Origin of the sequence: Pseudomonas sp. KT_2_4, from assembly GCF_041410225.1 — a bacterium.
Classification (GTDB): Bacteria; Pseudomonadota; Gammaproteobacteria; order Pseudomonadales; family Pseudomonadaceae; genus Aquipseudomonas; species Aquipseudomonas paracarnis.
Genome location: NZ_CP166962.1, coordinates 5,951,811 through 6,007,158 on the forward strand (window position 1 = coordinate 5,951,811; position 55,348 = coordinate 6,007,158).

At 59.4% G+C, this 55,348-nt stretch carries 53 protein-coding genes and 4 tRNA genes (2 of these 57 only partly in view); 29 read left to right on the forward strand and 28 right to left on the reverse strand.

The genetic code is table 11. The features are described 5' to 3' along the window. Nucleotides 1–560, forward strand: partial view of a LysR family transcriptional regulator gene (locus AB9N64_RS27510; RefSeq protein WP_014717778.1) — the 3' portion only. The gene continues 373 nt to the left of window position 1, outside the view; only the last 560 of its 933 coding nucleotides appear in the window; its start codon lies beyond the left edge, outside the window; it ends in the stop codon at nt 558–560. Nucleotides 561–699: 139 nt separating this feature from the next. Here AB9N64_RS27510 and AB9N64_RS27515 read toward each other — a convergent pair whose 3' ends face one another. Together AB9N64_RS27515 and AB9N64_RS27520 are read right to left on the reverse strand one after the other, a co-directional pair. Then, a complete protein-coding gene (locus AB9N64_RS27515) occupies nt 700–1,107 on the reverse strand; it encodes a PA2817 family protein (protein ID WP_003190109.1) in 408 nt (135 codons plus the stop codon). 75 nt (nt 1,108–1,182) lie between these two features. Beyond that, entirely contained in the window at nt 1,183–3,630 is a 2,448-nt protein-coding gene (locus AB9N64_RS27520; RefSeq protein ID WP_014717779.1) for an acyl-CoA dehydrogenase, read from the reverse strand. A 190-nt stretch (nt 3,631–3,820) separates the two neighbouring features. Between AB9N64_RS27520 and AB9N64_RS27525 the strand changes: the two genes are divergently transcribed. From AB9N64_RS27525 to AB9N64_RS27540, 4 genes are all read left to right on the forward strand, one after another. Beyond that, nucleotides 3,821–4,480, forward strand: coding sequence for a transglutaminase family protein (locus tag AB9N64_RS27525; protein WP_236466277.1), 660 nt, complete (start codon nt 3,821–3,823; stop codon nt 4,478–4,480). 56 nt (nt 4,481–4,536) lie between these two features. Further along, entirely contained in the window at nt 4,537–5,154 is a 618-nt protein-coding gene (locus tag AB9N64_RS27530; protein WP_003190113.1) for a glutathione S-transferase family protein, read from the forward strand. Between the two features lie 135 nt (nt 5,155–5,289). Beyond that, complete coding sequence (locus tag AB9N64_RS27535) at nt 5,290–6,222, forward strand: ABC transporter ATP-binding protein (protein WP_014717781.1); 933 nt, start codon at nt 5,290–5,292, stop codon at nt 6,220–6,222. Further along, a complete protein-coding gene (locus AB9N64_RS27540; RefSeq protein WP_005786689.1) occupies nt 6,219–6,998 on the forward strand; it encodes an ABC transporter permease in 780 nt (259 codons plus the stop codon). Before AB9N64_RS27535 ends, AB9N64_RS27540 begins: the two co-directional genes overlap by 4 nt. A gap of 175 nt (nt 6,999–7,173) precedes the next feature. On the opposite strand, the gene AB9N64_RS27545 is transcribed toward AB9N64_RS27540, so the two are convergent. After that, on the reverse strand, nt 7,174–7,713 hold the full coding sequence (locus tag AB9N64_RS27545; protein WP_014717782.1) for a TetR/AcrR family transcriptional regulator: 540 nt from the start codon (nt 7,711–7,713) through the stop codon (nt 7,174–7,176). Between the two features lie 91 nt (nt 7,714–7,804). Here AB9N64_RS27545 and AB9N64_RS27550 point away from each other — a divergent pair, with 91 nt between their 5' ends. The 3 genes from AB9N64_RS27550 (at nt 7,805) to AB9N64_RS27560 (ending at nt 12,186) form a co-directional block, all read left to right on the forward strand. Continuing rightward, nucleotides 7,805–8,992, forward strand: a complete 1,188-nt coding sequence (locus AB9N64_RS27550) for an MFS transporter (RefSeq protein WP_032901944.1) — start codon at nt 7,805–7,807, stop codon at nt 8,990–8,992. Nucleotides 8,993–9,103: 111 nt separating this feature from the next. Then, nucleotides 9,104–10,252, forward strand: coding sequence for a TDT family transporter (locus AB9N64_RS27555; protein ID WP_032901943.1), 1,149 nt, complete (start codon nt 9,104–9,106; stop codon nt 10,250–10,252). A gap of 59 nt (nt 10,253–10,311) precedes the next feature. After that, a complete protein-coding gene (locus tag AB9N64_RS27560) occupies nt 10,312–12,186 on the forward strand; it encodes an MFS transporter (protein WP_014717785.1) in 1,875 nt (624 codons plus the stop codon). A 204-nt stretch (nt 12,187–12,390) separates the two neighbouring features. Here AB9N64_RS27560 and AB9N64_RS27565 read toward each other — a convergent pair whose 3' ends face one another. Then, nucleotides 12,391–12,837: a hypothetical protein gene (locus AB9N64_RS27565; RefSeq protein ID WP_158245737.1), complete on the reverse strand. Its 447-nt coding sequence runs from the start codon at nt 12,835–12,837 to the stop codon at nt 12,391–12,393. Nucleotides 12,838–12,876: 39 nt separating this feature from the next. Between AB9N64_RS27565 and AB9N64_RS27570 the strand changes: the two genes are divergently transcribed. Continuing rightward, on the forward strand, nt 12,877–14,376 hold the full coding sequence (locus AB9N64_RS27570) for a M91 family zinc metallopeptidase (RefSeq protein WP_020301081.1): 1,500 nt from the start codon (nt 12,877–12,879) through the stop codon (nt 14,374–14,376). Between the two features lie 40 nt (nt 14,377–14,416). Here the strand turns inward: AB9N64_RS27570 and sugE are convergent, their stop codons facing one another. Beyond that, nucleotides 14,417–14,731: a quaternary ammonium compound efflux SMR transporter SugE gene (gene sugE, locus AB9N64_RS27575; protein WP_003190128.1), complete on the reverse strand. Its 315-nt coding sequence runs from the start codon at nt 14,729–14,731 to the stop codon at nt 14,417–14,419. A 335-nt stretch (nt 14,732–15,066) separates the two neighbouring features. Here sugE and AB9N64_RS27580 point away from each other — a divergent pair, with 335 nt between their 5' ends. Then, complete coding sequence (locus AB9N64_RS27580; protein ID WP_060767837.1) at nt 15,067–16,794, forward strand: M91 family zinc metallopeptidase; 1,728 nt, start codon at nt 15,067–15,069, stop codon at nt 16,792–16,794. A 141-nt stretch (nt 16,795–16,935) separates the two neighbouring features. On the opposite strand, the gene AB9N64_RS27585 is transcribed toward AB9N64_RS27580, so the two are convergent. Continuing rightward, the gene (locus tag AB9N64_RS27585; protein ID WP_020301079.1) at nt 16,936–17,892 is read right to left on the reverse strand and encodes a bile acid:sodium symporter family protein; all 957 of its coding nucleotides are present in this window, start codon (nt 17,890–17,892) and stop codon (nt 16,936–16,938) included. Between the two features lie 132 nt (nt 17,893–18,024). On the opposite strand from AB9N64_RS27585, the gene AB9N64_RS27590 reads away from it, so the two are divergent. Continuing rightward, nucleotides 18,025–18,327, forward strand: a complete 303-nt coding sequence (locus AB9N64_RS27590) for a transposase (RefSeq protein ID WP_014717988.1) — start codon at nt 18,025–18,027, stop codon at nt 18,325–18,327. Nucleotides 18,328–18,335: 8 nt separating this feature from the next. Next, a complete protein-coding gene (locus tag AB9N64_RS27595) occupies nt 18,336–19,160 on the forward strand; it encodes an IS3 family transposase (protein WP_032901718.1) in 825 nt (274 codons plus the stop codon). A gap of 144 nt (nt 19,161–19,304) precedes the next feature. Here AB9N64_RS27595 and rdgC read toward each other — a convergent pair whose 3' ends face one another. After that, the gene (rdgC, locus tag AB9N64_RS27600; RefSeq protein ID WP_020301078.1) at nt 19,305–20,225 is read right to left on the reverse strand and encodes a recombination-associated protein RdgC; all 921 of its coding nucleotides are present in this window, start codon (nt 20,223–20,225) and stop codon (nt 19,305–19,307) included. 159 nt (nt 20,226–20,384) lie between these two features. On the opposite strand from rdgC, the gene AB9N64_RS27605 reads away from it, so the two are divergent. The 4 genes from AB9N64_RS27605 (at nt 20,385) to AB9N64_RS27620 (ending at nt 20,905) form a co-directional block, all read left to right on the forward strand. After that, nucleotides 20,385–20,460: transfer RNA gene (locus AB9N64_RS27605), tRNA-Val, on the forward strand. Nucleotides 20,461–20,479: 19 nt separating this feature from the next. Beyond that, nucleotides 20,480–20,556 (forward strand) — tRNA-Asp (locus tag AB9N64_RS27610). A 177-nt stretch (nt 20,557–20,733) separates the two neighbouring features. Next, a tRNA-Val gene (locus AB9N64_RS27615) sits at nt 20,734–20,809 on the forward strand. Between the two features lie 19 nt (nt 20,810–20,828). Then, nucleotides 20,829–20,905: transfer RNA gene (locus AB9N64_RS27620), tRNA-Asp, on the forward strand. An 89-nt stretch (nt 20,906–20,994) separates the two neighbouring features. Here AB9N64_RS27620 and AB9N64_RS27625 read toward each other — a convergent pair. Continuing rightward, nucleotides 20,995–22,128, reverse strand: a complete 1,134-nt coding sequence (locus tag AB9N64_RS27625; RefSeq protein ID WP_032901960.1) for a catalase family protein — start codon at nt 22,126–22,128, stop codon at nt 20,995–20,997. A gap of 29 nt (nt 22,129–22,157) precedes the next feature. Next, nucleotides 22,158–23,966, reverse strand: coding sequence for a di-heme-cytochrome C peroxidase (locus tag AB9N64_RS27630; RefSeq protein ID WP_236466279.1), 1,809 nt, complete (start codon nt 23,964–23,966; stop codon nt 22,158–22,160). Nucleotides 23,967–24,213: 247 nt separating this feature from the next. Here AB9N64_RS27630 and AB9N64_RS27635 point away from each other — a divergent pair, with 247 nt between their 5' ends. The 4 genes from AB9N64_RS27635 (at nt 24,214) to AB9N64_RS27650 (ending at nt 27,222) form a co-directional block, all read left to right on the forward strand. Continuing rightward, nucleotides 24,214–24,954, forward strand: coding sequence for an FKBP-type peptidyl-prolyl cis-trans isomerase (locus tag AB9N64_RS27635; RefSeq protein ID WP_003190133.1), 741 nt, complete (start codon nt 24,214–24,216; stop codon nt 24,952–24,954). A 1,009-nt stretch (nt 24,955–25,963) separates the two neighbouring features. Beyond that, complete coding sequence (locus AB9N64_RS27640) at nt 25,964–26,419, forward strand: YkvA family protein (protein ID WP_014717793.1); 456 nt, start codon at nt 25,964–25,966, stop codon at nt 26,417–26,419. Between the two features lie 96 nt (nt 26,420–26,515). Continuing rightward, nucleotides 26,516–26,854, forward strand: coding sequence for a helix-turn-helix transcriptional regulator (locus AB9N64_RS27645; protein WP_014717794.1), 339 nt, complete (start codon nt 26,516–26,518; stop codon nt 26,852–26,854). Further along, nucleotides 26,851–27,222, forward strand: coding sequence for a hypothetical protein (locus tag AB9N64_RS27650; RefSeq protein ID WP_005786715.1), 372 nt, complete (start codon nt 26,851–26,853; stop codon nt 27,220–27,222). Before AB9N64_RS27645 ends, AB9N64_RS27650 begins: the two co-directional genes overlap by 4 nt. Here the strand turns inward: AB9N64_RS27650 and AB9N64_RS27655 are convergent. From AB9N64_RS27655 to AB9N64_RS27690, 8 genes are all read right to left on the reverse strand, one after another. Beyond that, entirely contained in the window at nt 27,219–28,988 is a 1,770-nt protein-coding gene (locus AB9N64_RS27655; RefSeq protein WP_014717796.1) for a bifunctional diguanylate cyclase/phosphodiesterase, read from the reverse strand. The genes AB9N64_RS27650 and AB9N64_RS27655 overlap by 4 nt on opposite strands. 117 nt (nt 28,989–29,105) lie before the next feature. Next, nucleotides 29,106–31,187, reverse strand: a complete 2,082-nt coding sequence (locus AB9N64_RS27660) for a carboxy terminal-processing peptidase (RefSeq protein ID WP_224796967.1) — start codon at nt 31,185–31,187, stop codon at nt 29,106–29,108. A 361-nt stretch (nt 31,188–31,548) separates the two neighbouring features. Beyond that, nucleotides 31,549–32,202, reverse strand: coding sequence for an HAD family phosphatase (locus tag AB9N64_RS27665; RefSeq protein ID WP_014717797.1), 654 nt, complete (start codon nt 32,200–32,202; stop codon nt 31,549–31,551). A 33-nt stretch (nt 32,203–32,235) separates the two neighbouring features. Next, on the reverse strand, nt 32,236–33,225 hold the full coding sequence (locus tag AB9N64_RS27670; RefSeq protein ID WP_060766799.1) for an ABC transporter ATP-binding protein: 990 nt from the start codon (nt 33,223–33,225) through the stop codon (nt 32,236–32,238). Continuing rightward, on the reverse strand, nt 33,222–34,022 hold the full coding sequence (locus AB9N64_RS27675; protein WP_003190144.1) for an ABC transporter permease: 801 nt from the start codon (nt 34,020–34,022) through the stop codon (nt 33,222–33,224). The genes AB9N64_RS27670 and AB9N64_RS27675 overlap by 4 nt, the downstream gene beginning before the upstream one ends. Then, the gene (locus AB9N64_RS27680) at nt 34,009–34,854 is read right to left on the reverse strand and encodes an ABC transporter permease subunit (protein WP_032901935.1); all 846 of its coding nucleotides are present in this window, start codon (nt 34,852–34,854) and stop codon (nt 34,009–34,011) included. Before AB9N64_RS27680 ends, AB9N64_RS27675 begins: the two co-directional genes overlap by 14 nt. Further along, nucleotides 34,851–35,657, reverse strand: coding sequence for an alkaline phosphatase family protein (locus AB9N64_RS27685; RefSeq protein ID WP_236466405.1), 807 nt, complete (start codon nt 35,655–35,657; stop codon nt 34,851–34,853). Before AB9N64_RS27685 ends, AB9N64_RS27680 begins: the two co-directional genes overlap by 4 nt. A 177-nt stretch (nt 35,658–35,834) precedes the next feature. Then, on the reverse strand, nt 35,835–36,911 hold the full coding sequence (locus tag AB9N64_RS27690; RefSeq protein WP_236466404.1) for an ABC transporter substrate-binding protein: 1,077 nt from the start codon (nt 36,909–36,911) through the stop codon (nt 35,835–35,837). A gap of 351 nt (nt 36,912–37,262) precedes the next feature. On the opposite strand from AB9N64_RS27690, the gene AB9N64_RS27695 reads away from it, so the two are divergent. Next, nucleotides 37,263–37,976, forward strand: coding sequence for a UTRA domain-containing protein (locus tag AB9N64_RS27695; RefSeq protein ID WP_020301069.1), 714 nt, complete (start codon nt 37,263–37,265; stop codon nt 37,974–37,976). Between the two features lie 146 nt (nt 37,977–38,122). Here the strand turns inward: AB9N64_RS27695 and AB9N64_RS27700 are convergent, their stop codons facing one another. From AB9N64_RS27700 to AB9N64_RS27735, 8 genes are read right to left on the reverse strand one after another with little or no spacing between them, the layout of a single operon-like run. Continuing rightward, nucleotides 38,123–39,076 carry a metal ABC transporter solute-binding protein, Zn/Mn family gene (locus AB9N64_RS27700; RefSeq protein ID WP_020301068.1) on the reverse strand — a complete coding sequence of 318 codons (954 nt, stop codon included), beginning with the start codon at nt 39,074–39,076 and terminating at the stop codon, nt 38,123–38,125. Then, on the reverse strand, nt 39,076–39,975 hold the full coding sequence (locus AB9N64_RS27705; RefSeq protein ID WP_032901932.1) for a metal ABC transporter permease: 900 nt from the start codon (nt 39,973–39,975) through the stop codon (nt 39,076–39,078). The genes AB9N64_RS27700 and AB9N64_RS27705 overlap by 1 nt, the downstream gene beginning before the upstream one ends. After that, a complete protein-coding gene (locus AB9N64_RS27710; RefSeq protein WP_073454479.1) occupies nt 39,972–40,718 on the reverse strand; it encodes a metal ABC transporter ATP-binding protein in 747 nt (248 codons plus the stop codon). Before AB9N64_RS27710 ends, AB9N64_RS27705 begins: the two co-directional genes overlap by 4 nt. After that, nucleotides 40,715–41,635, reverse strand: coding sequence for a metal ABC transporter substrate-binding protein (locus AB9N64_RS27715; RefSeq protein WP_032901958.1), 921 nt, complete (start codon nt 41,633–41,635; stop codon nt 40,715–40,717). The genes AB9N64_RS27710 and AB9N64_RS27715 overlap by 4 nt, the downstream gene beginning before the upstream one ends. A 19-nt stretch (nt 41,636–41,654) precedes the next feature. Next, nucleotides 41,655–42,215 carry a DUF6162 family protein gene (locus tag AB9N64_RS27720; protein ID WP_014717807.1) on the reverse strand — a complete coding sequence of 187 codons (561 nt, stop codon included), beginning with the start codon at nt 42,213–42,215 and terminating at the stop codon, nt 41,655–41,657. Beyond that, on the reverse strand, nt 42,212–42,535 hold the full coding sequence (locus AB9N64_RS27725; protein WP_014717808.1) for a hypothetical protein: 324 nt from the start codon (nt 42,533–42,535) through the stop codon (nt 42,212–42,214). The genes AB9N64_RS27720 and AB9N64_RS27725 overlap by 4 nt, the downstream gene beginning before the upstream one ends. Further along, nucleotides 42,532–43,068 (reverse strand): hypothetical protein, encoded by a 537-nt coding sequence (locus AB9N64_RS27730; protein ID WP_019817260.1) that lies wholly within the window; start codon nt 43,066–43,068, stop codon nt 42,532–42,534. The genes AB9N64_RS27725 and AB9N64_RS27730 overlap by 4 nt, the downstream gene beginning before the upstream one ends. Continuing rightward, nucleotides 43,065–44,267 carry a PepSY domain-containing protein gene (locus tag AB9N64_RS27735; RefSeq protein ID WP_014717810.1) on the reverse strand — a complete coding sequence of 401 codons (1,203 nt, stop codon included), beginning with the start codon at nt 44,265–44,267 and terminating at the stop codon, nt 43,065–43,067. Before AB9N64_RS27735 ends, AB9N64_RS27730 begins: the two co-directional genes overlap by 4 nt. Before the next feature lie 760 nt (nt 44,268–45,027). Here AB9N64_RS27735 and AB9N64_RS27740 point away from each other — a divergent pair. From AB9N64_RS27740 to AB9N64_RS27755, 4 genes are read left to right on the forward strand one after another with little or no spacing between them, the layout of a single operon-like run. After that, nucleotides 45,028–46,185, forward strand: a complete 1,158-nt coding sequence (locus AB9N64_RS27740; protein ID WP_014717811.1) for a KamA family radical SAM protein — start codon at nt 45,028–45,030, stop codon at nt 46,183–46,185. Beyond that, nucleotides 46,182–47,549 (forward strand): acetyl-CoA carboxylase biotin carboxylase subunit family protein, encoded by a 1,368-nt coding sequence (locus AB9N64_RS27745; RefSeq protein WP_073454481.1) that lies wholly within the window; start codon nt 46,182–46,184, stop codon nt 47,547–47,549. The genes AB9N64_RS27740 and AB9N64_RS27745 overlap by 4 nt, the downstream gene beginning before the upstream one ends. Nucleotides 47,550–47,553: 4 nt before the next feature. Beyond that, the gene (locus AB9N64_RS27750; RefSeq protein WP_236466403.1) at nt 47,554–48,270 is read left to right on the forward strand and encodes a 2OG-Fe dioxygenase family protein; all 717 of its coding nucleotides are present in this window, start codon (nt 47,554–47,556) and stop codon (nt 48,268–48,270) included. Then, nucleotides 48,267–49,499, forward strand: coding sequence for an MFS transporter (locus tag AB9N64_RS27755; RefSeq protein ID WP_236466402.1), 1,233 nt, complete (start codon nt 48,267–48,269; stop codon nt 49,497–49,499). The genes AB9N64_RS27750 and AB9N64_RS27755 overlap by 4 nt, the downstream gene beginning before the upstream one ends. A gap of 101 nt (nt 49,500–49,600) precedes the next feature. Here the strand turns inward: AB9N64_RS27755 and AB9N64_RS27760 are convergent, their stop codons facing one another. Together AB9N64_RS27760 and soxR are read right to left on the reverse strand one after the other, a co-directional pair. Beyond that, entirely contained in the window at nt 49,601–50,059 is a 459-nt protein-coding gene (locus AB9N64_RS27760) for a VOC family protein (protein WP_168224448.1), read from the reverse strand. Between the two features lie 74 nt (nt 50,060–50,133). Beyond that, nucleotides 50,134–50,589, reverse strand: a complete 456-nt coding sequence (gene soxR / locus AB9N64_RS27765; protein ID WP_014717816.1) for a redox-sensitive transcriptional activator SoxR — start codon at nt 50,587–50,589, stop codon at nt 50,134–50,136. Between the two features lie 99 nt (nt 50,590–50,688). On the opposite strand from soxR, the gene AB9N64_RS27770 reads away from it, so the two are divergent. Then, nucleotides 50,689–51,054: an antibiotic biosynthesis monooxygenase gene (locus tag AB9N64_RS27770; RefSeq protein ID WP_019817256.1), complete on the forward strand. Its 366-nt coding sequence runs from the start codon at nt 50,689–50,691 to the stop codon at nt 51,052–51,054. On the opposite strand, the gene AB9N64_RS27775 is transcribed toward AB9N64_RS27770, so the two are convergent. Continuing rightward, nucleotides 51,043–52,140: a sigma-54-dependent Fis family transcriptional regulator gene (locus AB9N64_RS27775; protein WP_014717818.1), complete on the reverse strand. Its 1,098-nt coding sequence runs from the start codon at nt 52,138–52,140 to the stop codon at nt 51,043–51,045. The genes AB9N64_RS27770 and AB9N64_RS27775 overlap by 12 nt on opposite strands. Nucleotides 52,141–52,407: 267 nt before the next feature. Between AB9N64_RS27775 and AB9N64_RS27780 the strand changes: the two genes are divergently transcribed. The 3 genes from AB9N64_RS27780 to AB9N64_RS27790 form a co-directional block, all read left to right on the forward strand. After that, nucleotides 52,408–52,674: a hypothetical protein gene (locus AB9N64_RS27780; protein WP_014717819.1), complete on the forward strand. Its 267-nt coding sequence runs from the start codon at nt 52,408–52,410 to the stop codon at nt 52,672–52,674. A gap of 232 nt (nt 52,675–52,906) precedes the next feature. Beyond that, a complete protein-coding gene (locus tag AB9N64_RS27785) occupies nt 52,907–54,067 on the forward strand; it encodes a cysteine desulfurase family protein (protein WP_019817252.1) in 1,161 nt (386 codons plus the stop codon). 48 nt (nt 54,068–54,115) lie between these two features. Continuing rightward, nucleotides 54,116–55,348, forward strand: partial view of an aminopeptidase P family protein gene (locus tag AB9N64_RS27790; RefSeq protein ID WP_106111808.1) — the 5' portion only. The gene runs 576 nt beyond the window's last position; 1,233 of the gene's 1,809 nt are visible here — the first part of the coding sequence; it begins with the start codon at nt 54,116–54,118; the stop codon falls past the right edge of the window.

Consider the following 55,348-nt stretch of genomic DNA (forward strand, 5'->3'; position numbering starts at 1 on the left):
CCAAGGTGGATGTGCAATTGATCCTGGAAGATAGGCATGTGGATTTGATCGACGACAACGTCGACTTGAGCATCCGCATCACCGACAGCCCACCGCCAGGCTTGGTCGGGCGCCAGCTGTTGCCCATCGAACATTTGTTGTGCGCGACGCCGCAATATCTGGCCGAGCACGGTACACCGAGCCATCCCCATGATCTGCTTGGGCACAGTTGCATTTATCTGGGTGAAACACCGGGAGATTCACGCTGGAAGTTTCGCCAGGCTGGCAAGGCGGTAACGGTCGGCGTACGCGGCCGGTATGCGGCGAACCACACCGGGGTGCGGCTGGAGGCGGCGTTGCAGCATGTCGGGATTGCCAGCTTGCCGTATTTCACCGCGCGGCATGCATTGGAAGCGGGGGAGTTGGTGCAGGTGTTGCCGGGGTGGGATTTTATTGCCTCGTACCATGGCGAGGCGTGGCTGCTGCATTCGCCCACACGGTACCTACCGCCGAAGTTGCGGGTGTTTATCGATTATCTGGTGGAGTGCATGGCCAAGGAGCCCACGCTGCGGCGGCGGTAGGAGCGCGGTTGCTCGTTCCCACGCTCTGCGTGGGAATGCCACCTTGGAAGCTCCGCGTCCTGCCTTTATGCCTGTGCACGGGTGACGCAGAGCGTCACAGGATAGGTTCCCACGCAGAGCGTAGGAACGAGCATAGTCGTCAGTGTTTGCTCTGGTCCTGAGGCATCGCCAGCAGCTGTTTTTCCTGGTTCCAGTCGAACGGTTCGTCGTTCTGTTCGGCTTCATAGCGACGTTCTTCCAGGGCCTGGTACAGGTCCAGTTCTTCGTCGGGCATGAAGTGCAGGCAGTCGCCGCCAAAGAACCACAGCAGGTCGCGGGGCACCAGGTGGGCGATTTGCGGGTAGCGCAGGATGACCTGGCTCATCAGGTCCTGGCCCAGGTACTGGCTTTCGATCGGGTCGATTGGCAACAGGGCGCGCAGTTCGTCGAAACGCTCCAGGAACAGCGAGTGGCTTTCCTCGGGTACCTGTTCGGCTTCGCCGACGGCAACCAGGATGCTGCGCAAGTGGTCGAGCAAGACGAGATGATCGGCAACGACGTTGGACACGAGATAAGGCCTCTAAAGCAAAAACGGGCGCGAGAGTATAAGCCTCTCGCGCCCGTTTTTATATGACCGCTCGACTCAGCGGACTTTACCTTCTGCCTGCATCAGCTCTTCCTTGCTGAAATCATCCACGTCGATCACCTTGCGTCGCGCCGCCTCGGCATCGCGCAGGGTTTGCGCCTCGGCCGGTTGCAGCACGCCGGCCTGCAGGGCCGCGTCGATGGCATGCTCGCCGGCAGCCGGCTTGACCTGGCCGCTTTTGAGCGCGCTGTGGAGTTTTTTCTGCAAGGGGTGGCTGGCACCGAGCAGGTCGTAGGCATGTTGCAGGGCGCCCACGGGATCTTCTGCTGATTGCGGGCGATAACAGCCGGCCAGCAATTCTTCCAGGGTCGGGTCGCCCTTGGCGCGGCCGATCACGGCTGCCACTTCGGCATCCAGCGCATCGGACGGGCCGGTATGACGACGCCCGAATGGGAACACGATCACCCGCAGCAGGCAGCCCAGCACCTTGTTCGGGAAGTTGCTCAGCAGCTCATCCAGTGCGCGTTCCGATTCGCCCAGGCTTTCTTCCATGGCCCAGGCAAACAGCGGCTCCAGATGGTCCGGCGAGTCCAGGTCGTGATAACGCTTGAGCGCCGCCGAGGCCAGGTACATGTGGCTCAGCACATCACCCAGGCGGGCGGACAGGCGTTCGCGGCGCTTGAGCTCGCCACCCAGCAACATCATGCTCAGGTCGGCCAGCAGGGCAAACGCAGCCGCCTGGCGGTTCAGGGCACGGAAGTAGCCCTGGCTCAACCGGTTGCCCGGGGCTTTTTCGAAGTGCCCGAAGCCCAGGTTCAGCACCAGGGTGCTGGCGGCGTTGCTGACGGCAAAGCCGATGTGTTGCATCAGCAGGCCGTCGAATTCCTTCAACGCCTGGTCATGGTCTTCGCGGCCGGCCAGGGCCATTTCCTTGAGCACGAAGGGGTGGCAGCGAATGGCGCCCTGGCCGAAGATCATCAGGTTACGCGAGAGGATATTGGCGCCTTCCACGGTGATGAAGATCGGTGCGCCTTGCCAGTTGCGGCCCAGGTAGTTGTTGGGGCCCATGATGATGCCCTTGCCGCCGTGCACGTCCATGGCGTGGCTGATGCACTCACGGCCACGCTCGGTCAGGTGGTACTTGAGGATCGCCGACAACACCGACGGCTTCTCGCCCAGGTCCACGGCGTTGGCGGTGAGCATGCGCGCACTGTCCATCAGCCAGGCGTTGCCACCGATGCGTGCCAGGGCTTCCTGGATCCCTTCGAAGGCCGACAGCGGTACGTTGAACTGTTCGCGCACCTGGGCGTATTGGCCGGTCACCAGGCTGGTGAACTTGGCAGCGCCAGTGCCGACGGCGGGCAGCGAGATCGAACGGCCGACCGACAGGCAGTTCATCAACATCATCCAGCCCTTGCCGAGCATCTCCTGGCCACCGATCAGGTATTCCAGAGGGATAAACACATCCTTGCCGGAGTTGGGGCCGTTCATGAAGGCGGCGCCAAGCGGCAGGTGACGACGGCCGATTTCCACGCCAGGGGTGTCGGTAGGAATCAACGCGAGGCTGATGCCCAGGTCCTCTTCCTCACCCAGCAGGTGGTCTGGGTCATAAGCCTTGAAGGCCAGACCGAGCAAGGTCGCGACCGGGCCGAGGGTGATGTAGCGCTTTTCCCAGTTCAGGCGCAGGCCGAGGGTTTCCTTGCCTTCCCATTCCCCTTTGCAGATCACCCCGGTGTCGGGCATGGCGCCCGCATCGGAGCCGGCCAGCGGGCCGGTGAGGGCGAAGCACGGAATGTCGTCGCCGCGGGCCAGGCGCGGCAGGTAGTGGTTACGTTGTTCGTCGGTGCCGTAGTGCAGCAGCAGTTCGGCGGGGCCGAGGGAGTTGGGGACCATCACGGTGGAGGCCAGGTCACCGCTGCGGGTCGCGAGCTTCATGGCAACCTGGGAGTGGGCATAGGCGGAGAAGCCCTTGCCACCGTACTCCTTGGGAATGATCAGGGCGAAGAAACCATGGGTCTTGATGTGTTCCCAGGCTTGCGGCGGCAGGTCCATGGCCTGGCCGATTTCCCAGTCGCTGACCATGGCGCAGAGTTCTTCGGTGGGGCCGTCGATGAACGCCTGCTCTTCCTCGGTCAATTGCGCCTTGGGGTAGGCCAGCAATTTGTCCCAGTCGGGGCGGCCACTGAACAGTTCGCCATCCCACCATACGGTACCGGCATCGATCGCATCGCGCTCGGTCTCGGACATCGGCGGCAGCACTTTCTGGAACCAGCTGAACAGCGGCTTGGTGAAGTATTGGCGGCGCAGGTCGGGCAGCAACAAAGGCGCGGCCACCACGGCCAGGAGCACCCAGAAGATCAGCAGCAGCCAACCCGGTGCGTGGCTCCAGGCGCCCATCGCCAGCAGGTAGACGGCGACCACGCCCAGGGCGGGCAGGGGGGCAGTACGGCGGTGTGCCAGGTAGGCAATGCCGACCACCAGCACCAGTATCCACAACAACAGCATATTCAATCCTCCGTGAACCAGGGGCGAAACCACCAGGGAGCTTAGTCGGCATCCGAACAAGCCGGGTGATCAGGGTGTAACAAGGTGTACTGGGCAACCCATCAGCCGGCGCCGGCATTTGGCCGAATCGTCGTTATCTCTCTGGCAGGCCTGGTGGTTAAACTCCAGGCTCCCCTCGGAGATCAAGCTCATGAATACGTACTTGAGTCCCAGCCGCTTCATCGATAGTGACCACCCTGTGGTGGTGGAGTTCGCCGAGAAACATCGCGGACCCCGCCCGGATTTAAGTGACCAGGCAGTCAGTCTTTACTACGCGGTGCGTGAGGCCATTCGCTACAACCCCTATACCTTCAGCCGTGACCCCAACACCTTGAGTGCCAGCTTCGCCCTGGCGGCCGGCGAAAGCTACTGTGTGCCCAAAGCTACGTTGCTCGCCGCTTGCGCGCGCCACTGCGGCATTCCCGCACGCATTGGCCTGGCGGACGTGCGCAACCACCTGTCCACACCGCGGCTGCTCGCGCTGCTCAAGAGTGACGTGTTCGCCATGCACGGTTATACCGAGCTTTACCTGAACGGCCGCTGGGTCAAGGCCACTCCGGCGTTCAACCAGCAACTGTGCGAGGTGTTCGACGTGCCGCCGCTGGAATTCGATGGCCTGCACGACAGCGTGTTCCACGCGTTCAATCGCCAGGGTCAGCGTTCGATGGAGTACGTGGTGGACCACGGGCAATTTGCTGACGTGCCTGAAGCATTTTTCTTCGGGCATATCCGTCAGTGCTACCCGCACCTGTTTGCCGACGATGCGCCCACCCTGCTCGGCGATATGCAGAGCGATTTAAGCCGCGGCTGAACCGGCGTATGCTGCTGCCTTCATCCAGCCAAGTTCATCCACAATAAGGCGCGGTCATGCTGAAGATCTGGGGTCGTAAAAATTCATCAAACGTCAGGAAAGCACTGTGGTGCGCCGAGGAACTCGGCCTGGACTATGAAGCAATTGATGCGGGCGGGGCTTTTGGTGTGGTCGATACCCCCCAATACCGGGCCATGAACCCCAATGGCCGGGTGCCGGTGATCGAAGATGGCGACTTTGTGCTGTGGGAGTCCAACACCATCGTGCGTTACCTGTGCGCCAAGCAGGCATCGGACTTTTACCCCAGCGACTTGCAAGCCCGGGCCAACGCCGAAAAGTGGATGGACTGGACCACTTCCACGCTCGCCGACCCGTTCAAGGCGGTGTTCTGGGGCATCGTGCGCACCCCGGCTGACCAGCAAAACTGGGACAGCATCAATGCCGGGCGCCAAGCCTGTATCGACGCGCTCAAAACCGTCGAACAAGCCCTCGCCGAGCAACCCTACCTGTCCGGCCAGGCGTTCGGCATGGGCGATATTCCCTTGGGCTGCTTCATCTACGCCTGGTTCGAGATGCCCATCGAACGCCCGGCAATGCCGAATCTGGAGGCCTGGTACCAGCGCTTGCAACAGCGCCCGGCCTACCGCAAGGCGGTGATGACCGCGTTGACTTAATACACACTATTAATACGGGTGACTGTACTTGTGCGGCATGGGCAAGCACCATGCCCGCATTGCATCGCCGGTTGAACTACCTGCGGTGTGCCCTCATCTATTCTTTCTATTCCCTTCTTTGGTGCGTATTCCGATATGAGTTCCGCTCTGTCCATCCGGCAGCTAACCAAAACCTACGGCAACGGTTTCCAGGCCCTGAGTGGTATCGATCTGGACGTTGCCGAAGGTGACTTCTTCGCCTTGCTGGGCCCCAACGGTGCCGGCAAATCCACCACCATCGGTATTCTCTCCACTCTGGTCAACAAGACCAGCGGCACGGTGAATATCTTCGGGCATGACCTGGACAAATCCCCGGCGGCGCTCAAGCGCTCCATTGGCGTGGTGCCCCAGGAATTCAATTTCAACCAGTTCGAAAAGACCTTCGACATTGTCGTGACCCAGGCTGGCTACTACGGCATTCCGGCGAAAGTCGCCAAGGAACGCGCCGAGCAGTACCTGACCCAACTGGGCCTGTGGGACAAGCGTGACGTACCTTCGCGCTCGCTGTCCGGTGGCATGAAGCGACGCCTGATGATCGCCCGCGCCCTGGTGCATGAGCCGCGCCTGTTGATCCTCGACGAACCTACCGCCGGCGTGGATATCGAGCTGCGCCGCTCGATGTGGACCTTCCTCACCGAACTGAACGAGAAGGGCATCACCATCATCCTCACCACCCACTACCTGGAGGAGGCTGAGCAGTTGTGCCGCAACATCGGCATCATCGACCACGGCACCATTGTCGAGAACACCAGCATGCGCAACCTGCTGGGCCAGTTGCATGTGGAAACCTTCCTGCTCGACTTGAAAAACAATCTCTCGGTGGCGCCGCAGTTGCTCGGCTACCCCAGCCGGCTGGTGGACAGCCACACCCTGGAGGTGCAGGTGGATAAGGCCATGGGCATCACCGCGCTGTTCACCCAGCTGGCGACTCAGAACATCGAAGTGTTGAGCCTGCGTAACAAAACCAATCGCCTTGAGGAGTTGTTCGTGTCCCTGGTGGAGAAAAATCTGGCGAAGGTGGCGGTATGAGTTCCGAACTGCAACCCAACCTTGTCGCGCTGCAAACCATTGTCTATCGCGAAGTGAAGCGCTTTACCCGGATCTGGCCGCAGACCCTGCTGCCGCCGGCGATCACCATGGTCCTGTACTTTGTGATCTTCGGTAACCTGATCGGCCGGCAAATCGGCGACATGGGTGGTTTCACCTACATGGAGTACATCGTGCCGGGCCTGATCATGATGTCGGTGATCACTAACTCCTACGGCAACGTGGTGTCGAGTTTCTTTGGCAGCAAGTTCCAGCGCTCCATCGAAGAGCTGATGGTCTCGCCGGTGTCACCGCACACCATCCTCATCGGCTACACCCTGGGCGGCGTGTTGCGTGGCCTGATGGTGGGGGTGATCGTGACGCTGCTGTCGCTGTTCTTTACCCACCTGCAGGTGCATCACCTGGGGGTCACCATTCTGGTGGTCGTGCTGACGGCGACGATCTTCTCGCTGCTGGGCTTTATCAACGCCGTGTTCGCACGCAACTTCGATGATATTTCCATTATCCCGACCTTCGTGCTGACGCCGCTGACCTACCTGGGCGGGGTGTTTTACTCCATCACCTTGCTGCCGCCGTTCTGGCAGACGGTGTCCTTGGCCAACCCGGTGCTGCACATGGTCAACGCCTTCCGCTACGGCATTCTGGGCGTGTCGGATATCAAGATCAGTGTGGCGATCACCTTTATGATCGTTGCGACCGTGGTGCTGTATATCGGTTGTGCGCGGTTGCTGGTGAGTGGGCGTGGGATGCGTACATGATGTGGGATTGGAAATAACAAAACGGCCTCATCAGAGGCCGTTTTTTATTGGATGCACACCGAACAAATGTGGGAGCTGGCTTGCCTGCGATGGTATCGACTTCGCTTGACGGGTGTACCGAGGTGTCTGCATCGCAGGCAAGCCAGCTCCCACATTTTGTGTCGGCGCACGCGCTTCAGTTTTTTAGTGCCAGCTCGATCAGGGCATGCAGTTCTTCTACCGCCAAAGGCTCTGCCGAAAACAGAATACGAAACACCGTCGGTGCGGCGAGCAGGTTGATCAGATGGTCAACGCTCGGTGGCTGTTCCTGCGGGTAGCGGTCAACAATCACCTGCAACTGTCCACTCAGGATGCTCACGCAATACCCTGGCGTCGGGCTGCTTTGCACGTCGCGCATCATGTTGCGGCCTACGTCCGAACTCATCTCATCCAGGTATTGCTCGGCCCAGGCTTGCAGGTCGCCACGCAGGCTGCCGGTGTTGGCCGGTTCGGTATCGGGGCGCATTCGGGCCAGGGCGACGTCGGCGAGCAGTACTGACAGATCGCCCCAGCGCCGGTAAATGGTCGACGGCGTGACGCCTGCACATGCCGCAATCATCGGCACGGTGACACTGGAACGCTCATGGGCTTCCAGCAATTCGCGCACCGCTCTGTGGACGGATTCTTGTACCCGGGCACTGCGGCCCCCCGGGCGGAGGCCTTCTTTGATCGCCATGGGCAAGACCTTAACACAAAGAATTTGCTTTAAGCGCCAGCGAATAGCACACTGCACAAAAGCAAAATATTAGCTTTAGCGGAGCGTGCCCATGTCCAGTGTCATCTCTCAGCGGTCCAGCCTGGCGTTTCTAGTGATCATGGTGCTGACCTTTCTCGCCGCCTCCAGCGCGCCGACGCCCTTGTACCAGGTGTACCAAGACCACCTGCATTTTTCGGCGGCCATGCTCACGGCCATCTTTGGTGTCTATGCCGTGAGCCTGCTGGCGGCCCTGCTGACGGTGGGGTCGCTCTCGGATTACCTGGGGCGCAAGCCGGTGATCTTCGCCGCGCTGCTGCTCAATAGTGTGGCGATGCTGCTGTTTATCCACGCTGACAGCACCGCCTGCCTGCTGGCCGCCCGCGCGTTACAGGGCTTCGCGACTGGCACTGCCACAGCGGTATTGAGTGCGACGCTGCTCGATACCGACCGCGTCCGCGGCCCGATGCTCAACAGCCTTGCACCGATGCTCGGCATGGCCAGTGGTGGCCTGGGCAGCGGGTTACTGGTGGAGTACGCGCCATGGCCAACCCAATTGATCTATTACACCCTGCTGGGCTTGATGGTGATGCAGGCTCTCTATGTATGGCGCCTGCCTGAAACGGTCAGTCGTATACCCGGCGCCTTGCAGTCCCTGGCGCCAACCCTGCATGTGCCGCCGCAGGCGCGCCGCGCCTTGTGGCTGGCGATGCCATTGAATGTGGCCGTGTGGGCGCTGGGTGGGTTCTTTTCCTCGTTGGCGCCGTCGTTGGTGCGCGTCGCCACCGGGTCGACCTCGCACTTGATCGGCGGCGGGCTGGTGGCGGTGGTGACCTTGAGCGGCGCGGTGATGATCTACAGCCTGCGCAATCACGCGGCTGACAGGGTGATGCGCTTGTCGGCTGCACTGCTGGCCGTGGGCGTGGGGTTGCTGCTGGTTGCCGTAAACACCGCCAGCCTGTGGCTGTTCTTTGTCGCCAGTGTGATCGCAGGCCTGGGCTTCGGCGGCGGTTTCATGGGCAGTGTGCGCAGTATCGTGGGCCTGGCGTTGCCCCATGAGCGGGCGGGCCTGATGTCGGCGTTCTATGTATTGAGCTACCTGGCGTTCTGCGTGCCGGCGCTGTTGGCGGGTAACCTGAGCCGCGTCTTTGGCCTGATCGCGACCACGGACGGCTACGGTGCGGTGCTTATCTTGCTGTCTCTCGGCGCGCTTGTTGGGTTGTTGTGGCGGGACACGGCGCAGGCAAGGGCCAGCGCATGATTACGATTAATATAGGTGAAATAGATAACAGTTAGAGATATTACCCGTTATATAGATATTCGATCAGGTTCTATCATGGCCCCAACCTCAAATGAGGAAGAGGATTAACCCATGACCTGCTCGACCACTCACCGCTACAAACCCTTCAGTCACTTGGCCCGTCCCCGGGAAGTGATTCGCCAGTTCACCCCGAACTGGTTTGCCGCGACCATGGGCACCGGTGTGCTGGCGCTGGCCTTGGCCCAGCTGCCAGTCAGCCTGCCAGGCCTGCATGCCGTCGCCGAGGGCCTGTGGCTGTTCACCATTGGCCTGTTTGTGCTGTTCAGCGTGCTGTATGCCGCCCGCTGGGTGATGTTTTTCCACGAGGCGCGGCGCATCTTCGGGCACTCAACGGTCTCGATGTTTTTCGGCACCATCCCCATGGGGCTGGCGACTATTCTCAACGGCTTGCTGCTGTTCGGCCTGCCGCGCTGGGGCGGTGATGTGATCCCGTTGGCCGAAGCCTTGTGGTGGCTGGACGTGGCCATGTCCCTGGCCTGCGGCGTGCTGATCCCGTTCATGATGTTCACCCGCCAGGAGCACAGCATCGACCAGATGACCGCCGTCTGGCTGTTGCCCGTGGTGGCGGCCGAAGTGGCAGCGGCCAGCGGTGGCTTGCTCGCGCCGCACTTGGCCGGTGCCCATTCGCAACTGGTGATGTTGGTGACCAGCTACGTGCTGTGGGCGTTTTCCCTGCCGGTAGCGTTCAGCATTCTGACCATCCTGATGCTGCGCATGGCCTTGCATAAGTTGCCTCACGCCAATATGGCAGCGTCGAGCTGGTTGGCCCTGGGCCCGATCGGTACCGGTGCCTTGGGCATGTTGCTGCTCGGTACGGATGCCCCTGGGATCTTCGCCGCCAATGGCCTGGCCAGTGTCGGTGAAATGGCCCACGGCCTGGGCCTGATTGCGGGCATTACCCTGTGGGGCTTCGGTTTGTGGTGGATGTTGATTGCGGTGTTGATCACCCTGCGTTACCTGCGCGCCGGTATCCCGTTCAACCTGGGCTGGTGGGGTTTTACCTTCCCATTGGGGGTTTACGCCTTGGCCACGCTTAAATTGGCGAGCCTGTTACAGCTGGCGTTTTTCAGCGTGTTTGGCAGTGTGCTGGTGGTTGCGCTGGCGCTGATGTGGCTGATCGTGGCCAAGCGCACCGTGCAGGGCGCTTATAAAGGCGAGCTTTTTGTTTCGCCTTGTATTGCCGGGCTAGCGAATAAGTAAGCAGGATTAGGTAAAGTCGTGGCCTGATAAATAAAGGCCACGCAGGAACACGGACGACGATGAGCCATCCTTCCCAATTTACCTTGCTGCGCACGCGGCGCTTCTTGCCGTTTTTCATTACCCAGTTGCTGGGCGCGTTCAACGACAACATCTTCAAGCAGTCGCTGATTCTGGCCATCCTTTACAAGCTCACCATCGAGGGTGACCGCTCCATCTGGGTCAACCTGTGTGCTTTGTTGTTTATCCTGCCGTTCTTCCTGTTCTCGGCGTTGGCCGGGCAGTTTGGCGAGAAATTCAACAAGGACGCGTTGATCCGCGCGATCAAGATCGGCGAGATCGTGATCATGGCGGTGGGCGCGACGGGTTTTCTGACCAATCATCTTGAACTGATGCTGCTGGCGCTGTTTGCCATGGGCACTCACTCGGCGCTGTTCGGCCCGGTGAAGTACTCGATCATGCCCCAGGCCTTGCACGACGATGAGTTGGTGGGCGGCAACGGCCTGGTGGAGATGGGCACGTTCCTGGCAATTTTGGCGGGCACCATCGGTGCCGGGATCATGATGTCTTCCACCCATTACGCGCCGGTGGTGGCGGTGGCGATTGTGGCCGTGGCGGTGCTGGGCTACCTGGCCAGCCGCAGCATCCCGCGCGCAGCGGCGTCGACACCGCAGCTGCGCCTGGACTGGAATATCTTCACTCAGTCGTGGGCGACGTTGCGCATGGGCCTGGGGCAGACGCCGGCGGTGTCGCGCTCGATTGTCGGCAACTCATGGTTCTGGTTTGTCGGCGCGATCTACCTCACGCAAATCCCGGCCTATGCCAAGGAATGGCTGTACGGCGACGAAACCGTGGTGACCTTGATCCTCACGGTGTTCTCGGTGGGCATCGCCCTGGGCTCGATGCTGTGCGAAAAACTCTCCGGGCGTAAGGTGGAAATCGGCCTGGTGCCGTTTGGTTCGTTTGGCCTGACCGTGTTCGGCCTGCTGCTGTGGTGGCACTCCGGCGGCTTCCCGCAGAACGTGCAAGCCAACGATTGGCTCGCGGTGCTCAGCTACGGCCAAGCCTGGTGGGTGCTGTTCGATATCCTCGGCCTGGGTGTGTTCGGCGGCTTTTACATCGTGCCGCTGTATGCGCTGATCCAGTCGCGTACCGCCGAGAACGAACGGGCTCGGGTGATCGCGGCCAACAACATTCTCAATGCACTGTTCATGGTGGTCTCGGCCATCGTGTCTATCCTGCTGTTGAGCGTGGCCAAGCTGTCGATCCCCGAGTTGTTCCTGGTGGTGTCGCTGCTCAACATCGCGGTTAACACTTACATCTTCAAAATCGTCCCCGAGTTCACCATGCGCTTCATGATCTGGCTGCTCAGCCATTCCATGTACCGCGTGGAGCATCGCAACCTGCAAGCCATCCCGGATGAAGGCGCGGCGTTGCTGGTGTGTAACCATGTGTCGTTTGTCGATGCGCTGTTGATTGGCGGTGCAGTACGTCGGCCGATTCGCTTTGTCATGTACTACAAGATCTACCGCTTGCCGGTGCTCAATTTTATCTTCCGCACCGCTGGTGCGATTCCGATTGCGGGGCGCCATGAAGACATTCAGATCTACGAACAGGCGTTCGCGCGCATTGCCCAGTACCTCAAGGATGGCGAGTTGGTGTGCATCTTCCCGGAAGGCAAGCTGACAGCCGATGGCGAGATGAATGAGTTTCGTGGCGGGGTGACACGCATCCTGGAGGAGACGCCGGTGCCGGTGATCCCCATGGCGTTGCAGGGGTTGTGGGGGAGTTTCTTCAGCCGCGATCCGAACAAGGGCTTTTTCCATCGGATCTGGTCGCGGGTGGTGTTGGTGGCGGGTGAGCCGGTGGAAAGTGAGACGGTGACACCGAATGCTTTGCACGCATTGGTTGGAAAATTACGCGGAAGTTTAAGGTAGTTTTTCGTCGGTAATGGAGGCTCATCAACGATCCGGATTGTGCGCTGGTCTGGTGCTTGATGAGTATCTTCTGCACAGGCGTCGGTAAGTTTCCACTCGGTTTCAGGAACGTTTTCGGTCCGTAGCACCACCTAACCGTCGTAATCCCAAATGCATGTTCGGAGGTTAGTGATGGAAACGTCGCCTGTTGCACCATCGACTGCTTCACGCTCCAGCGAAGATGAAAAAAACGACGCCGGCTATCGACAGGCGGCTGACCCTGCAGCGCAGGGTGCTCAGGCTGCTCCGAACACGGCCAGTGTGCCCTTTATGTACAGCAATGAGCATGATGCTTCCCGGGTAGAGACCAGCTCTGCCCGGGTGGGGCCGGTGACCTATGGTGGCGATAACGAGCTTCAGAGGCAGCCAAGGCAATCCGATGCGTCGCAGGAATGAAAATGCGCTGCTGGCGGAATTCGGTTTGCCGATACGGCCTAGGTATTTCGAATAGTCATCAGTACCATTGCGCATGATCTGCAAGCTCAGGGCTTGTTGTAATGCTTCAAGTAAGGCCCTGAGAAATGTGAGTGTTGCTGTCGGAAAATTCTCGAAACTTACTGCATAGGGTAAAAAGTCATTCAGCTGACGGAACGGTTTCGTCAGGCCCGCCACATAGTCATCGCAGCTAATTAATGCTAAGGATGACTTTCTATGAATATGCCTGTTGGTTCTCCGTCTCTTCACCACTCTCCAGCCCAAGGGACCGTTACGGGCCAGCTAAATTATTTGACGGGTATTGATAAATCTCAAAGTAAATCTGGCGTGACGTCGGCACCCGTGAAGATCATTCCAAATATGCCTTTCAGTGAGGATGGAATACAGATAGAGCTGAATGTTAGAGGTGGCAAAGGATTTTTCGGGCCACCAAAAGAAGAGAATTTGGTCATCACGACGGGAAATGCAGCCGATAAAGTCCATATAAAAAAATCTAACGATGGAGGGCTGATTGCTGACATTAACGGCAAGTCCTATGAGATTCCACTTTATCAGGATGAAAGAAGTCGTCAAAAGATTGAAATCCACACCAATGGCGGAGACGATGACGTGTCTGTTGCCGATGATCTTGAGCTGCCGGTGAGCGTCAAGCTGGGCGATGGTAATGACAGATTCAAAGCCGGCGGGGGCAGGACCAATGTATATGGCGGCGCAGGTAACGATACGCTGACGCTGGGCGCAGGGGTTGCTTATGCCGAAGGTGATGACGGTGATGACTCCATTACTGCAGGCCTAGGTTACAGCGTCATGTATGGGGGTAACGGCAACGACAAACTACGTGGCGGGAGCGGCGGCAGTTACATGGATGGGGGGCGCGGAAATGATCTATTAGAGGGCGGCTCCGGACATAACGTCATGCACGGTGGCAGGGATGATGATGTTCTCATTGGTGGGAAGGGGCGTAACATCTTTTACAGCGGTAGAGGGCTTGACACGATCAACTCAGTATCGGATGTCGATTCTATCTATGCGAAAGACGGCGACGGTATCAAGCGAACGTTCGGTTCGCAGTTGAAGATAGTGTCTCCAACAGAAGTCGGCAGTAAGGCCTTTAATGTCGAGGGGACTGAGGAATTCAAGCAGCGTTTTAACGACGACCTTGAATTTTTGCAAAGTTCTCCAACGGGACAGAAAATGTTGGGTGCATTGGATAAAACGCCTGAGCGAATCAAGGTTGTGCAACAGCCCGAAGGGGAGGGCGCTTTTTATAACTATGGGCGTAAAGGGGTCGACGCGGGTGACCCTCGTCAAGAACCACCGAATGATTGGGCTCATGGTTATATCAATGACGGTATCCCGGGCGCTCCGGCAGATGACGCAACGATTCTATTCGACCCTTCATTTGTGGTGGAAGAGCATAAGCGGCCGCCCATTATTCCGCTGTTTCACGAGATGGGGCATGCCTATAACGGTGTCAATGGCACCGCATTGGCTGGTGAAACTTTTGTAGGGGCTGATCAAGCTGATCCTGACCGGCCGCAATTTGAGTCAAACAGGGAGCGGCAGGCAGTAGGCCAGCCGACTAATGCGCCACCTTTCGACTTCGACAACGATCCTTCAACGCCACCTACGAATACAAACCCGGCATGGGCCACTGAGAATGGCCTTGCTGACGAGCTGGGAACTTCGTTGCGTGAGCGGTACTTTGCTCGCTGATTAAAGGAAGTCGCTCCCAATGCCGGGAGCGACCAATGACTCAGGCGCTGATCTTGAGGCCTATCAACCCACAAATAATCAACGCCACACTTGCCAACCGAAACAACGCCATGGACTCCCCAAACAGGATAATCCCGGCGATTACGGTGCCCACGGCGCCCACGCCGGTCCAGATGGCATAGGCGGTGCCCAGCGGCAACTCCTTCATGGCCAGCCCCAGCAACCCCAGGCTGACAGCCATGGCGGCAATCGTCAGGGCGGTGGGCAGTGGCTTGCTGAAACCGTCGGTGTACTTCAGGCCAACGGCCCAGCCCACTTCAAACAACCCGGCAAAAAACAGAATGATCCAGGACATGATGACCTCGCTTCTATCAAAGTGGGGTCGTCCCCGGGTAAGCGCTTGATAGCGTCGCGAGGTCGTCCTCGCGTAGCTCGCTAGAGTGCCGAAATTAAATCAGGTGATCAAGTTTACGGCGCGGCCTCCAGCGCACGGCTGTTTTGTGCTCGCTCATGCGACGTCAATGGCTGCCCCTTTTTAAATCGAGGGGTTTGGGAGGAATCGCCGGTGTGCAGGTTGAGTTCTATGTTTTAGCGCAGGAGTCAGGAAGTTTTCGCCCAATGGCAAGGAACGGCCTCCACCCGTAACACCACATAAGGTTCGTAAGCCCGAGTGTTAATTGGAGGTACACAATGGAAACTTCTTCTGTTGCAGCATCACCCGGTTCACGATCTTACGAAAATGAAAATAACAACGAAAGTCATCGCCAGGCGGCTGATCCTGCCAGGCAGGAAGCACGCGCTGCTCCAAACACGGCGAATGTGCAGCTGATGTTTAACAACACAAATGATGCTCCCCCGGTAGAGTTCAATTCTTCCCAGGCGGGACCGATTACCTATGGTGAAAACACCAGCGGCGATAATGAGTCTCAGCGGCAGGCGAGGCAAGCTGCTGCGCCGCAGGGCGAACCGTACTACCGGTCTGGTCCTAGTCGAGAGGAAGTCAAGGCTGCTGCCCGTGGTCAGCAAGGACAAATAAATTTTGCCGGGCAAGAGCCTGCTCGCATCAGTACTAACCGTTATAAAGATGACAATGTCACCATTGAGCGCGGCTCCGCCAATGACGCTGATGACCCTTCAAAGCAAAGTGAGCATGTTCTGTTATCTACCGGTGATGGCGACGACAGAGTCCATGTTGAAAGAGGCAGAGATGGAGGGCTTGTTGCACACGTTAATGGACAGTCGTACCACCTGCCTTTCCAAAATAACTCTGCTGATCAACAGCGTCTTTACATTGATACCGGGGGTGGGCGCGATGGCGTCAGTCTCGACTATGGAGGGCGTGAGCAAACCTTTGTCAATCTCGGCGCGGGTAACGATATCTTTTATGGCGGGGCAGGCCGGACGAATGTATTTGGTGGAGACGGTTCTGACATCATCAACCTGGGCAGCGGTGATAGCTATGCAGAGGGAAATGATGGCAATGACTTCATCACCGGCGGTACTGGCAATACGGTGATATATGGTGGCAAGGGGAGTGATGAGCTGCGTGCGGGCGGTGGTCCGGATGCAAAAATCAGCTACTTGGACGGAGGACAGGGTAACGATTTAATTTATGGCGGCAGAGGGCGCAATATATTGCATGGCGGGGGCGGTGACGACATCATTAATGGTGGTGACCGCAATGTTATATACACGGGACGAGGGCAGGACACCGTCACGACTTATAACCCATCCGATATCGTATATGGGCAACGCGGGGTGGATAATTTTAATGGTGTGCGTTCACCTGCAAGCGTTCGTCATTTAGGCGCTTCGAGTAACGGTAGCAGCATCAAGATCAAGGGGAGCGAAGACTTCATCCAAAACATGGAAGACAACCTGGAGTTTCTGCGCAGCTCACCCACAGGGCAGGGGATGCTGGCAGAAATCGATTCCCTTGCCGCGCCGATAACCCTTCGAGAGGGATTGGATGGAAGCTCATACCATCACCGCGATCCAGATAGCCCTCCCTCGCCTCAAGACGCCAATCGTCTCGAAAATGACCCCGCGTACGGCTTTATATCAAACGGTGTCCGAGGGGCGCCTGCGACTAATCCCGTGCTGATTCATGAGCGAAGTTTCATCACTCCCGGACACGGGCGCCCCCCTGCCGTGATTCTCTACCATGAGCTTAGTCATGCGGTCAACGGCGGTCAGGGTACCTTTCTACCGGGCTATACGTTTGTAGGCCATCCTGATCCGAATTTTGCCTGGGAGAGAAACCTGGAACGCCAGGCCGTTGGACTTCCTACCAGTCATCAGCCTTTTCAGTTCCTCGGTCGTAACTTTTCGGCCTCCACCTACAACCCGTGGCCGTATAACGAAAACGCTCTGCTGGCGGAGTTGAATTTGCCTCTACGTCAAAGATACTTCGACTAAGGCATTAATACATCGCTCAGCGGTGTTGAAGCATAGGTGCAAGCAAGGCCCTGCACTTGCTTGCGCCACGTTCGTTATAGGTAGGGCAATCGCTTGGTGCGTCGCGAGGTCATCCCCGCGAAGTTCTCTGGAGAGCTGAAATTACGCGGCGTCTGATGCGCGGCGGTCTTCCTTCTCGCTCATGCGACGGAAGTAGGTAGAAAGCAATGCGCCGGAAATATTGTGCCAGACGCTGAACAACGCGCTGGGTACTGCCGCCAGCGGCGAAAAGTGTGCACTGGCCAGCGCGGCACCCAGCCCGGAGTTCTGCATACCGACTTCCAGCGCCAACGACTTGCGTTGCGCCAAGGGCAACTTGAACAGGCGCCCGGTGAAGTAGCCCAGCAGGTAACCGAAGCTGTTGTGCAGCATCACCACGGCCATGATCAGCAGGCCCGACTCGGCAATCTTGCCTTGGCTTGCGGCAACCACGGCCGCGACGATGATCACAATGCTGACCACCGACACCAGTGGCAGCACGTCCACCGCATGCCTTACCCGATCACCGAGCAAGCGCTGCGCAACCACGCCCAGTACGATGGGTAGCAGCACCACTTGCAGGATCGACCAGAACAGCTCCATGAACGACACCGGTAGCCAGGCCGAGGCCAGCAGCCAGATCAATGCCGGTGTGAGCAGCGGAGCGAGGAGGGTGGTGACCGCGGCAATCGCCACCGATAACGCCAGGTCACCCCGGGCCAGCCAGGTCATGACGTTGGACGACGTGCCACTTGGGCAACAACCGACCAGGATCACGCCAACGGCAATTTCCGCCGGCAAATGGAACGCCTGGCACAGCAACCATGCCACGCCCGGCATGATCACGAAATGCGCGACCACGCCCAACGCCACGCGCCAGGGGTGGCGAGCGACTTCGGCGAAGTCTTCCAGTTTCAAGGTCAACCCCATGCCGAACATCACCAGGCCCAGCAGTGGGACGATGGCGCTTTTCAGGCCGATGAACCAGCTGGGTTGGAGAAAGGCGACAACGGCAAAGATCAACACCCAGTAGGCAAAGGTGTTGCCGACGAAGCGGCTCAAGGCGGCGAGTGCGCGCATGGGGATGTCCTTTTTTATTCGATTTCTGAGTTGTCGATGCAATCAAATGTGGGAGCTGGCTTGAACTGGCCTAATGATTTTGGACACTTCAATCGGGCGTTATGATAGCGCCCAAATCTGAGGTGTTTGGATATGCGTAAATCTTATTCGAGTGAGTTCAAGCTCAAGGCTGCCAGCATGGTGCTGGATGAAGGCCAGCCGGTTACTGAGGTCTGTGCCAGCCTAGATATCGGCCCCACTGCTCTACGCCGCTGGGTCGATCAAGTGCAGAAAGAACGCCTGGGTTCGACCCCGGTAGGGGCCAAGGCAATTACCGCTGATCAGCGAGAAATCCAGAGGCTCAAAGCCCTACTCAGGGAGAAAGACCTGGACATTGAAATCCTAAAAAAGGCCAGTGCTCTCCTGCTTTTGGACGCCAAAGATCATTCACGCTGATCGATGAGCTGGACGAGCAATACGGCGTTAAAAGGTGTTGCCGGGCGTTTGGGATCAACCGTAGTAGTTTCTACGCCTGGCGCCAGCGCCAGGGCAGAGCAAATCCTGAACGGGACAAGCTCAAAGCCGCGCTGGTCAAGCACCACAGGGCGTCCAGAGAGTCGGCCGGCGCACGTACTTTGTCCAAGGAGCTAAAAGCCAAAGGGCATCGTATCGGACGTTATATGGCTCGCAGTTTGATGCGCGAAGCTGGCATCGCTAGTCGTCAGCGCAGGCGCCATAAGTACAAGTCGCCGGGCGTTGAGGCATTGGTTGCGCCGCACGTGCTCAAGCGAAAATTTGATGTAACGGCGGTTAACCAGGTGTGGTGTGGCGACGTAACTTACATCAAGGTCGGCAAGCGATGGATGTACTTCGCCGCCGTTCTGGATTTGTACGCTCGGAGGATCGTGGGTTGGTCGTTCTCGATGATTTCTGATGCCAATCTGACCTGCGAAGCGCTACGCATGGCGGTTGAGCTACGCGGCCGCCCCCAGGATGTGTTGTTTCATTCAGACCAAGGTTGTCAGTACACCAGTCATAAATTCCGAAACGAGCTTGTGAAACACGGATTTAGACAAAGTATGAGCCGTAAAGGCGAGTGCTGGGACAACGCCCCCATGGAGCGTTTCTTTGGTAGTTTGAAATCAGAGTGGGTTCCTGAAACGGGCTACAAACTGGAACATGAGGCCCGGGCAGACGTGCAGCGCTATGTCTCGCGCTACAACATCAGCAGGCCTCACAGCTACAACGACTACCGGTCGCCGGTCGCGAAGGAAAGGTTGGTGGCGTGAACCTTAATCGGTGTCCAAGATTACTTGACCAGTTCAGCTTGCCTGCGATAGCGGTGTATGAGTCGGCACTACTCTGGCTGACACTCCGCTATCGCAGGCAAGCCAGCTCCCACACTGACCGTGCCCACATTGGATCGGTGTTGCTTAGATGCCCTGTGGTGTCTCTTCGCCGCCCAGTGCCTCAACCAACGCTGGCAGGAAATCGCCGAAAGTCAGCATCATCAAGGTAAAGCTGGCATCCAGTTGGCCCAGGGCTTCATCGCCGCCGTCCTGTTCCGCCTGGTCTTGCAGCAGGTCTTCGAACTTCAGACGCTTGACGGTCATCTTGTCGTCGAGCATGAAAGACAACTTGTCCTGCCACGCCAGGGACAGTTGGGTCACGACCTTGCCGGTGGTCAGGTGCAGTTGGATCTCTTCGCTGGTCAGGTCTTGGCGCTTGCAGCGCACGATGCCGCCGTCTTCGTGGGTGTCGCGCAGTTCGCATTCGTCGAGGACGAAGAAGTCATCGGCCGGTTTCTGGGTGGTGACCCAGTCGGTCATGATGGCAGTTGGTGCAGTCTTCACCGTCAGCGGACGGACGGGCAGGGTGCCGATCACCTCGCGCAAGGTCGACAGCAGGTCTTCGGCGCGCTTTGGGCTGGCCGAATTGACAAGGATCAGGCCCTGTTTCGGCGCGATCGCAGCAAAGGTCGACGAGCGACGAATAAAGGCACGCGGCAGGAAGGCCTGGATGATTTCATCCTTTATCTGGTCGCGCTCCTTCTTGTAGACCTTGCGCATCTGCTCGGCTTCGATCTCTTCGACTTTCTCTTTAAGTGCATCACGCACCACGCTACCTGGCAGGATGCGTTCTTCCTTGCGCGCAGCAATCAGCAAAAAATCTCCGCTGACGTGAACCAGAGGAGCATCTTCACCTTTACCGAAAGGCGCGACGAAACCGTAAGTGGTCAACTCCTGGCTTGCACAAGGGCGCGCCAGCTTGGTGGCCATGGCCGCTTCCAACGCCTCGGCATCAACAGGCAGATCTTGGGTCAGGCGATAGATAAGCAGGTTCTTGAACCACATGGGGTGAGTCTCTCCTCTATACAAAGGGGGGCATTATTCTCTTGATCACGCCGCAGGCCAACCCTGCCTAAGCCATTGGAAGGGCTGAAAAAAAAGATTTAAGAAAGTGCTTGCCAGACTTAGGGTCGCTCCGTAGAATGCGCGCCACACCGAAACGAAGGGTGATTAGCTCAGCTGGGAGAGCATCTGCCTTACAAGCAGAGGGTCGGCGGTTCGATCCCGTCATCACCCACCATTCGCTTCAAGTGTTACGCGCAGCGGTAGTTCAGTCGGTTAGAATACCGGCCTGTCACGCCGGGGGTCGCGGGTTCGAGTCCCGTCCGCTGCGCCATATTCGGTCACCTGGAACGCTGAACGCCAGGTAACCAAAGAAAGCCCGCTCATTGAGCGGGTTTTTTTCTGTCCGAAATATGGCAAAAAATCGTGCGCTAAACTTTTTTTAAATAAATTGCATTTAAATCAAGACATTACGATTTTTTGGTGTATGATGCGCCCACACCGAAACGAAGGGTGATTAGCTCAGCTGGGAGAGCATCTGCCTTACAAGCAGAGGGTCGGCGGTTCGATCCCGTCATCACCCACCATTCGCTTCAAGTGTTACACGCAGCGGTAGTTCAGTCGGTTAGAATACCGGCCTGTCACGCCGGGGGTCGCGGGTTCGAGTCCCGTCCGCTGCGCCATATTCGGTCACCTGGAACGCTGAACGCCAGGTAGCCATAAGAAACCCGCTCATTGAGCGGGTTTTTTTTCGCCTGCGATTTAACGCACCTTACGGCGCGTTGCGGCTGTGGCGGTAATCGCTGACGGCTTCGTACACCGCTTTGCGTAGTCGGTTGATCCCGCCGATGGGGCGGTGCGCTTCCAAACCGAACCAGGGGTTGAACGACTGGTTATCGCACGCCAGGTTCTGCGCCGGCGTGTCGAAGTCCTGGGCGGGAATCCTGACCTTGGCCACCGTTTCATACGGCGCGTCGCTTTCCTTCCACTCGATGCTGGTGTCTTCGATGGGCATGAAGGCCTGCGGGTTTTGCCGCTGGATCTGCAGCACAAAACACGCGTCTACGCGGTCGGTGGACAGTTGCTGGTTGAGCGCGCTGCGCAGGAAGTTGGGCAGGTCCTGGTTCTGTTTGGGCAACACATAATCCGGGCAGCTTTGCGGGTCGGGCGCCACGCGAAACTTGGCGTTGGCCGCGCCAAACTTATAAGGCGACACTGAAAAGTAAGTCGTCTGCGTCGGGCTGGCCGGGGCGGGCGCCAGGGTTGCCAGGGCGATAAACAAGTGACGCACTTGCCAGCTGCGCGGGTCGAGCTTGGGAAAGAACGCCAGGACCTTCTTGCCATCCGCTTGCGCACCGATGTTCTGCGCGTATTCCGCGACATCGCTGACAAAGAAGTTCGGATGGCTGAACATCACGAAATCCTGCTCGGTGCGCGCTTGCTGGTCGGCCATCAGTTGCTTGCCCGGCACATCCAACAGCTTGATCGCCATGCCGCGGGCATCGCGGATGCTATCGAATTGCGGGTAGGCGTTGCCGTTGGACAGGCGCATCGTCGCCTGCCAGGTCTTGCCCGGCTCGGCGAACACACCCTGGCGCAAGGCCGGGTCGAGATCCGCCAGAACGCTGACCTCGGCTTTCACGCACCCATGGGCCTTGGCATGGGCATCGCGCAGGTAGCGAGTGCCTTCGCGATGCTGGTCAACGATGCGCACGGCGGTCTGGATGATGCCTTGGGTCATCGCCGCCTCACCCGGCGGGATCTGTTCCTTCACCGACACCGGGCCCCTGTGCTGCCAGGCGAACCAGGCCGTGGCCAACACCCAGCCCAGCAGGCCCAGGCCCAGCAGCCACAGCAGGGTTTTGCCCACAAAGGCGCCAAGGCGCAGCCAGAGACGAGCAAGCATGGAGCGGTCCTTGTTTTGCGATCGGATAATCATGGCAGTTGTTGCTCCAGCGGGCCGCCCAGCACTTTGAGGTATTCGAGCAGCGCCCAGCGTTCCTGCGGCAGCAGGCCACGGCCGATAACGCCATTGCCACGTTCGCCGGCACGGAATTCGTGGCCGCTGTTGTGGTTGCCGGTGACTCTGGTATCGAACAGGAAGGCGTTCTTGAAGGCGGTGGTCTCAAACCCCAGGTGACGCGGGTCGTAGTTGAAGGTGCCTTTATAGAAAGTGGTGCTGCGTTCGTCCTGGGGCGAGAGCAGTTGGTAGATCGTCGGCACCGAACCGTTGTGCAGGAACGGTGGGGTGGCCCATACGCCTGCCAGTGGCCGCGCCTTATAGGCACGCAACTCGCGTACGCCGATGGGCAGGCCGAACCCGTCCAGGCCCGGGCGCTCGGCCGGGGTCACGCCCGCCGCACGGTAGGCATGCTCTTCGACGAAGGCGGTGACATAGGCCAGGCCTTGGGCCACCGACATTTTTTTCAGGTCCAGCGGCGCGGTGGGGGTGGGGTGCAGTTCGACATTGAGCCGGGCCAGTTCGGCCGGGTCCCATTGCAGCGCGCTGAGGTCATAGCGTTGGTCGGCAATGTTGTTGGCTGTGCCGGGGTCGGTGCCGATGTAGTCCACCGGCAGCATTTTCAACTGCTGCACCGGTCGGCCGTTTTCTTCGGTAACGGTGGGCAGGTGGCAGCCGGCGCAGTTCTCGGCAAAGAGTGCGCGGCCCTGGGCGGCGAGGGGTTTGTCGATGGCACCGAACAAGTCTTGCGGCCAGGTCGGCGGCTTGAGCCGTTGCAGGGTTTCTTCGATCAGGTGCAGGTCGCGCACCCGTACGCTGGACGGGTAGCGGGCATCGCCCTTGAGCGGTTGCCCGGCTGCGTCGAAGAACGCCAGAGTCGCGCCTACGCCAAGGGCTTCGCCGATGTTGCGCGCCATGGGCTGCTGGGCCGAGCCATTCCACTGCACCCAGTCGAAGGTCCAGATATCCCACAGCTGCGGGTAGTCCACCGGCGCATTGGCGACGCGATAATTGTCGGGGGAAATGGCGTCGCCAAAACTGGCGTTGGCGATGCGTCCAAAGGCGTCAGTACGGCCCGGGCCTTCTTCGGTGGGGTAAAGGCCACGGTGGGTGTCATTCCAGGCGACTTTGAGGAACTGGTTCAGCGATTGCTTGAAGTCCTGGCGCAGTTGATCGCGCTGGGCATCGTACTGATCCCCCAGCACCTTGTGAGCAAAGCGCTCAAACTTCCATGGGTTGTAATAGGTAGCGGCCAAGCTCGCGACCAGGGCCTGGCCGAAACTGCCACCGCGCAACGTGGGAACGCTGGAGGGCAGTACGTGTTGCGCCGAGCCACCGTCGATGCGCAGGGCCTGGCCCTTGTAGTGCAATTCGCCGGTGTGGCAGGCCGCACAGGTGATATCCAGGTACTGAGCCCTGCTGTCGGCGTTCTGGTGCCGGGCGAACCCTACTGGCAGGTTGCCAGGGTTTTGCGCGGTGGGCGTCTGCTTGGGGTCGACCAGGAAGCCAAAGCGCGCCAGGTACTCCGGCGCGGCAAAGCGTTGCTCGGAAAACGGCAGTTCCAGGGCGGTGAACCAGTCGTAGTGCAGGCCTTTTACTTGGGTGCCCTGGGGCGTGAAGTAGTAGGTCTGGCGGTCGTCGGCACTCCATTGCTCCTGGTAGTGCACCTGCTTTACTGGCACGTAGTCCGGCAGCTTGGGGTTGAGGGTGTAATAGAACACCACGGCCAGGATCAGGCCCAGTGCGATCAGTATCAGGAGTAAAACTCGGGAAAAAATGCGCAAGATAACTATCCTTGTCGAATTGTCGCGTTGTTATGCCACTGCGCCACAGGTGCGGCAAGTAGCAATTGGCCCGCTATCAGGCGGTCCCGCGATCCGTCGCGGGGCCCCATGATAAATGGAAATGCTTTTAAACACGTGAACTTATCAGAAGTTTCCTGCTCACATGCCGGTAGCCATTGGTCGTGGCCGCCTGATAAGCTCGCGACTTTATTCGAATGCCCTTATGGCGCATGAACAAGGAAATAGCATGAAACAGCATCGGTTGGCGGCGGCGGTGGCCCTGGTTAGCCTGGTACTTGCGGGTTGTGATTCGCAGACCAGCGTAGAGCTGAAAACCCCGGCGCAGAAAGCTTCCTACGGCATCGGCCTGAACATGGGCAAGAGCCTTGCCCAAGAAGGCATGGACGACCTGGACTCCAAAGCTGTTGCCCAGGGCATCGAAGATGCCGTCGGCAAGAAAGAGCAGAAGCTCAAGGACGATGAGCTGGTTGAAGCGTTTGCCGCACTGCAAAAGCGTGCTGAAGAGCGCATGACCAAAATGAGCGAAGAGTCGGCAGCCGCTGGCAAGAAATTCCTCGAAGACAACGCCAAGAAAGACGGTGTTGTCACCACCGCTTCCGGCCTGCAGTACAAGATCGTGAAGAAGGCCGACGGCGCCCAGCCTAAGCCGACCGACGTGGTGACTGTTCACTACACCGGCAAGCTCACCAACGGCACTACCTTTGACAGCTCCGTAGATCGCGGTAGCCCGATCGACCTGCCGGTCAGCGGCGTGATCCCGGGTTGGGTCGAAGGCTTGCAACTGATGCATGTTGGCGAGAAGGTCGAGTTGTACATCCCGTCCGACCTGGCCTACGGCGCCCAGAGCCCGAGCCCGGCGATCCCGGCCAACTCCGTGCTGGTATTCGACCTGGAGCTGCTGGCCATCAAGGACCCAGCCAAGGCAGAAGCAGCAGACGCACCTGCTGCACCAGCCGCCAAGAAGTAATCGGCGCCTGAACACACAACGCCCCGTCTCGACGGGGCGTTGTTGTTTTCGGGTCTGTATCAAAGGATGCAAAAATCTTCTGTGGGCGCTGGCTTGTCGGGTTGCCGCATCGCTGTGATGACCGCCAGACGCTCAGCACTCCAAATGTGGGAGCTGGCTTGCCTGCGATGACGGCCTGCCAGCCTACACCTACTAACTGGCACACCACGATCAACCTGTGGGAGCGGGCTTGCTCGCGAAGGCGGCCTGGCAGTCAACACAGTTGGATTGTGTACATATCCATTGCTGCGGTAACGGCCACATAGGGTTCCGCCCTGACGGCGGCTCACTTTGCAAGAGCGGCAAAGTAAGCAAAACGCTCTTGCCCCACCACTCGGCACCTCGCCTAGGCTCGGTGTGCCCGTAATCCGCCAGTGATTTGGGGGGCCGCCGCCACGCGCCATCCATGGCGCGGGGCGGCTAAACCGGCATCCCTGCCGGTTTACCCCCCAAATCCCTGTCGAATTCCGGCCAGCGTGGTTTAACGGGGCGCCTAAGATCAAAAGCAGATCAAGATCAAGAGCGGCTCGCTTCGCATCGTGGTTAGCGTTGGCTGCTACAGCCTGTAAAGTTGTGTTGATGCCTAAGGCAATCGCAGGCAAGCCAGCTCCCACATTTGGAGCCGGGGGTGTCTGGGAGATAGGCATCGGCTGGCAGGCTGCCACGTCGTACCGGGTCGTGTAGATGTCTATGGCTATCGCACGCCAGCCAGCCCCTACGTTGAAGCCTCTGCAAATCCAAACGAACGTCTGCAACCGGACACAGTCTGATATAAGACTCGAGCACGGGTAGCCGCACATACATGCCAAGTCAATGAATTCTTGGGTTTTTTTTATGTGCGCAAAAAACGCCCGATCTGACTGTAGGCCTTGTAGTCCGTGGCTTTCAGCCGATAAAACAGGCTCTGTTCACAAGGTTATCCACAATTTGTGTGGATAACCTTTTATATCGCCTGGAACTGGAGTGCCCTATGAAACCACCGTTCACTTTCACCCGCTTCCTGCCTATGGCCGCACGCTTGCTGGGTCGCGGGCGCTTGCCAACCTTGTTGTTTGCCGTTGCAGCCAAAGGCTCAAGCCAAGGCAATCGGCTCGGCCAGCTCAAGGACGATCTCAAATTGCTTCAGGCCCTTTGCCTGGCTTACTGGCGTGGCGAATACCGTGCCATCAGCCCCAAGGCGCTGATTTCGGTGGTAGCGGGGCTGATGTACTTTCTCAGCCCGATTGATGCCATTCCGGACTTCCTCCCTATGTTCGGCATGCTCGATGACATCGCCGTGCTGGCATGGGTCATGAAGACCCTGAGCGGCGAACTGAGCGCGTTTCGTGCCTGGCGCGATGGGCAGCGCCCGGAAAAACTTGCGGTGGTTGAGCGCCTGCCAGCGACGCCTGAGCTGCTGGCCCGGGAAAACCCGCAAAAAAACTAATGTTGCCCGGTATCCCCTGCGACCTTTGTGGCTGTTAGGATTACACTCCTAAGGAAATAACTTACTTAGTAAGTGTTTTTATCCTACGGGGCAGTCATGGATATCCAGATCATTTCACGCGATGGCGCACCCGAATACGCGGTGTTGCCATGGGACCAGTACCAGGCGCTGCTAAAAGCTGCCGGTCAATTGCAACCAACACGCGCTTCTCCTTCTGTTGCACCCACCGCTATCGAGCAGGACCTGCGTCCGCTTGCAGCCCTGCGCGGCCTGCGTGAGGCCAAGGGCCTGGCAATCGAGGCCCTGGCGCGTACCGTGGGCATCAGCCCTTCGTATCTTGGATTGATAGAAAGTGGTGAACGCCAGCCGGATGCCGCCATTCGCCGCAGCCTGGCCTGGGAATTGGGCGTTGCAGGTTGGAGGGATGAGTCTTGAGCTTACGTATTAGTCGTCAACACTGGGATGGGTTGCTCAACGAACTGGATCAGGCGCGGCGCCAGCGCCATTTGCTCACCTACCGTGCGCTGCTTGAGCGCCTGCAATTCCCGACGCCGGCCATGCAGACCCTGGCTGCGGCCCTGGAGCACCTGGCGGCACTGGATGCCAAGGCGGAGCAACCGCTGCGCAGTTCCCTGGTGATCAGCCAGGGTGCCAGCCGCCTGCCGCGCACCGGTTTTTTTGAGTGTGTTGAGCGCCTGGGGCGGTTCAGCGGGCCTTCCGATGGTGTGGCCGCCGCGTCCTGGCATGCATCCGAAGTGGTGCGGGTGTTCGAGTACGAGTACCCGGAATCCGCCGAGGCCTAAAGCGCCTGGGCGCAGGTGTCCATGCTGTCGATCACGTGGATGCTATAGCCCGCCACATCCTTGGCATGGTGCTTGGCTTGTGAAGCCAGCTCTGCCAACTGGCTGGCATCGAGTTGTGCGCAGGCCTGAGGATACAAATGCACTACACCGATGGACAGCGACAGCAATGCAAACTCCTGGCGCGCGCCCTGGCGATTGAGGGCCACGAAGCACCCAGCCTCAAGGTGTTCAGCGCGGTAGAAGCGTCGGCATTGGGTGTGGAAATCGTCCAGCAGTTGGTTGAGCCGCTTGCGCCAGTCCTGCGGGCCCAGCACCAGTAGAAAGTCATCGCCGCCAATGTGCCCGACAAAGTCGCGGCTGGGGTCTACCCGGTCGTTGAGGCACTGCGCCAGGCACAGCAGCACTTCATCCCCGCGCCCGTAGCCGTAGATGTCGTTGAACGGTTTGAAACTGTCGATATCCACATAGCAGATCACCGACTCGCGCTGTTGCTGCAGCAGCCGGGTGAGGCATTGCTGGATCGGCACATTGCCAGGCAACAAGGTCAACGGGTTGGCGTAGCGGGCCTGCTGGATTTTCAGCTCCGTGATCAACTTGAGCACGTCAATGACCCGACCCAGCCCCAGGTAATCACCGTTCAGGGTGATGATGAAATCCTCTTCGATGCGTTGCCGCGCGCGGCTGGTCAATAAGCGGCTGACCTGTTGCAAGGACTGGCTCAGTTCCACCGCCAAAAAATCATCGCTCATCAAGCGACTGATGGGTTTACGTGCAAACAGATCGGTCGCGAACGGCTTGAGCAACGCGTCCGACAACGAGTGCCGGTGCACAATGCCGACCGGGCAACCACGGCCGTCTAACACCGCCAGCGAGTTGAGGTTGGCCTGGCGGCGGAACGATTCCAGCACTTGGGCGGTGGCGGTGTCTTGATCCACGGCGGGTTGCTCATTGAGCAGTGCGCTCAGGTCACTGCCTTCGTCATTGAGGGCCAGCGTGGCGTTATCCGGCTTGGGCAGCATCAGGCGCGCTTCCTGCGGCGGCTTTTCCTGAGGGCGGCAGAGCAGGTAGCCCTGGACCAGGTCGACGCCCATCTCGGTCAACACCGCCAGTTCTTCTGGCAGTTCGATGCCCTCGGCAATCACTTGGGCGCGGGATGCCCTGGCGATCTGCAGGATCGAGCCGACAAACTCGCGCTTGAGGGCGTCCTGGTGAATGCCGTCGATAAAGTGCCGGTCGATCTTCACGTAGTCCGGGCGCAGTTCCGACCACAACCGCAAGCTGGAATAACCAGCGCCTAAGTCATCCAGTGCGATGGCAAAACCCATGTCGCGGTAGTGGTGCAAGGCAGTTTGCAACAGCGCGAAATCGTCGGTGGGCGCTTGCTCGGTGAGCTCGATCACCACTTGGCTGGGAGAAATACCGAAGTCGCGCAACAGTTGCAGGGTGCGCCCTGGCTGATGCGCGTGCTCCATCAAGGATTCCGGCGAGATATTGAGGAACAGCTTGCCGGGCAGTTTCTGCTCGCTGAAGCGCCGGCACGCACTCTCTCGACACGCCATGTCCAGTTCGCTCAGGCGCCCGGCATGGCTGGCCACCGAAAACAGCGCAACGGGGGAGTGCAGCGGGCTGTTGGACGGGCCACGACTGAGGGCTTCATAACCCAGGATGCGCCGCTCCGACAGGCAGATGATCGGTTGGAACAGGCTGTGCAAACTGCCTTGAGCCAGGATTGAGCCCAATGCATTCAGCTGTTCGGTCATGGTCATGGCGGTCTCGATCAAAAAAAAGGACCGCAGGCGTAAACCTGCGGTCCTTTTATTTCACGACAGAATGATGTCTATATGATGACACTCCGAGGAGCGATCACGTTAAATCGCCATCATTTACTGCTTGGCCACTTGCTTGGTGATTTTCAGGTAATCCAGCAGGATCCGGCCAGTCTCGGCCAAGTAAGCGTCGTCTTCCGGCTTGGTTTTATCCGCCTCGGTCGGCAGCGCGTCTTCATCTTCTTTCTTCAGCTCTTTGAGCGGGTCTTCACCCTTGGCCTTGCGGCGGGTGTTTTCCAGTACCAGTTGCTGATTCTCGATGCTGGAATGCTGTGCACGGCGATCCGCTTCGTTGAGGCTGACGGTCTTCTCTTCCATCAGCTTCTTGGCCAGGGCCAGCTTGTCGCGGATAAACACGAACTCGGCATCCTTGGCGGAGCGGGTGTCATGATCAGCCTTCAACTGCGCCAGGAAGGGCTTGAACGGATCCGACGCCGGCTTGATCGCAGGGCGGATGGTGTCCCACGGCATGGCTTCAGGCAGGGCGCTTTCGCCGATTTCCTTGGTGTCGATGATCGACGGGAAATCGATATCCGGCAGTACGCCTTGATGCTGGGTGCTCTGCCCGGATACCCGGTAGAACTTGGCCAGTGTCAGTTTAAGCTCGCCATGATTCAGCGGCTGGATGGTCTGCACGGTGCCCTTGCCGAAGGTCTGGCCGCCGATGATCAACGCACGGTGGTAGTCCTGCATGGCGCCGGCGAAAATCTCCGAGGCCGAGGCCGAGAGACGGTTGACCAGCAGCGCCATCGGCCCTTTGTAGAAGGCCCCCGGGTTCTCGTCTTCGAGCACGTCGACACGGCCGTCAGCGTTGCGTACCAATACGGTCGGGCCCTTGTCGATAAACAGGCTGGTCAGCTCGGTGGCTTCCTGCAGGGAGCCGCCGCCGTTGTTGCGCAGGTCAATGACCACGCCGTCGACTTTCTCTTTCTGCAGTTCTGTCAGGATTTTCTTCACGTCGCGGGTGGTGGACTTGTAGTCCGGATCACCGGCACGGAACGCCTTGAAGTCCAGATAGAAGGCCGGGATTTCGATCACGCCCAGCTTGTAGTCCTTGCCATCCTGCTTGAGGTTGAGGACTTTCTTCTGCACGGCCTGGTCTTCGAGCTTCACCGCTTCACGGGTGATGGACACGATCTTGCTGGTCTGGTCGTTCGGTGCATTGGTGTGCGGAATCACTTCCAGGCGCACCACGCTGCCTTTAGGCCCACGGATCAGCTTGACCACTTCGTCCAGGCGCCAGCCGACAACATCGACCATTTCTTTGTCGGCCTGGGCCACGCCGATGATCTTGTCGGCCGGTGCCACTTGCTTGGTTTTGTCAGCAGGGCCTGCCGGCACCAGACGTACGATCTTCACCTGGTCATTGTCGCTTTGCAGGACGGCACCGATGCCTTCCAGGGACAGACTCATATTGATATCGAAATTTTCCGCGTTATCTGGCGACAGATAATTGGTGTGCGGGTCGTAGGACATCGCAAAGGTGTTGATGTATGCCTGGAAGATATCCTCGGCACGGGTCTGATCCAGGCGTGCCAGCTGGTTCTTGTAGCGCTTGGTCAGCAGTTCTTGAATGGCCTTGGGCTCTTTGCCGGCGATCTTCAAGCGCAGCACTTCGTCCTTGACGCGTTTGCGCCACAGGTCGTCCAGCGCCGCGGTACTGGTCAGCCAAGGAGCGTCCTTGCGGTCCACCAGAAGGGTTTCTTTCTGTGTGAAATCGAGCTTGTCGATACCTTTGTTCAGCTCACCCAACGCGAAATCCAGACGCGCTTTGACGCGGTCCAGGTAACGCTTGTAGATGGTGAAGCCGGGCTGCAGGTCGCCGCTCTTGAGGAAGTCGTCGAATTGGGTCTTCCACTTGTCGAACTCAGCGATATCGCTGGCCAGGAAGTAGCTACGCGAGGGGTCCAGCAGCTTGAGGTAGCTGTCGTAGATGATCACTGAGCGAGCGTCGTCCAGCGGCGGCTTGCTGTAGTGATGGCGCTTGAGCAACTCGACGACGTTAAGGCTGGCAATCACCTCATCGCGATCAGGCTGAAGGTTGTCCCAGCTATTGGCTGCGAACGTATTGGTCGACATCGACGCGAAGCCGAGACCAATGAAAAATGCGAGGGCGGTGCTGGGGAACAGATGCTTCATGCTGATTCGACGCGGGGGCAATTGATAACGCATATTAGGCCGTCTTTGAGGGAGCCGGTTCCATATGGTCCGGTCGCATAATGCAAAAAGCCCGGCGCTACAGCACCGGGCTCAGTCCAGACTCACTATGGAGGCACTGTGAAAGCATTGCAAGGCGTTGACGGTGATGTGGGGGGCTAGAACAACCTCGTCCTACGTCCGGTGTAGTCCATATTGCCAACAGCCTGACCGAATCCTAGATTGAAATGCAGTCAGTGTGGGAGCTGGCTTGCCTGCGATAGCGGTGCACCAGATGAAGAATTCTTCACTGTTGCACCGCTATCGCAGGCAAGCCATCTCTTGCGGGTTGATCTCTATTGATTCAGGTCCAGTGGTGGATCGGCCAGCCGGCCTGTTCGGCATGGGCGCGCAACACCGGGTCCGGGTTCACCACCTGCGGGTGATCCACCTTGAGCAGCAGCGGTAAATCATTGCGCGAGTCCGAATAGAAATAGGCACCTTCAAGGGTTTCGCCTTCCTGCTCCAGCCATTCCAGCAACCGCGTGATCTTGCCTTCACGGTAAGTCAGTACACCCTCTGTCTTGCCGTCGTATACCCCATGGCTGACGCTCAGGTTAATCCCCAGCACTTCCTCGATACCGATACGCGCAGCAATCGGCGTGACCAGGTGAGTGCCCGAAGCCGAAATCACCAGGATTCGGTCGCCGTTCGCGCGGTGGCGGGCGATGGTCTTGGTGGCGTCGCTGTAGATCAGCGGCTCGATGACGTCCTCGACCCACGGCTCCACCAGGTGCTCGATTTCTTCCGGGGTACGGCCGATCATCGGCTCCAGGCTGAAATCCATGAAATCTTCCATCCGCAGCTTGCCCTGGCTGTAGGCATCCATCAGCTCGTTGTTCCTGCGCATGAACGACTCAGGGTCCACCCAGCCAAGGCGGCCCATTTGTTCGCTCCACAGCGTGGCGCAGTCGCCGTGGATCAGGGTGTCGTCCAGATCAAAAATTACCAATGCCATCGGTGATGCTCTCTCTCAATAGGTCGCTGCCTGTCAGGCTACTTCACACAGTGCGCTGGGGTCGATGGAAAGTGCCAGGCGCTGGCCATCCGGGTGCAGGTCGTCGGCCGAACGATTGAGCACGTCCACCACCAGCTCGACGCCACGGGCTTCGATGCGGTAGCGAATCACGTTACCCAGCAGGCTGTGGCTACGCACCAACGCATCGAGCTCGCCGCTGCGGCTCAACTCGATGGCCTCGGGGCGAATCGCGATGCGCCCGCTGATCGGCCGCTGCAGCAGTTGGCTGGCCTTGTCGGCATCGAGCAGGTTGTAGTTGCCGATAAACCCGGCAGCGAACACATCCACCGGCGCGGTATAGAGGGTTTCGGCATCACCGCTCTGCACGATCTTGCCCTGGTTCATCAAGAAGATGCGGTCGGACATGGTCAGCGCTTCTTCCTGGTCATGGGTCACGAAGATCGTGGTCAGCCCCAGCTCGCGCTGGATCTGGCGGATCTGCTCGCGCAAGTGCTTGCGAATACGTGCATCCAATGCCGACAGCGGTTCATCCAGCAACAGCAGGCGCGGGCGCGTCACCAGGGAGCGGGCAAGAGCGACGCGCTGGCACTGGCCACCGGACATCTGGTGCGGATAACGGCCGGCCAGGTCCTTGAGCTCCACCAGTTGCAGCACTTCTTGCACGCGCTTGTTGCTGTCGTCGGCGTTGACCTTTTGCATGCGCAGGCCGAAGGCGACGTTCTGTTCCACGGTCATGTTGGGGAACAGCGCGTAGCTCTGGAACACCATGCCGATCTGGCGTTTCTGTGGGCTCAGGGGCACGATGTCCTGGCCATCCAGGAGGATCTGGCCACTGTCCACCGGCGTAAGCCCGGCGATGCAGCGCAACAAAGTGGATTTGCCGCAACCGGACGGGCCGAGCAGGGTGACGAACTCGCCTTTGGCGACCTCGCAATTGATATCGCTGAACACCGGGGTGCCGGCGTAGCCTTTTTGCAGGTGTTGGACGCTGACGAAGCTCATTGGCTTTTGTCCTTGTTCAAGAGAGTGGCGGCCCAGGTCAGTACCAGCACAAAGAAGAAATAAGAGATCACCACGGCGCTGGTGAAATGGCCACTGCTGTTGCGCATGTTGTTGAGGTACACCTGCAGGGTTTCGTACCGGGTGCCGACGAGGATGTTGGCGAACACGAACTCGCCGAACAGGAACGAGAACGACAGCAGCAGCGCCACCATCAGGCCCTTGCGCAGGTTGGGCAGCACCACCAGGATCGCGGCCTGCCAGGTGCTGGCGCCGAGCAGTTGCGAAGCGTCCATCAAGTCTCGCAGGTTGATGGCTTGCAGGTTGTTGGTGATCGCGCGGTACATGAACGGCAGCGCGACGGTGAAGTAGCAGCCGATCAAAATCCACGGCGTACCCACCATCGCCAGCGGCCCGGACCCGTACAGTTGCAGCAGCCCCACCGAGGACACCACCGGCGGCACCGCAAAGGGCAGCAGGATCAGGATGTTCATCAACGCGTCGAGCTTGGGAAAGTGGTAGTGCACCACGAACAGCAGCGGCAAAATCAACACCACCGAAAGGATCAGTGCGCCCACGCACACCAGCAACGATTGCCCGAAGGCCATCAGAAAGCGCGGGTCGCTCCACAGCTGTACATACCATTTCACGCTGAAGCCGGCGGGCAGGATGGTTGCCGACCAACTGCTGGAAATCGAGTAGACAAAGGTGCCTACCAAAGGCAGCACCAGGATCAGGAACAACAGGTACACCACCACCCGATGGTAGAGGGAGGCCGGGCCGGCTTCAGCGCGAGACATGGTAGCTCCTCTTGAGCAGCAGTTGATGCACCACCGTGACCACGGTCATCAGCGCCACCAGCACCACGGCCAGGGCGCTGGCCATGTTCGGGTCCAGCGACACATCGCCGGAGACCAGGCCGGCAATGCGAATCGGCAGTACGTTGAAGTTGCCGGTGGTCAGTGCATAGACCGTGGCATAGGCGCCGAGGGCGTTGGCCAACAGGATCACAAAGGTACCGAGCAGCGCCGGGGTGAGCACCGGCAGGCCGATATGCCGCCAGAACTGCCAGCCATTCGCACCGAGCAGGGCGGCCGACTCGCGCCAGTCTTCGCGCAATGCGTCGAAGGCCGGGTAGAGCAGCAGTACGCCGAGGGGAATCTGGAAGTAGGTATAGAGGATGATCAGGCCGGTTTTCGAGTACAGGTTGAAGTCCTCAATGATCCCGGCCTGCTTGAGCATGAGGGTGATACTGCCGTTGAACCCCAGCAGGATGATGAACGCGAAGGCCAGGGGTACGCCGGCGAAGTTGCTGGTCATGTTGGCGAATGCGGTGACGAAGTTGCGCAGCGGCGAATCCACTCGGCGCAATGAGTAGCTGCCCAGGGTGGCGATGATGATGCCGAAGATGCTGGAGTAGAAACTGATCTCCAGGCTGAACTGGATGGCCTGCCGGTAGAACTTCGAGGTGAAGATGCGGGTGAAGTTTTCCAGGCTCCAGCCGGACTCTTCGGTTTGCAGGCTGCTGATCAGCACCCACACCAGCGGCGCGATCTCGAACACGATAAAGAACAGTGCGAAGGGCAGCAGGCATAGCAGGGCCAGCCATTTGCCGCGGGTCAATGCAATCACTTGAGCAGCTCCCGGCACACAGGCTTGTTGTGGGGCACGCCCAGCAGGTCGCAGATGGTGCCGCACAGGTCGGTTTGTTTCGGCGCAGCGTCGGTGTCCAGGCTGAAGGCGTCACCGATGACAAACAGTGGCACTTCCCGTTCTTCGCGCAACAGGCCGTTGTGGGAGCGGTCGTTGTTCATGCCGTGGTCGGCGGTGACCAGTACCTGGTAGCCGGCATCGAGCCAGTCTTGCAGGTAGTCGGCCAGGATAATGTCAGCCGAGCGTGCGCTGTTGCGGTATTGCGCGGTGTCGAGGCCATGCTTGTGACCGGCGTCGTCGATGTTCATGGGGTGCACCAGCAAAAAGTTTGGCGCGTGCTTGAGCCGCAGGCTTTCGGCGTCGGCGAACAGGTGGGAATCGGGGTAGTGGTCATTCCAGTAGAAATGCCCATGCTGGATCGCCAGCGCCTTGTCGTCGGTATGACGATCGCGGGCGGCGAGAAAGGGCGTGCGGTTATACAACTCGCTGACCCAGTGGTAAGCCGCCGCAGCGGTGCTCAAGCCGGCGTCGGTGGCGTAATGGAAAATGCTGCGCTGGGTGGACAGGCGCGAGACGTTGTTGTGCACGACACCGCTTTGGATCGGCGGCACGCCGGTGAGGATGCACTCGTACAACGGGCGGGACAGGGCAGGCAGTTCACATTCCAGTGTGTAGAGGGCTGCGCGTCCTGCGCCGACATAGGCCTGCAAGTGCCCCATGGCGTGCCGGGCAACCTCGAAGTTGAGGCCGTCGAGCACCACAAGGATGACAGTGTGCTTCATGGGGGCTGGGGCTCCGCAACAGAGGGTATGGCTCAGTATCAACGTGGAATGGGATCAAATGTGGGAGATGGCTTGCCTGCGATGGCGGTGTATCAGTGGACACAAATGTTGAATGTCAGACCGCTATCGCAGGCAAGCCAGCTCCCACACTGACCGCCTTTGGATCAGAGAGACCGATTACTTCATTTCTACGATGACTTGCTCGTTCCACATCTGTGGCAGCTTCTTGGACGTCGCTTCCCAGGCATCGGCATCCTTGATCGGCTGCGGGTTGGCCTTGGTGTACTGCTCGCCCGGGATCAGGTTTTTGGCAACGTCTGCCGGCAGTTTCAAGTCGGTTTCAGCCCGGATCGGACGCGCATTGCCGCGCGCCAGGTTGAGCTGGCCGGCATCGCTGAAGATGTATTCGCGGGTGAGCTTGGCGGCGTTCGGGTGCTTGGCGTATTTGTTGATGAGGGTGGTGTAGCCGGATTTCACCGAGCCATCCGAGGGGATCAGCACCACGTAGTCATCGGGGTTGGCCATCTTGGCCTTATAGCTCAGGCCGTTGAAGTCCCAGACGAGGCCCACTTCGACTTCGCCTTTTTCCATGGTAGCGATGGTCGGGTTGGACAGCGAGAGGCGACCCTGCTGGGCGATCTTGGTGAAAAATTGCAGGCCCGGCGCGATGTTTTTCTCGTCGCCTTTGCTGGCGATGGCCGCGGCGAGTACTGCGTTCGAAGCCTGGGCGGCGGTGCTCACGTCACCCACCGATACCTTGTATTTACCGGTTTGCAGGTCAGCCCAGGTGGTGGGCACTTCGGAGCCGTGCAGCAGCTTCTTGTTGACGATAAAGGCAATGGTACCGGTGTAAGCCAGGGCCCAGTGACCGTCCTTGTCTTTCGCCCAATCCGGCACCTGTGCCCAGGTGGATGGTTTGTACGGCTGGGTCACTTCTTGCTTTACCGCGATCGGGCCGAAGGCCGCGCCCACGTCACCGATATCGGCGCTGGCGTTATCTTTTTCGGCTTTGAACTTGGCGATTTCCTGGGCCGAGCTCATGTCGGTGTCGATGTGCTTGAGGCCGTAGGTTTTGGCCAGGTCTTCCCAGGTGCCTTTCCAGTTGGCCCAGTCATCGGGCATGCCGACGCTGTTGACGGCGCCCTCCGCTTTGGCGGCGGCTTCCAAGGTTTTTAGATCGGTATCAGCAGCCATGGCGGCGGTGCACATGGCAATGGTCGAGCCTAACAGTGATGCCAGGAAAAGCTGTTTCATCCGAAGCTCCTTTGGGCGTTTTCAACGCGGCGTTTTATCTGAACGTTAGCGGTGGTTTGGTCTAGGTCAGCAATACCTGAGCCAATCTAGGCCCCCTGGATGACAGTTTCATGTCGATGTCGTTTTTGAAGCGCTGATGTCGTTCAGCTCCGACTTAGCGTAGACCATGCCCAAGTGGCCGCAGGCCTTGGACTTGGCCGATGTATTGCAGGGTGTGGAAGACGCAGTCGACAGCCTTTGTCATCTGTCGGTCATCTGGAGTGCCTAGGCTGGCACCCAGCAGCAAAAGCCCAGATAGAGCGCGTTTTGTGCACCTGAACGGTGCTGGTCTAGTCCAGATAGGTAACGTTGATGCGTGATGAGGCAATCAAGGCGGTAACTTCCATCGGCCTGGCGCTGCAGGAGCAGATCGACCACGGCCTGTTGCCGCCTGCCAGCAAACTGCCCGCCGAACGCAAGCTCAGCGAGTTGTTTGGTACCACTCGGATTACCGTGCGGGAAGCCTTGTTACAGCTTGAGGCCCAAGGGCAGATTTACCGCGAAGAGCGTCGGGGCTGGTTCGTTTCGCCGCCACGGCTGGCCTATAACCTGATGCAGCGCAGCCACTTTCACGCCATGGTCAGCGACCAGGGGCGCGAGGCTTCCACGCAGGTCATCTCCGCACGCCTGCAACCGGCGTCGGCGGCGGTGTGCGCGTGGTTGCAGTTGCCGGCGTTGTCGAGCGTGATCCAGATTTGCCGGGGGCGCAGGATTGACGGGCGCCTGGTGTTGTATGTCGAGCACTATCTGAACCCGCAGTATTTTCCGGGGATCCTGGCGTGCGATTTGAATCAGTCGATGACTGAGCTGTATGCCAGCAAATATGACTTGCACTACGGGCGGGTGCGTTTCGAGATTGTGCCCACCTCGCTACCGGTGGAAGCGGCCGCTGCGCTACGCGTCTCGGCAGGCAGCCCGGGCTTGCGCATCGCCCGGGTCAATTACGACCAGCATCAACGCCTGATCGACTGCGACCTGGAGTTCTGGCGGCATGATGCGATTCATGTGGGTGTGGATGTGGTGTAGCGGCTGGTGCACCGCGAGCCCATGTGGGAGCTGGCTTGCCTGCGATGGCATCGACTCGGTGCGCCTGATAAACCGAGGCGTCCGCATCGCAGGCAAGCCAGCTCCCACATTGAACCGAGTTTATCTCTGACGGATCGGTGGCTTGCCTAGGGTGTAAGTGCCTTGATCACTTGGTCTACATTGGTTTCCAACTCCGTCACCGGGTCGGCGCCGTCCACATTCAACACCAACAGTCTGGAGCCGCCGGCAGTGACGGCGGTTTTGACTGCATCGCTGGGTTGACGGTGATGCAGCACCACCGCCACAGCGTTGTCCTTCAACGCGCTGCTGAGTTTTTGCAGCGCCTCGGGCGTCCACTCGGCGTCGGGCCGTGCATCGGTGCTGAGCACTTCCAGGTTCAGGCTGCTGACCAAGTACGCGAAGTGATCGCTCAAGCTGAGCACACTCAGGTTGTCGGCCTTGGCCAATCGCGCCTCGCTGTCGGCGGTGAGCTTGAGTAAACGCTGTTTGAGCGCGGCCAGGTTAGCGTCGATCCTGGGTTTGGCAGCCGGCGCCAGGCGGCTCAGGTCGGCGGCCATCACGTCGGCCATGCGCCCCATATTGTTGCTCGATTGCCAGGGTTGGCTGTTCAAGCCATCGGTGACCCCCGGTTGTACTGCGATACCCGGCAAGCCGCCGTCCACCGGGCGTGCGGCATCGACTTCGACGATGCGGATATTGCTGCGCCGCGCCACGGGGTACAGCGGGTCATCGGCCCACAGCGAGCGCAGGCCGATGGCCGCGTCGGCGTCCAGCGCCAACTTGTTCAATGCCGCAGCACCGCGGCCGGTGAAGTAGGACACCTGCCGCGAACCCGGCAGATTGGCCGGTGCGGCGCGTTCAAGCGCTACGTTGGTGCCTGTGAGCAGCGCCTCGGCCAAGCCGTAGGTAATCGGCAGCGACGCCAGCACCTTGACCGGCGGCTTGGTCTTGGTCAGGGCTGCGTGACCGAGGCCCTGGTTGACTTTGAAGTCCTTGGCGTCGAAACCGTCGACGGCCAGTGCCGACGTACTCATCAAGCAAGCGATGGCCAGGGCCAGTGGGCGAAAGACAGGGCGCATTATCCAAGATTCCCTTTGAGGCTGGGCACAACGCCACGGGCGATGGCCGCGAAGGCGAAGGCGATACCGGCAACCAGAATGATGGCGGCACCGGATGGGATGGGCAGGTCGAAGATAATCGGCAGCAGGATGCCGCACAGGGTGCTGACGGTGGCGATCAGCACCGAGATCCAGAAAAACCCTTTGAGTGACTGGCTCAACAGGCGCGCCGCAGCGGCAGGAATCACCAGCAAGGCACCGACCAGGATTGCGCCGATGACCTTGACCGCGGCCACGGTGATCAGGGTCACCAGGATCACGAACAGGTAGTCCAGGCTTTTCACCGCCACCCCGCGCACTGCTGCCAATTGCGGGTTGAAACTGGCCAGCATGATGCGGTTGTACAGCGGCAATGCCAGGGCCATCACCAGCGAGCCGACAATGGCCAGTACCAGCAGGTCGTTGCCGTTGACCGTCAGCACCGAGCCAAACAGCACGTTCTCGAGAATGTGCACGTTGATCTTGCCGGCCAGGATCAGCAGCAGGCTTGCCCCCAGTGCCAGGGACACGGACAGGAACACGCCGATCAAGGTATCGGGCGCCAGGCCGGTGCGGTTACGCAGGTAATTGAGCAGGATGCCGAACAGCAGGCAGTAGCCAAACAGGCTGCCATAAGGCCCGGTATAGGGTTCGCCCAGCAGGATGCCCACGGCCACGCCGGTCAGCGCGGCATGGCCGACCGCTTCGGAGAAAAACGCAAAGCGCTTGACCACCACCAGCGTACCCAGGCCGCCGAGTACCGGGCCGATCAACAAGCCGGCGAGCAGGGCGTTGACCACAAACCCGTAGGCCAGGGCTTCGGGCAGGTAACCGGCAGAGGCCCAGCCCTGGACCATCAAGCGAAAGGCTTCATAACTCATGGGGCCGGGCTCCGAGGGTGAGTGGAGAACAGAGTGAGCAGGCGGTCCGGGGTCAGCGCCTCTTTCGGTGTGGCGTCGAACAGCACGCGGCGGTTAAGACCGGTGACGCGGTCGGCCAGGCGGCCCACGGCCTCCAGGTCGTGCTCGATCCACAGCACGGTAATCCCGGCCAGGCGCCAGTCGTTCAACAGCCGTTCGAACACCTGGATACCCGCCTCGTCGAGGGCCGACATCGGCTCATCCAGCACCAGCAACTGCGGCGCCGGAATCAGCCCCTGGGCCAGCAGTACGCGCTGGCGCTCACCGCCGGACAACGCGCCCATGCGGCGCTTGCGCTTGTCTTGCATGCCAACGCGCTCAAGGGCATCGCCAATCGCCGCTGCGTAATGCCTGGAAAGGCCCAGAAACGCCGGACGACGCTGGCACATGGCAGCCATGAAATCGTCCACGGTCATCGGCAAGCCGCGGTCAAATTCCAGCGCCTGGGGCACGTAACCGATGGTGCCGGGTGTGGTTGGCCATTCCAGGCTCAAACGCCCCTGGTGCGGCGTCTGCCCCAGCAGGGTCTTGATCAGCGAGCTTTTACCGCCGCCGTTGGGACCTACCAGTGCGTGGATGCTGCCCGGTTGTACCTGGAAACTCACGCCATCGAGGATTGCGGTGCGCCCCAGGGTCAGCGAGACCTGGTCGAAGTTCAGGGTGGGGCCGACGTTGACGGCGTTCAGGTGCTGCGCGGCGGTCATGCTCCCGACTCCTGAATCGCCCGTACCACGGTGTTGAGGTTGCCGGTCATCTCCACTTCGTACTTCTCTGCGCTGTATTCGCCGTAGGAAATATGCGACAGCGGGTACAGCTTGACCCCGGATTCACGCTGGATGGTATCGACGTAGGTGGACGGGAAATCCATCTCCGAGAAGATCACTTTCACATCCAGAGCACGCAGTTCATCGATGGTCTTTTTCAGCTGGCTGGGGCTTGGCTCGATACCGTGGGCCGGCTCGACCACGGCGGTGACTTCCAGGCCAAACTCGCGCAACAGGTAGTCGTAGGCCGCGTGTACGGTGGCGACACGTAGGTCGGGGTTGGGCGCGCTGGTCAGCTTGGCCAGGGCGTCGGCGCGCATCTGGCGCAAGCGCTTGCCGTAGGCGCGAGCGTTCTGGGTGTAGGTTTTGGCGTTGTCCGGGTCGAGCTTGCCCAACTCACGGGCAATGTTATTGACCTGGGCAATCGACGCGCTGATCGACAGGAAGGTGTGCGGGTTGACCACCTTGCCCGCACCGCGTGCCGCGTTACCTGTAGCGGCGAGCAGCGGCACGTTGGCATTGGCTTCGATCACCGGGATGTCCGGGCGCTCGCTGGTGGCGATCATACGGTCGGCGAAGTCGTCATGGCCGACGCCGTTGAGCACGATCACATCCAGGGTGCCGATGCGCTTGATGTCTTCGGCGCGCGGCTCGTAGGCGTGCGGGTTGAAACCGGCGGGAATCAGCGGCACCACCTCGGCCTTGTCGCCCACGATATTGGCCACGTAGCTGTAATAGGGGTGCAAGGTAATGCCGATACGCAGGCGCTTGGCCGCCTCGGCATTGGCAAGGGGGGTGAGCATCAGGCTGAACAGGCCAACCAGTAAAAGGCGCAACAGGGGCGATGACATGGACATGGGCAATCGGTCTTCTCGTTCAGTGACGGTGCTGGCGGGTGACGCCAGCATCGAATTGCGCGACCACCTGCTGCCAGCCGGCCGCGATCAGCGCCTGGTCAGTGAGGTCGGAAGGGGCGGCAAGGTTGGCGCTGCGGTTGAGCCAGATATCCGGCTCACTGCCTTGCACGCGCATCAGCAGCGAACCGCTGGTGGCCGGCGCCTGGCTCAAGCCCAGGTAGGCGGCGGGTGCCAGCAGCTGCCAGCGATGGCCGCCACGGCTGACCGAACTGGCATCCTGGGCAAAGGGCGCGAAGCCTTCTTCGGCCAGTTGCTCAGGCGTCGGCAGGGCGCTGTGTTCCTGCTGCAACAGGTGGATTTCATCCAGGGTCACCCGCAGGTCGGCGTAGATGCCTTGCTCGGCGGCGCTCAGGTCGCGGCGGGCGTCCAGCTGGTGGCTGGGCACTGCCGCGACTTCCTGGGTTTCCCCGTGCAGCGCCACGACCGTGCCCGCCACCGCGAGGATGATCAGGCACAACAGCAACACATAAAGGGTTTCGTGGCCCGCGCCGGCGGGGCGTACAACCTGTGTGGTACTCATTGCGACGGGATATCCGCTTGGTCGATTTCCACCACGTGGCCGGGGCCGGCATCAAACAGCACGTAGAATTCGGCGGCGGGCTTCTTGAAGGTCAGGGTCGAATCCTCGCCAAGCTTGCCCGGCACCAGGATGGTTTCGTCGTAGCCGATCACATCCAGGGTTACGCCGGGGGCGCCACTGCCGTCGGAAAAACCGCCTTTGCACTGTATCTGCTCGCCGGGGATTTCTTTGCATTCGCACATCGGGTTGTGGGCGAAGGCGGTGGTGCTCAGGCCGGCGCACAGCAACAGCGCGGCGCGGGTGAGGCGCTTGAACGTCATGGTTTGACTCCTTGCTTGTTCAGCCAGGCAATGGTGGCAGGCGAGGCCTGGCTCAGCGGGATGGAACCCTGGTGCATGCTGCCGTCCCACCCTTCCATGGTCACCCATATTTCGGCGTCCGCCGGGGTGCGTTCTGGGATCGGCAGGGCGGCGCCCATGCGGTACGGCGTGCCGAAGAAGATCACTCCGGCGGCGCGCAGGCTGCGGGGTTTGCCGATACGCAGGTAAGTGGCCTTGACCTGCTCGGCACAGGTATCGCACAGGGCAGCGTTGAAGAACTTCATCGGGCCAGCCGGGTTCGGGCTCGGGCCTTCGTTGCGAAACTCAGCCAGCGTCAGGCTCCAGGGACCGACTTGCACCTGCCCGGCCACGCGCTCGCCGATGCCGGTATCCCCGCGAAACAACGCGGCGTCGGCAAAGTATTTGGGCATGAACCCCAGCGGCACCAGCAACAGCAGGATGTTGATATGGAAACGCCATTTCAGCCAAAAGGCGCGCAGCGGGGACGGCGGTACGGTTGCAACCTTGCTCATCGCTGGGCCTCCGAGGTGTCGGCGTGCATGGTCGGGATGGGCGCGTGCTGACGTTGTGTCTTGGCCTCGCGCTTGAGGGCGTTGAGGGTGGCCAGAGCGGTGCGCTTGGTCCAGATCAGCAAGCCGCTCAATACCATCATGCTCAGCACCAGGCCGAAGAATGCCCAGATCAGCTTGATCCACAAACCGCCAAAGTCCCCGGTGTGCAGTGGGCGCATCGACTCGGTGACGAATTCCAGCGGGGTACGGTCGGACAACAGGTTCGAGACCGCGATTTCACCGTCATAGGGGTTCAGCTGTGCGGTCTGGAACATCAACGGGTACCAGCCACGCCCGCCGATCTGCAGGTGGCTGTAAGCGTTGCTTGGCATGAACACAAAGCTGGCGTCCAGGCCGGGGATCCGCTCGGCGGCGATGTCGATCGCCTTGTCGATAGGGATCATCGGTGCCGGCACGCCTGGCGCCGACAGCGGCACCTTATCCCGTGCGATCACTGGCACGATGGGTTCACTGGAAATGGATATCTGGTTGTCGCCCAGGACAGCCTCGATCAGGAACCAGGTGCCGGTGATAGAAATGACCGCGATAAACCAGATCGACCAGATGCCACTCAGGCGGTGAAAGTCGCCCCAGAAGATCCGCGCACCGTGGCGGATGCGCAGGGTAGGGCGCAGGAAGCCTTTCCAGAAGCGCTTGTACACCACCAGCCCGGTGACCAGTGAAGCCAGCAGCGGCAAGCCCAACGCAGACACCAGGTACCAGCCCCAGCTGTACCCATTGGTGAACGGCACCAGCCACCAACCATGCAGGGCGCGGGTGAATTGCTGGAAGTTGAACGAGGGGCTGATGCCCTGGATCGCGCCGGTGTAGGGATTGGCATACACCTCCACGGAGCGCCCGTCCGGGTAGCTGAGGCCGACGCTTAGCGCGAAGTGCGATTCATCCGGGCGGATGATGGACTGGACGATGGCCTTGGGCTCATCGTGCTTGATGGCCGCGATCACCTGGTCAAAGCTGAGCGGCTGAGCGTCATCCGACGGCTTGCTGGCGCGGATATCCGGGTTGGCCAGCCACACGATTTCCTGGCTCACCACGGCCAGGGTGCCGGTGACGCAGACGATCAGTACAAAGAACCAGATGGGCAACGCCAGCCAGCTATGGACGAGAAACCAGAGTTTGGAGCGTGACTTCTTCGACATATGAATGAGGGTCTTGATCGGAGGGGGCAATAGAGGCCCGGAAAAGGCCAGTCGTAGCTTTTGCTGACGCGACAGGCTGTATCTAAGTTAAGACGGATGAGCATGAGAAATCCCTAAGGTGGATATGAAAGAAAATGTTTCAGGTTCACATTCAGGCCGCATTTATGCGCTGATCGAACACGCAGTACGCCAGCCCGCAGGCGTTCAGCGGCTTGCGTTAGGCCGGGGCAGACCTCCAAGGACGTGATCATGCCGCTGTGTGATGTCGTCAGCAGCCACGCATCTGAGCGCCACTTCCTCGCGGCCAACCCCTGGCTCAGCTGAAGTGCGGCTACGTAGTTATATAAGTAGAAATAACGCTCTCTATACTCACTGAGCGTGTTGCTTTCAGTATTATTTGTTTTTCAAATAGCAGGGCTTGAACGAAAGCGCCCCTTGTCATTACGGGGTGTTGGCGCGGGTGCAGGTTAATTCCAGAGGAATGACAAGGTTATTGTATTGACACATTGGCGGGCATCGGCTTTAGTGAGTGCGGACTTGGAAGTCGCAATAGTATAAAAAGGAAGTTAATCGCATGACCGTGCTAGTCGTTTATTCGCGCCATCACGTGGTGAACCGTTATATCTCTCTGGTGCCGGTGATCAAGTTAGTTACTTGATTGTGGTCTGTCGCCTGCCCGTCGATTGTCATTGCTGCGAATCATACTTTTCCTGTGCTGGAAAAGTACGCGTCCCTATGCCTTAACAGAGAGTTCAAACTCATGTCGATTTTTGATCAAGCCATGCATCGTTCAGTTCAATGGCAAGACTGGCGTTGGCAGCAGAAGAATGCCATCCGCGATGAACCTGCACTGCGCAATGCCTGCGGTGGATGGGACGAGGCCACAACGGCGCATATCGAGCACAACTTGCAAGATCGCAAGATGCAGATCACGCCTTATTACATTGATTTAATCAAGCGTTCACTCACCAGCGCAGAGGTGATGGACCACCCCCTGTGGCGCCAGGTAGTACCGTATTGGAGCGAACAGGTGCAGGGCGACTACGACGGCAGTTCCGAAAACTGGGAACTCAATCATGAGATGAAGACGCCCATCTGCCAGCACAAGTACGACAACCGCGTGATCCTGCGCACCACCAACACGTGCAATGCCTATTGCCAGTTCTGTTTCGAGGCGCTGCGCACGCTGCAGGTGGGCACCGACAAAGCTAACGCCAACACTGACTCGTTCAAGGATTCGGTGGAGTACATCCGCGGTAATCCAGCGATTGAAGAGGTGATTCTCAGCGGCGGTGACCCACTGATGCTGGCCGACCGCAAGCTTGAGGAGATGCTGGCCGCATTGCGCGGCATTCGTGATGATCTGCTGATACGCATTCATTCGCGGGCCTTGAGTTTCAACCCGTTTCGCGTGACCGATGAGTTGGTGGCGATGCTGGAGAAGTACAAGGTCAATGCATTTGGTGTGCATGTCTGCCACCCGCTTGAGCTCAGTGCTGATTTTGCCGTCGCGGTTAAACGGATTCAGGGTGTGGTCCCGATTGTATTCTCTAACATGCCGCTGTTGCGTGGCGTGAATGATGATGAAGCGACGTTGCATAAATTATTCATTGATCTTTATCGTTTGGGCGTAAAGCCATATTACTTATATCACTTCATGCCGTTTTCACCCGGTGCTTCAGAATATAAGGCGTCGATCAGCCAAGCCATCGCCATCATGGATCGGCTCAAACGCCGTGTATCGAATATTGCCCTGCCCGAGTATGTACTGCCGCATGCACAAGGCAAGTTCACCGTGCCATTGTTGGACTTTGAAAAGCCTGAAGACTTACCGCATTTTGAAGTCCGCGATGGGCAGCGGACTTACCGTTTTCGCAACTGGGAGGGCCAATGGTGCAGTTGGCAGGATGCGGTATGAAACAGGATGCGATTCTGTTTATTGATGTAGATGACAGTGCTTGCGCTCGCTACCGCTACCGGGAACCGCATTTCACGGTGGCCCGCGCCCACGGTTTGGCGTGTTTGACGGCCGCCGTGGCGGGGCGCAAGCACCTGCAACGTCTCAGGGACGACAGTGACGAAGTGTTCCTGCTCGAAACGCTCAGTGAGCAGTCTGTCCTGGAGTTGGTCGGACAGTTGGACGGGCGTTATCAGGTGCGTGGGATTTTCTGCCAGGCCGGGCACCCGTCCGCACAAGGGGAGGTGGGCTGTATCGTCGCGCAGGCGTGTCAGCGGTTGGGCTTGGTCTACAGCCACCCGGAGGCGATTGCCGCGTGCAATAACAAGTTCTTGATGCGCCGCGTGTTGAAACAGCATGAATTGCGTTCGGTACCGTTCGTGCTGTGCAACAACGAACAGGAACTCCAGCAAGGCGCCGAGCGCGTGGGTTATCCACTGATCGCCAAACCGCCCTTTGGCGGGGCTTCGGCGTTTATCAAAAAATGCTCGAGCTGGGAGGAGCTACGCAGCCACTATTGGCATTTCGTAAGTGATCATGGCGCCGCCGCTTATGCGGACTTCTACGGCTGTGCGCACGCCCTGCCGCTTGAGGATGGGCTGCGGCGTGAATACTTGCCAGGCCACAGCATTCTGCTGGAAGGTTATATTCCTGGCATCGAAGGCAGTGTGGAATGTGTGATTGTCGGCGAGCGTGTCCATCCGCTGCTGATCAATGAAAAACTGCTGCTGACCGAGCGCAGCGGCACGGTCCTGGAGAACCTGCTGATTTCCCCGCCGACGTCGTTCAGCCAGGCCCAGTGCGAGCAGATCCGCCAGTACGCGGTGGACTGCCTGCACGCGGTGGGCCTGACCAACGCTGTGGTGCATTTCGAGTTTCGCATGACGGACGCAGGGCCAGTGGCCATCGAGATCAACCCGCGCCTGGGCGGACTGTATGTGAACTCGGCGTTCCGCGACCTGGCCGGTATCGATCCTTATCAGCTGTACATGGGATTGTTGTTGGGCGAGAAGGGCATCAATGCACAGTTGGAGGCTGGCGCACATAAGGTTGCCGATGCGGGGCAACACTACGCGATGCTGGCGATTTATCCGCAGCACAGTGGCCTTTTCAGGGGCATTGACGGCCTGCAGTTCCTCCACCAACACCGCTCGGTGCTGGAATACGCCCCGCAGGACCCCGGCCACTACATTGACGCGGATATCGAGGAGCATTATTTGCTCAAATGCTGGGCCCAGGTTGGCAATGCCGCCGACGCCCATGCCTTGCACGATGCGTTGCAGCAACATCTGCGCATCCTCATCGATCCACCGGTTGCAGGATAGCGATATGGACATCCCTCAGATCTCGGCGCTTTTGCGCGAACATCACTTCTGTCATCGCCCGGACTTTCGCGAACTGGTCAACGTTGAACCCGGTGAGGAACAAAGCTTTCGCGCGTATTGGGATAACCTGGTGCGCGACGAGGCGTTCAGGACTTACACCCACCGCGAACGGCGCATCTTGCGCTATCGTCTGTTACCGTCACGGCAATTGCAGATCGACAGGAATACGGCGTTCAAATCGCCGGTCACCTACGCGGTGAACTATCGCGAGGGCGTGAATCACCTGAGCTATAGCGAGGAGGGCTTTATCGAGCATCCCCTCATGCACAAGCTGCTGGCGACGGACCTCGCGGTGATTGCCCCACACCTGGGCGAACAGACCTATACGATCGATATCCATCAGTTCCGGGTGCGGGCGGACGTGTCATCGAGCAGCCCGACCACATCGGGGATTCACCAGGACGGCCTGGATTGGGTGTTCATGCACTTTATTGGCGAATGCAACACGGTGCCGGTGGTGTCGGAGGTGTTTGCCGACGAAACGGAGCACAGCCGGCTACTGAAACTGCCGATGGAGAAATTTCTGGAGACTATCGTGATCAACGACCGTGGGTTCTACCATCGGGCCGGGGAGGTGCGACCGCGGGTAGAGACGGAACCGGCCTGGCGCGATGTGCTCTTGGTAAGCCTGCGCAGTGTCGAGGGGGCACAGCCTGCATGAGTCACGATCAACAACTTAATCTGTCGACCCGCAACGCTCGCCTGATCATCTTTGCCCGCGGTGTGTCGGATTTTGGCGCATTCCTTAACATGGTGGCGTTGTCCACTTATGTGTACTGGCTCAGCCAGAGCGTGGTGTTTGTCAGCATCTTCCTGGCGTGCCGGGTCACCGGCGGGATTGTCGCGAGCCTGTTTGGCATTCCGTTTTTCCGGCGGTTTGCCGGGCGTGGGACGTTGGCGGGGTTGGACCTGGCCCGGGCGCTGTTGCTGATGCCGCTGCTGGTGTTGTTACCGGCCCATCAACTTACCCTTCTTCCCTTTATCGCCTTCGGTATCGGCCTGTGCAATTCGCTGTTTGCCATTGGCCTCAACAGTCAGTTGCCCACTTGGGTCGCGCTTGAGCAGCGGGTGAATACCAACGCATGGATCACCTCGGCGGCCGCCACCGGCGCGGTCTTCGGCAGTTTGCTCTCCGGCTTGCTGATCGCCACGGGCGGATTTGAAGCGGTGTTTGCGGTCAACATCGGCACCTATGTGATTGCCGCTTGCCTGGTCTTGCCCTTGCGCGCGTTGTTTAGCGTTGCTGTTGCCGCGCATCGCGGACTCGGCGCCGAATGGCATGAGCTGACCAAGGGGTTGCGCGGTGCGCCGGTGCTGGCTGCGATGTTGCTGATCAGCATGTTAGACACCCTCGGCAGCGCGGCCCATAACGTCGGTTGGCCAGTGCTGTCGCAGTACATTTCACCGGACACGGCCAAAACGGTCATGGGCTATCTGCTGGCCGTGTGGGCCTGTGGCAAGTTTGTTGGCGCGCGCATCGCCAGTGCAGTGTTGAAAGGTCGTGGCACCCAAGGCATGGAGCGCTTGTTCATGCTCGGTGTGGCGTTGATGTCCAGCGGCTTTATCCTGACATTCCAGCAGACCGAACTGTGGCTGGCGCTGTTGCTGGTGGTGTGGGCGGGGCTGGGCGATGGATTGTCCGAGGTGGCGTTGATCTCCCGTGCGCAAAGCGAGCCCGATAGCTTGCGCTTGCCGCTGTTCAGCCTCTTGACCCTGATCCAGATGGCCGGTTTTGGCGTGGGCATGCTGGTGGTCGGGCCGTTCTATGTGACGTGGACGCCGGCCCAGGTGATCGTGTTGTTCCATGGGCTGCCATTGACCGCCTTGTTGGTCATGACGATATGGCTGGGGCGCAATGCCTACCGGGGTGTCAGATCGACAAACCCTTGAAGTGTTCCAAACGCCACGCAGGCCTTTACTTTGCCGGAGCAGGCCGAACCTGGGGCAAGGCGTGGCGTGTTGCAGGCGCGAGCAAGCTCACGCCCACAGGGTTAATGTTGCTTGAACATCTCCATGGCACGCTGGCGGATTTGCTCCTCGGTCAGGTCCTCCTTATGGGTGGCCAGGAACCACAGGTGCCCGAACGGATCCTTCACACTCGCCGAGCGATCCCCATAGAACTGATCCTGCGGCTCGGACACTGCGCTGGCGCCGGCATCAACCGCTTGTTTGAATTGTGCGTCCACATCATTCACATACAGGTGCAAACCGACACTGGGATGCGCGTCCGGATTGCGCAGGGCCGTTTCATCGCAGGGCGTGCCCAGCATGATCACCGCTTCGCTAATACGCAGCTCCGCATGGCCGACCCTGCCGTCGGGCATGTCCAGGCGCATGAACACTGAGGCGCCAAAGGCCTTCTTGTAGAACTCGATCGCCTTTGCGGCCTCGTTGATGCCCAGATAGGGGGTAATGCCGTGATAACCCTCGGGAATAGGTTTAACGCTCATAACGTTCTCCTCTGATTGTGGTTATGGGGTTACAGCCTTTTCACTATAGGTCACGTTGCATTGCGCAACTGGCTTTACCGATCAGCATCAGGCGTGGGCTCCAGCAACTGCGCACCAGGGCCACGCTCACCCAGCTGGTCATCGTGATTGCGCAGCGGGCACGCCTCCATCGACAGGCACCCGCACCCGATGCAACCATTGAGCTTGTCGCGCAGCAGCATCAGTTTGTTGATGCGCTCATCCAGATCTTCACGCCACAACGCCGACAGCCGTTCCCAGTCGTGAGCGTTCGGTGTGCGCCCATCGGGCAGGGCCCGCAAGGCCTCGCCAATGGTCGCCAGCGGAATGCCCAGACGTTGGGCGATTTTGATCAGCACCACCCGGCGCAGTACATCCCGTGGATATCGTCGTTGATTGCCGGCATTGCGATTGCTCTTGATCAGCCCTTTGGATTCGTAGAAGTGCAGCGCGGTGACCGCCACGCCGCTGCGAGCGGCCAACTGACCGACGCTGAGTTCGTTGCTGAGCATGTAAGGCTCCCAAACAGTGCTTGACCTCGACTTAACTAGAGGTTTTACCCTGCGTGGCATCGAATCGCAAGATTCTTCCTACAGAGAGAGGGGGTTTTCATGCAGGTATCAGAGAAGAGTCGCAGCTTCACTCAGCTGATCGAATTTCACATCGAACCCCGTCAGCAATCCGCCCTGGTGGCCGCCTTGACCACCCAGAGCGAGCGTCTGGCCGTGCGCCATGGCGGCTTCTTGAGTGCCAGCGTACAGGTCAGCGATGACGGACGCAGGGTGCTCAATTACTTGCAATGGCAATCGCGGGAAGAGGGTGAGGCGGCCTTCAAATGTTTTGAGCAGGGCGGCGAAGATTTCTGGACGCTGATCCGCGCCCACCGGGCCACGGCCGTGACCTTTGGCGCATTCCAGGTACTGCGCAGTTTTGAGCGCAGTCAGGACGATGCCTTGCACTGCCGACTAAATGGATAGGTGCAGCATCCGTTCGCCTTGCGCATTTTTCCCGGGCCTGCGCTTGTTGACCGCCAGTTCGCCGATCTTGATCAGGCGAGCGCGAGCGACGTTGCGGCTCAGTCCCAGCAAGGTGGCGGTGTGTACTTGGTTGTAGTGGCTGAAGTGATAAGCAGCGCGCAATAAGGCGTCCTCGACCTTTTCATGCAGGGCGCCGGACTGTTCCTCGAAGAGCCTTTGAAACGCCCGCGCCAGCAGGGCTTCTGCACAGGTATCGGTGTCGCTGTCGTTCTGGCGTTCGATGCGCAGGTTCGACAGGCGCAGGTCGTCGGGTTCGATCACAGCGTTGCGGCAGACCAGCAGGGTGTGATGAATCACGTTTTCCAGCTCACGGATATTACCCGGCCAGCTGTAGCGCTTGAGCTTGTGCTCGGCCTCGTGGCTCACGCTGATCGGACCGTAGCCCAGGCGCTGGCTGTAGGTTTGGATGAAGTGCCGGGTCAGCGGCAGGATATCGCCGGTACGTTCGCGCAGCGGGCTCAGTTCCAGGCTGACTACATTGAGGCGGTAGTAGAGGTCTTCACGGAAATGCCCGGCGTTGATGGCCTGTTCCAGTTCTACATTGGTGGCGGCCAGGACTCGCACATCGATTGCAATGCTTTTGCGCGAACCCAGGCGCACCACCTCACGCTCCTGTAGCACCCGCAGCAGTTTGACCTGGATGGCCATCGGCAAATCGCCGATCTCATCCAGAAACAAGGTGCCGCCGTCAGCCTCTTCGAACCAGCCGGCCTTGGCGCTGAGGGCACCGGTAAAGGCGCCTTTCTCATGGCCGAACAACTCGGCTTCCACTAGTGCTTGCGAAAAAGCCCCGCAGTTCACTGCCACGAAGGGCCGATTTCGCCGCGTACTGAGGTGGTGGATATGCCGCGCAACAAGCTCTTTGCCGGTGCCGGTTTCGCCGATGATCAGCACGCTGGCCTCGCTGGGGGCCACTTGCTGGATATGGTCGAGCAGGGCCTGGGACTTTGGGTCTTCGAAGACCTGGGCTGTGGCGCGGATCGAGGTCGCGAGGGCAGGCGAGGGCGGCAGGGTGAACAGCTGCATGGTGACCTCTCATGGGAATTCAAGCTTTGTTGAAGGGCTGTTGCCGGGTGGACAGTGGGCTGCGCGCAAGGTCTTTATAGAGGTATCGTCTTAATTCGTAAATGAAGGTGTTTCTATATTTATAGAACTTAAATGAATATAAAGGCGTTCCTCCTGTGGACGCCGATACGCGTGATAGCGACTATCACGGACGATGATTTTTCAGCGAGAAGGGGCGAGAGTAGCCTGTGTTCATTGACTCGAAACCATCTTCGCAGGGCCATCGCCATGAACCGTTTCCTCGCTGTTTCCCTTTTACTTGTCACCTCTGTCCTTGCGGGGTGTGCGACCCAGCCATCCCCGGAAATGCGCCCTTATACAGCCGACGAAACCAAGCAGTTGGCTTTGGAGGCCCTGGGCCGTCGCGGCTTGTCGTTTGACGACTATCAACGCCAACGCGCCGCGTTGCTTGGCCAGCCAAAGCCCTTCGGCTTTGATCACCAGGGTGAAATGAACGCCGAGCGCAGCGTGGTTTTGCATGGTCGGCCCAGTTGAGCGCGCTTCATGCAGCAAAAAGCCCGAGGTTTCCCACAAGGAACCTCGGGCTTTTTGTTTGCCATGGGGCTACTTCAGCCTGTTAAGCTCAATTCCAGGAGCGTTCCTACGCACATTTAAATAAAGTTACCTTCTTTAATGGCATTCGATCGGTTAAACCTGACGACCTCTGTTCTGGTCGATGCCCCCCGAGACGCTGTTCTTGGGAATACGCTCTGCGAGTTTTAACCTCATGAATAAACGTCCGCTGTATTTCGACTACGCCGCCACCACGCCGGTGGATGAGCGAGTTATCCAGGTGATGGTCGAGTGTCTGGGTTTCAACGCCCACTTCGGCAACCCTGCGTCCAGTTCCCATGCATTCGGCCAAGCGGCCCGGCAGAAGGTTGAACAGGCGCGTGGCCAGGTGGCCGAGTTGGTGGTGGCCGAGCCCGAGCAGATAGTCTGGACCTCCGGTGCCACGGAATCCAACAACCTTGCGCTCAAGGGCGTGGCCCAGGCCCGTGGTGTGGCGGGTGGGCATATCATCACCAGCCAGATCGAACACAAGGCCACGCTGGACACCGCGCGGCAATTGCAGGAAGCCGGAGTGGCAGTGACTTACCTGGTACCGGATGCAGACGGCTTGATCAGCGTCGAAGCGGTCAGCGAAGCCTTGCGCGAGGATACCTTTCTTGTCTCGCTGATGCTGGTCAACAACGAACTGGGCACCCTCAACGATATCCCGGCCATTGGCGCGCGGGTACGTGAGCACGGCGCGTTGTTCCATGTGGACGCGGCGCAAGGGGCAGGCAAAGTGGCTATCGACCTGGCCCGGTGGCCGGTGGACTTGATGTCGTTCTCTGCTCACAAGCTGTATGGGCCCAAGGGTATTGGCGCGTTATATGTCGGGCCTCGGGCGCAGCAGAAGGTACTGGCGCAGATTCACGGGGGGGGCCACGAAGGCGGTTTGCGCTCCGGCACCCTGGCGACTCATCAGATTGCCGGCATGGGCGCGGCGTTTGCTCTGGCGGCGGCGTCTTTCGAGGATGAGAAGGCCACGATTGTCGCGCTGCGCCAGCGCTTGCTGGATCAATTGGCGTCGGTTGCCGGCTTGCGTCTTAATGGCAGCTCAACCCAGCGTATTCCACACACATTGAGCCTTACCTTCAGCGAAGGCGAATTCAATTCAGCCGCATTGAGTGCAGGCATTGCCTTTTCCGCGACTTCAGCGTGCAATTCGGCCAGCAAAGCGCCGTCCCATGTGCTTCTGGCCTTGGGGCATGACGCTCGCAGTGCCGCTCGCACTATTCGCTTGAGCCTGGGCAGGTTTACCACCGAACAGGATATCGACCAGGCCGCGCAGTTGATCAAGGCCGCATTGGCGAGTGCGCCAGCGTTCTGGGCAGTCTGATTTATCATCGCAATACATAACAATTATTAGTGGTTAGCAGGAGACACAATGAGTACGCAGCCTTTGACCAATGGAGCGGTTCCCCAGCGCCTGGCGCACACCCGTGAACTGATGCGCCGCGAAGGCATTCATGCCTTGCTGGTGCCATCGGCGGACCCGCATTTGTCCGAATATTTGCCGGGTTACTGGCAAGGGCGCCAGTGGTTGTCCGGTTTTCATGGCTCGGTGGGCACTCTGATCGTCACGGCGGAGTTCGCCGGGGTCTGGGCGGATAGCCGTTATTGGGAACAGGCGACCAAGGAGCTCAAGGGCAGCGGTATCGAGCTGGTGAAGCTGCAACCGGGTCAGCCCGGGCCGCTGGAGTGGCTGGCCGAGCAAACCCCTGAGGGTGGCGTGGTGGCGGTGGACGGTGCGGTCATGGCCGTGGCCTCGGCACGTACCCTGGGTGGCAAATTGGCCGAGCGTGGCGCGCGTCTGCGTACCGATATCGATGTGCTCGATGAAGTCTGGCAAGACCGCCCAGCGTTGCCGAACCAGCCGATCTATCAGCATCTGCCGCCCCAAGCCACCGTCAGTCGTGGCGAGAAACTGGCCGCCTTGCGTGCCAGTTTGAAAGACAAGGGCGCCGATTGGCATTTCATCGCGACGCTGGATGACATCGCCTGGCTATTCAACCTGCGCGGCGCTGATGTGTCGTTCAATCCGGTGTTTGTGTCCTTTGCCTTGATCAATCAGCAACAGGCCACTTTGTTTGTGGCGTTGGGCAAGGTCGATGCGCAACTGCGGGCGGTGCTTGAGCAGGATGGCGTGACCCTGCGTGATTACAGCGAGGTGGCGCAAGCGCTGCGAGCGGTACCGGCGGGCGCAAGTTTGCAAGTAGACCCTGCCCGCGTCACCGCCGGCTTGCTGGAAAACCTCGACGCGGGCGTCAAGCTGGTTGAAGGCCTCAACCCCACCACACTGGCTAAATCCCGCAAGAGCCTGGCGGATGCGGAACATATCCGCCAAGCCATGGAGCAGGATGGTGCGGCGCTGTGCGAATTCTTTGCCTGGCTCGACAGCGCCCTGGGTCGCGAGCGCATTACCGAACTGACGATTGACGAACACCTGACCGCTGCACGTACTCGCCGCCCAGGCTATGTATCGCTAAGTTTCAACACCATTGCCGCCTTCAACGCCAACGGCGCGATGCCGCATTACCACGCCACCGAAGAAGAGCATGCGCTGATCGAAGGTGATGGCTTGCTGTTGATCGACTCGGGCGGCCAATACCTGGGCGGA

What these genes read in the sequence shown, in the direction of transcription:
- AB9N64_RS27695 (WP_020301069.1), top strand. Translation starts at nt 37,263, where the DNA reads ATGCGTGATGAGGCAATCAAGGCGGTAACTTCCATCGGCCTGGCGCTG.
- AB9N64_RS27585 (WP_020301079.1), bottom strand. Translation starts at nt 17,892, where the DNA reads ATGCGCGCACTCGCCGCCTTGAGCCGCTTCGTCGGCAACACCTTTGCC.
- AB9N64_RS27535 (WP_014717781.1), top strand. Translation starts at nt 5,290, where the DNA reads ATGAGTTCCGCTCTGTCCATCCGGCAGCTAACCAAAACCTACGGCAAC.
- AB9N64_RS27740 (WP_014717811.1), top strand. Translation starts at nt 45,028, where the DNA reads ATGTCGATTTTTGATCAAGCCATGCATCGTTCAGTTCAATGGCAAGAC.
- AB9N64_RS27545 (WP_014717782.1), bottom strand. Translation starts at nt 7,713, where the DNA reads ATGGCGATCAAAGAAGGCCTCCGCCCGGGGGGCCGCAGTGCCCGGGTA.
- AB9N64_RS27720 (WP_014717807.1), bottom strand. Translation starts at nt 42,215, where the DNA reads ATGAGTACCACACAGGTTGTACGCCCCGCCGGCGCGGGCCACGAAACC.
- AB9N64_RS27685 (WP_236466405.1), bottom strand. Translation starts at nt 35,657, where the DNA reads ATGAAGCACACTGTCATCCTTGTGGTGCTCGACGGCCTCAACTTCGAG.
- AB9N64_RS27520 (WP_014717779.1), bottom strand. Translation starts at nt 3,630, where the DNA reads ATGCTGTTGTTGTGGATACTGGTGCTGGTGGTCGGCATTGCCTACCTG.
- AB9N64_RS27660 (WP_224796967.1), bottom strand. Translation starts at nt 31,187, where the DNA reads ATGAAGCATCTGTTCCCCAGCACCGCCCTCGCATTTTTCATTGGTCTC.
- AB9N64_RS27780 (WP_014717819.1), top strand. Translation starts at nt 52,408, where the DNA reads ATGAACCGTTTCCTCGCTGTTTCCCTTTTACTTGTCACCTCTGTCCTT.
- AB9N64_RS27640 (WP_014717793.1), top strand. Translation starts at nt 25,964, where the DNA reads ATGAAACCACCGTTCACTTTCACCCGCTTCCTGCCTATGGCCGCACGC.
- AB9N64_RS27690 (WP_236466404.1), bottom strand. Translation starts at nt 36,911, where the DNA reads ATGAAACAGCTTTTCCTGGCATCACTGTTAGGCTCGACCATTGCCATG.
- rdgC (WP_020301078.1), bottom strand. Translation starts at nt 20,225, where the DNA reads ATGTGGTTCAAGAACCTGCTTATCTATCGCCTGACCCAAGATCTGCCT.
- AB9N64_RS27645 (WP_014717794.1), top strand. Translation starts at nt 26,516, where the DNA reads ATGGATATCCAGATCATTTCACGCGATGGCGCACCCGAATACGCGGTG.
- AB9N64_RS27760 (WP_168224448.1), bottom strand. Translation starts at nt 50,059, where the DNA reads ATGAGCGTTAAACCTATTCCCGAGGGTTATCACGGCATTACCCCCTAT.
- AB9N64_RS27625 (WP_032901960.1), bottom strand. Translation starts at nt 22,128, where the DNA reads ATGCTTGCTCGTCTCTGGCTGCGCCTTGGCGCCTTTGTGGGCAAAACC.
- AB9N64_RS27710 (WP_073454479.1), bottom strand. Translation starts at nt 40,718, where the DNA reads ATGACCGCCGCGCAGCACCTGAACGCCGTCAACGTCGGCCCCACCCTG.
- AB9N64_RS27635 (WP_003190133.1), top strand. Translation starts at nt 24,214, where the DNA reads ATGAAACAGCATCGGTTGGCGGCGGCGGTGGCCCTGGTTAGCCTGGTA.
- AB9N64_RS27700 (WP_020301068.1), bottom strand. Translation starts at nt 39,076, where the DNA reads ATGCGCCCTGTCTTTCGCCCACTGGCCCTGGCCATCGCTTGCTTGATG.
- AB9N64_RS27675 (WP_003190144.1), bottom strand. Translation starts at nt 34,022, where the DNA reads ATGTCTCGCGCTGAAGCCGGCCCGGCCTCCCTCTACCATCGGGTGGTG.
- AB9N64_RS27570 (WP_020301081.1), top strand. Translation starts at nt 12,877, where the DNA reads ATGAATATGCCTGTTGGTTCTCCGTCTCTTCACCACTCTCCAGCCCAA.
- AB9N64_RS27785 (WP_019817252.1), top strand. Translation starts at nt 52,907, where the DNA reads ATGAATAAACGTCCGCTGTATTTCGACTACGCCGCCACCACGCCGGTG.
- AB9N64_RS27750 (WP_236466403.1), top strand. Translation starts at nt 47,554, where the DNA reads ATGGACATCCCTCAGATCTCGGCGCTTTTGCGCGAACATCACTTCTGT.
- AB9N64_RS27735 (WP_014717810.1), bottom strand. Translation starts at nt 44,267, where the DNA reads ATGTCGAAGAAGTCACGCTCCAAACTCTGGTTTCTCGTCCATAGCTGG.
- soxR (WP_014717816.1), bottom strand. Translation starts at nt 50,589, where the DNA reads ATGCTCAGCAACGAACTCAGCGTCGGTCAGTTGGCCGCTCGCAGCGGC.
- AB9N64_RS27560 (WP_014717785.1), top strand. Translation starts at nt 10,312, where the DNA reads ATGAGCCATCCTTCCCAATTTACCTTGCTGCGCACGCGGCGCTTCTTG.
- AB9N64_RS27540 (WP_005786689.1), top strand. Translation starts at nt 6,219, where the DNA reads ATGAGTTCCGAACTGCAACCCAACCTTGTCGCGCTGCAAACCATTGTC.
- AB9N64_RS27550 (WP_032901944.1), top strand. Translation starts at nt 7,805, where the DNA reads ATGTCCAGTGTCATCTCTCAGCGGTCCAGCCTGGCGTTTCTAGTGATC.
- AB9N64_RS27525 (WP_236466277.1), top strand. Translation starts at nt 3,821, where the DNA reads ATGAATACGTACTTGAGTCCCAGCCGCTTCATCGATAGTGACCACCCT.
- AB9N64_RS27730 (WP_019817260.1), bottom strand. Translation starts at nt 43,068, where the DNA reads ATGAGCAAGGTTGCAACCGTACCGCCGTCCCCGCTGCGCGCCTTTTGG.
- AB9N64_RS27725 (WP_014717808.1), bottom strand. Translation starts at nt 42,535, where the DNA reads ATGACGTTCAAGCGCCTCACCCGCGCCGCGCTGTTGCTGTGCGCCGGC.
- AB9N64_RS27555 (WP_032901943.1), top strand. Translation starts at nt 9,104, where the DNA reads ATGACCTGCTCGACCACTCACCGCTACAAACCCTTCAGTCACTTGGCC.
- AB9N64_RS27745 (WP_073454481.1), top strand. Translation starts at nt 46,182, where the DNA reads ATGAAACAGGATGCGATTCTGTTTATTGATGTAGATGACAGTGCTTGC.
- AB9N64_RS27755 (WP_236466402.1), top strand. Translation starts at nt 48,267, where the DNA reads ATGAGTCACGATCAACAACTTAATCTGTCGACCCGCAACGCTCGCCTG.
- AB9N64_RS27590 (WP_014717988.1), top strand. Translation starts at nt 18,025, where the DNA reads ATGCGTAAATCTTATTCGAGTGAGTTCAAGCTCAAGGCTGCCAGCATG.
- AB9N64_RS27530 (WP_003190113.1), top strand. Translation starts at nt 4,537, where the DNA reads ATGCTGAAGATCTGGGGTCGTAAAAATTCATCAAACGTCAGGAAAGCA.
- AB9N64_RS27775 (WP_014717818.1), bottom strand. Translation starts at nt 52,140, where the DNA reads ATGCAGCTGTTCACCCTGCCGCCCTCGCCTGCCCTCGCGACCTCGATC.
- AB9N64_RS27665 (WP_014717797.1), bottom strand. Translation starts at nt 32,202, where the DNA reads ATGGCATTGGTAATTTTTGATCTGGACGACACCCTGATCCACGGCGAC.
- AB9N64_RS27770 (WP_019817256.1), top strand. Translation starts at nt 50,689, where the DNA reads ATGCAGGTATCAGAGAAGAGTCGCAGCTTCACTCAGCTGATCGAATTT.
- AB9N64_RS27715 (WP_032901958.1), bottom strand. Translation starts at nt 41,635, where the DNA reads ATGTCCATGTCATCGCCCCTGTTGCGCCTTTTACTGGTTGGCCTGTTC.
- sugE (WP_003190128.1), bottom strand. Translation starts at nt 14,731, where the DNA reads ATGTCCTGGATCATTCTGTTTTTTGCCGGGTTGTTTGAAGTGGGCTGG.
- AB9N64_RS27705 (WP_032901932.1), bottom strand. Translation starts at nt 39,975, where the DNA reads ATGAGTTATGAAGCCTTTCGCTTGATGGTCCAGGGCTGGGCCTCTGCC.
- AB9N64_RS27580 (WP_060767837.1), top strand. Translation starts at nt 15,067, where the DNA reads ATGGAAACTTCTTCTGTTGCAGCATCACCCGGTTCACGATCTTACGAA.
- AB9N64_RS27670 (WP_060766799.1), bottom strand. Translation starts at nt 33,225, where the DNA reads ATGAGCTTCGTCAGCGTCCAACACCTGCAAAAAGGCTACGCCGGCACC.
- AB9N64_RS27655 (WP_014717796.1), bottom strand. Translation starts at nt 28,988, where the DNA reads ATGACCATGACCGAACAGCTGAATGCATTGGGCTCAATCCTGGCTCAA.